This is a genomic window from Sphingobium sp. WTD-1, from assembly GCF_030128825.1.
Lineage (GTDB): Bacteria > Pseudomonadota > Alphaproteobacteria > Sphingomonadales > Sphingomonadaceae > Sphingobium.
Genome location: NZ_CP119127.1, coordinates 2,785,659 through 2,842,705 on the forward strand (window position 1 = coordinate 2,785,659; position 57,047 = coordinate 2,842,705).

Here is a 57,047-nt window from a genome sequence, read left to right on the forward strand (position 1 = left end):
GCCGACTGTAGGTGGACAGATCCTCCATGCAGCCATCCAGGATCGTTCGGAGTCCAGAGAGCGGGGCCTGCGTCCCAGAAATGTCAGGAAGATCCATTTCAATTGGCCGGAAGAACGTGTTGCTAGCCGCTTGATACTGGGACCGGATTTTCGCCTTAGGCCGTCGAACGCGAAGACCTTCCGGATTGCGGACCGCGAAGCGCACCCGCCATAGGTCGAGCAGCTCCTCGAAGCACCGCTGGCCTGGCGTGCGGAGGTAGACGTCAGGCAGCGAAAGCACCCATAGTAGACAGTCGTCTGCATCGAACGGCTCGTTTCGCTCGATGCGGTTGCCAAGCCGCACACGCAGAGTGAGCGGCAGCTCCATGTCGTAATTGTGGGGCGGCGCTTTCGTTATCGGTTCATCGCTGCCTTCACCGTAGAGGCAGGACAGGGCGAGCAGCTTCGACGCGTAGGACGTGAACGAGTAGTTCTCTCCATGTATCGCGAGGAGACGCCGGACTTCCCCGAAGATCGCAGGGGCCTCCTCCTTGGCGTCATCTACCAGGAGGCGCTGCTCGAGGCCGTAGAAGAATACAAAGACGTAGCCGATAGGGATAGTGCGATCCGTTCGACCACCTTCCAGCCAGTCGAGGTAGGTCCAGCGCGCACGCGGGTCGAGTCGGTCGTAGCTCTGCCAGTATGTGAGGGTGTCGCCCGAGCGATCACCTCGGGGATCGATCGGAAGCGTGGGATCGATCCGGCTTTTGTCACGGGCTGGGTCATGCCGGCCAGGAGTGCCATAGTAGACCATGTCGATGGTGACGTTCCGTGTTCCCACCACGACTGAAGTCGCCTTCTCGACCCAGCAGGCGGGGGCGCGTTGCCCCTTCGATGTGGAAGGAGCTGGCTGTGAAGGTCGAGGGGGAGCAACGGCAACCGTCGGAGCTACCGGCTTGGTCATTCGTCTGGCGTAGTCGGCTGCCTGCTCGAGCGTCGAGAACGAGTATCCACCGAACAGGTATCGGCCGTTGGCGCTCAGGCTGATGCCTGGTGGCGCACAGTCGAAATTCGTCGGCGGTGTGGGCGCTGCCGCTGGGGTGGGAGTGGTCACTCTGGCATGCGGAGTTGAGGTCGGTTCATCGGCCTCGGAAGCCGGGACGCCAGACATCATCTCGCCAAATCGGCGCGCGACTCTAGAGAGCCAACCTTCTGACTGGGCCATCACTCTTCCCCCCGTTGAAGCGATACTGTCCCAAAGTTATGCGGATTGCCAGAGCCTTACTACTTCCAAAAGCGGGCAAACTGATCTGAATCAGTCGATGTTAGGCATAGAATAATAGATTTGAATATAGCAGCATGAAGCGTCGAGCCGCCCGTGCGTGGGATTCGCGGTAGGAACTCGACCACAGGGGGAATGGACGAGATGGTTGTGTTCGGAATTCCGGTGATACCGGTGTTTGTGTTTTTGGTTCTCGTTGCTCTGGCGATCGCATTCTTCCGGTATTTCTTCATTCCCGCGAATCGGCTCGACGCCAACCTCAAGCTGATCATCGCAAACGTGGAGGTTGCGCGGGCAAAGGGCCTGAACGACCTCTCTAGGTGCTTCGAGCCAGACCGTGCGATCGCGGCCATCTTCAACGAGTATCGGGAGACGCTCCATGTCCAGAAGGACCTGGACGTCCAGACTGGCGAGATGGTTGAGCGCGCTATCCGCTCGACGGTGCCAGCAGAGATGTTCCTCTCGCCACATGCCGTAGTGGACAACCGCGTCCATGCTGAATTCTTCAAGCATCTCCCCGGCATTTTCACCGGCATCGGCATCATCGGGACCTTCACCGGTCTTCTAACCGGATTGAGCTCCTTCCTGTTGATTTCCACTGAGAAGTGACCCGGGTTTTCCATCGAGAAGTGACCCGTCTGCGGATTATGTTTCGGGTGTCATGGGTGGGTCAACCCGTGGTTTTCTCCTTTGGGTTCTGGCCTGCTTGGCAGAGCTGTTCTTGAAGCGGAAGCTGTCGTTGCCGGTCTCCAGGATGTGGCAGTGATGGGTAAGCCGATCGAGAAGCGCCGTGGTCATTTTGGCGTCGCCGAACACGGTGGCCCATTCGCTGAAGCTCAGGTTTGTGGTGATGATGACGCTGGTGCGCTCGTAGAGTTTGCTCAGCATATGGAAGAGCAGCGCGCCACCTGAAGCACTGAACGGCAGATATCCAAGCTCATCCAGGATAACGAGATCGGAGTGCAGGAGGCGATTGGCGATCTGACCGGCCTTGCCCTGTGCTTTTTCCTGCTCGAGCGCATTGACCAGTTCGACCGTCGAGAAGAAGCGGACGCGCTTTCGATGACGTTCGATGGCCTGGATGCCCAGCGCCGTTGCCACATGGCTCTTGCCGGTGCCAGGACCGCCGACCAGCACGATATTGTCGGCGATGTCGATGAAGTCGCAGCGATGCAACTGACGCACCAGAGCTTCATTGACCTCGCTACTGGTAAAGTCGAAGCCGGCCAGATCGCGATAGACAGGGAAGCGCGCGATCTTGAGCTGATAGGCCACAGATCGAACCTCCCGTTCTGCTGTCTCGGCTTTGAGCAACTGGGAGAGGATCGGGATGGCGGCTTCGAACGCTGGAGATCCCTGTTCCATAAGATCGGTGACGGCCTGTGCCATGCCATGCATCTTGAGGCTGCGGAGCATGACGACGATGGCGCCGCTGGCAGGGTCATGACGCATGACGCTTCTCCTTGCGCAGATCATCATAGCGTTCGACATTGGCCACCGGCTCGCTGACCAGTTTGAGCGCCTGGGGCGCCGTCACCGGCGGCGTGGAGATCGGTTTTCCGTCGACCAGCCTATAGAGCAGATTGAGGATATGGGTCTTGGTCGGAACGCCAGCTTCCAGCGCCATGGTGACCGCCGTCAGCACCAGTTGCTCATCATGATGAAGAACCAGCGCCAGTATTTCGACCATTTCCCTGTCGCCGCCGGGACTGCGCAACAGATGTCGCTGTAGACGCTGGAACGCATCGGGTAGCTCAAGGAAGGGCGCTCCGTTGCGCAGGGCGCCGGGTTTGCGCTGCACGACCGCCAGATAATGGCGCCAGTCATAAACCGTATGACCTGGACCGTCGTGAGAGCGGTTGATGATGCGCTGATGTGCGCAGATTGGCTGCCCCTCGGCGACGACCTGGAAGCGATCAGGATAGACGCGCAGGCTGACAGTGCGATTGGCGAAAGAGGCCGGTACGCTGTAGCGATTGCGCTCAAAGTGGATGAGGCAGGTCGGCGATACCCGTTTGCGATATTCCACAAAACCATCGAAGGGCCTGCCCGCAACCATCAGACACTCAGATTCATCGGCCCAGGCATTGGCAACCGATCCGGGTTCGAGCCCGTGAGGGATATCCTCCCATAACGCCTTGCAGCGCTCCTCCAGCCACAGGTTCAACTCATCAAGGCTCTCGGCCTGCGGCGTGGGTTGCCACAGACGGTGCCGCGCATCCTGGACATTCTTCTCGACCTGCCCCTTTTCCCATCCCGCAGCCGGGTTACAGAACTCAGCTTCGAACAGATAATGGCTGACCATCGTCAGGAAGCGTGCGTTGACGGTGCGTTCCTTGCCACGCCCGACCTTGTCGACGGCAGTGCGCATATTGTCATAGATACCCCGGCGCGGCACGCCGCCCAGCACGCGGAAGGCGTGATTATGGGCGTCGAACAGCATCTCATGGGTTTGCAGAAGGTAGGCACGCACGATGAATGCCCGGCTGTAACTGAGCTTGAAATGCGCGACCTGCAGCTTGGTCCGAACCCCGGCGATGATTGCCCAGTCCTCGCTCCAATCAAACTGAAAAGCTTCCCCCGGCGCGAACGATAGGGGCACGAATGTCCCACGCCCGCCAATCTGTTGCTGGCGCCGATAATCTTCGCGCCAGTCCCGCGCAAAAGCGGCAACCCGGTTGTAGGATCCTTCATAGCCCAGGCTCACCAGATCAGCGTGAAACTGCTTGATAGTGCGCTTCTGCTTGCGCGATCGGCCCATCTCGCGCCGCAGCCAGGCCGCCAGATGCTCAGCAAATGGGTCCAGTTTGCTTGGTCGATCGGGCACCTTGAACCGCGGATCGATCGTCTCGGACCGCAAATATTTGCGGATCGTGTTGCGTGATAGTCCGGTGCGCCGCGCTATCTCCCGGATCGGTAGATGATCGCGAAAATGCCAGCGCCGGATAACGCTCAATAACGCCATGTCCAACACTCCATATACCCTCGCTTGTCAAAGCCAGGGACGAGTTCAACATGGGTCAATTCTCAGTGGAAATTTACGCCCTACCCGGGTCACTTCTCAGTGGAAATCAACAATCAGGCCGCCTGAGCGCTCCCCTGTGGGAGTGTTTTAGCGCTTACAGTGGAACGGAGTGGAAGATCTCTTGTCCTCTCCTGTCCACGATACAGGAGAGATCATGAACTTGCGGCGCGCGGATGGCTAATTGAGCACTCCCGCGCGGAGCCGGCGCTTTACTGCCGGCTCTCTGTTTACGAGAACTGCCGACGGAGCGGCACGAGGATGTCTTCGATCAGGGGAGTGCGATCCAGTCGGAGCGCAGCCCGCCGGATGACCATGGAGATTGGTGCCCGATCTACCTGACCCATCCCCATCTGAAGGGAGCCGCCCATGGAAGTTTGCTGTGCGCGTGTCTTCCAGGTGCGGTATTCGCTCCCGGAAACGAACGCCGCGATCCCGAGGTGCGTTAGACGCTGAGTCGAATCGATGCGCTCGAGAGTCGCGGCTCCGTAGCGAAGTGCGGACTGGAGGCGTTCTCGCACGATCTCTTCAATGATCAGCATGCCTCCGAACCCGCTCATCTGGTCGTTCGTCTCGGTGTCCTCAAGCGAAAGGCGGAACGCGACCGCCCCCTGCTCGGTCAGTCGGATTGATTCGCCCTGTTCCTGCTGGATCAGGAGATCAGGGCCATCGAGAGCCACGACGCTTCCCTTGGTCCGATCGAGGAGGCGGCTATCGCCGAACAGCGCCTTCTGCTGCAGCTCCTCGCCGAGGTCGGGGTTCTCCATCTCGATTGGGCGCAGTATCTGTTGGAAGGGGCCGCCGACGATTACGAGTTCGAGCATTGTTGCCGAATGCTGGTTATGCCTTTCGACCGGTATCAGCGCCTTCGCTTTGGCGATCAGAGCCTCCTGATCGACCGGCCCGGTCGCGTTGGATAGAATGTAGTCGTGAAGTGACTGCGTGATGGCCTCATGCAGATCGGTCGCATCCCTGAAGCCACTACGGAAAAGACCGCCTTCCCACGCCTGCACCTCCTCAATGAAGGCGCTCTGTTCGGGCTGTGCCTCCACGCCCTGCTGGATGAATGCCAGAATGGGTTTCGTCCCGCGCGCTTCCCGATATTCCTGATGGGTGGCGGAGATCGCCGAGCCAGGGGGAACGAAACCGTAGTCCGGTCCGAGTATGAGGACGACGAGGTCGGCCGCCCGCACGCCCTGAAGGCAGGCAATCTGCGACGAGTTGGGCTGAGCTGGAAAGTCCTCAGCCATTATGACCTCGTTGCGCAAGGTCGTGATCGCTTTCCGTGCCGCATCACGGAGTGGTTCATAGCGAGTGATCAGTGAACTGACGAAGACCTTCACCTAACGCTCCAATCTGCCTTTGCGGCGTGTTCGTGAATTGCCTCTCGGTCGAACTGAGAGGCGCCCAGATCGATCCGGTCGACTAGGCCGCCATCAGTTCGAAAGGCGACCAGCTACGAGCGGACGAGGTTTCGAAGAAGACCACGTCCTGTTCCGAGAGACGGATGAACTGCTTCGGCTCGATCGCCACGCGCTCGCCGGCGCGCACCATCCATATGAGACTGTCTGCAGGGCAGTTCGCCCGTGCCAGAAGGGAGGCGGTGTCGATTACTTCGGCGTCGATGCCGAGAAGCTGACCATCGATGTCGACAATGTGGCGCAGTCCGATATCCGAGAAACCCATTTCTGATCTCCTTCTTCCGATAAATAGGAGATTCGCACGCGCGGGTGTCAGAAGCTGTCACCCCCATGTTCTCGAAGGAGACAAAGTGCATTTACGAGCGTCATCTCTTCGACCGTCCTGCACGGCGTCTCTAGGAGAAGTGGGCTGGCGAATACGACTGCCGAGGCCTGCGCGCGGGATACGGCGACATTGATGCGGTTCAGAGAGAAGAGGAAGTCGATGTCGCGCGGCAGTTCCTCACCACTCGAGGTTGTCATCGACACCAGGCACACCGGAGCCTCTTGGCCTTGGAAACGGTCGACAGTGCCCACACGTATTCCTGAGGGCAGTGCTGCGCGCAACGCGTTCACCTGGGCATTGTATGGGGCGACAACCAGAATGTCGCTATGTCCGACCACACGATCCGCGCCGTCGCGTCCGCGATAGGTCGAGCCCAGAACCATGGCGATGTGAGCGCTGATAGCGTCGATCTCCTCAGGGCAGACCTGCGATCGGCCACTGTGGACTACCATCCTGACGCCAGCTCCGACGAGCGAGGTGCCGTCGGCGCTGAAGAGCGCCTGGGTGTCAGCCGCGTCGTCGGGATGGAGCCGGTCCTCGTAAACCGCGGCGGATATGAAGCTGCAGATCGATGGATGCATGCGGCGGCTTACGGGCATGAATATGCCCCTGTCTTCGGGCACGACGCGATGCCCATCTATGAGATACTCGAGACAAGATTCCCCGCTGCGTCCGGGATGCGTCCCTTGTAGCGGCTGCGGCAGCTGCATCGGATCGCCCACAAGGACGAGATTGCGCGCCGCTCTGGACATCGCCATGATGTTCGCCAGTGAGACCTGCCCGGCCTCGTCCACGAACAGATAGTCGAATGACGGCGCATCGTAACGGGCGAAATGCCATGCCGTCGCTCCCATCACATCAGCAGTTCCGATCTCCGGCGAATCGTTCGACTGGACCAGTGTGATGCCGGGATGGGAGTCGTCGTCTCCATCGTCGTTTGCCTTCTGAACAACCCGGCACTCAATTCCCTCGTTTGCCGCCCGGTCAGCTATCGCCTCGAGTAGGTTGCCGATGGCCTTGTGACTGTTAGAAGAGACGGCAACGCGTTTGCCCACGCGGATGAGATCAACGATCGAAAGCGCGCTTACATAGGTCTTGCCGGTTCCAGGCGGCCCCTGGATCGCGAGAGTCGTCCCGTTCATGTCCGCGATCGCCGCGCTCGTTTGGGAGGAAAGGTCGCAATTGGGGTCGATGATCCCCGCTGTGCGGGAGCCGCTGCGAAAGACGGGTGGACTACGTGTCAGGAGCTGCTCGACTGCACTCGCGCGACCCGTGTCCTGGATTATGTGCTCGGTGACTGCAGCTACCGCATTGCGGAGCGTGGCATTCGCAATGGGCTTGCCTGGAATGAGGTCAAGGCGGTCGGGAAGCGGACCCTTTGCGGTCGAGCGGCGCAGAACCAGCGTTCCAGCGGTAGCGTCGAGTTCCCGGAGATCGATGTCCTCGGGCATCGCAGCGGGCTTGACGCACGGCTTCTTGCCGGCACGGAGCTTCGTCTCCTGCGCCGGGAAGCGGTATGTCCGCTCGAACGACTTGGCCGTCACTTTGACCGGGTCGCCAATGGCTTCGAGCCCCTGGATGCATTCGAGGTCGTCGAGGAGATCTTCGCTCTCCTGAGCGAGTCGATCGAAGATCGCCCACCAGGCAGGCTTGTCTTCGCGCTTGTGGAAGAAGTTTAGGTCGAGAACGAGATCGGCCACTTCGTCACCTAGCCGGGCTCGGACGGGGACCAATCGCGTCCGAAGCGCGTCGATCTCGGCGTCCTCCTCCGCGACGTTCGACAGCGCACCGGCTTCGGGCACCTCGCCCAACCTCGGCCACGGCATGTCGGCCGGTCGCACGTCCGCGACCAGCCAATCGCGTAGCAACTGCGTCGAAATGCAGTCGGTCCTGTTGTAGTCGTAGATTTTTTCTAGAAGCGCGTCGTCACCAGTCTCGCGCCAGTTCTCGTAGAACACCACGCTTGCACCGGCCGTGGCAACGTCCGCATCGCGCTTCGGCATGTAGAATGCCTCCAAGTCCTTGATTGAATAGCCCTTCTCCGAGGCGATCAGCGATCCCGATACGACCTTGAATAAGTCGACGAAGCGGCGTTCGCGTTGGAGCTGGTCCATCGCGGCCTCACCCACTCGATGGGCAGCCGTCAGGCGGCGAAGCGCCGCGATCTCGTAGTTCGCGTAATGGTAGATCCGTGCTTGGGGATGTGCACGAAGATGATCGACGAAGAATTCCAGCAGCTCCGCGACAGCTTGGCCTTCGGCCTCGCGATCGTGAGCCCAGAAGGCGCGAAACGTCCATTCGCCTTTATCGCGGAACCACACGCCGTGCAGATACTCTAGACCGCCCTCGTAGTAGGGGTCACCCTCTATGTCGTAGAACAGGTCCCTGTCGTCGGGCTGGGGCAGGAGACCGAAGCCTTTGCCCGGCTGAAAGTCGCGAAGTTCAAAACCGGGGGGACCACCAGCGCGGCGTTTCCGCTGTAGCTTCGCTTGCGTTGTCAGCCGCGACTGCACCTCAGGCGACAGCTTCGGAACCCTGCCTTCGACATCAGCGAGACCGTTGAGCGTCCCGATGCCGAACGCCTCGAGCTTGCCGCGCTGGGATTTGGTGATGCCGGCGACGAGCGACAGGCTGTCCGTATCTTCCCATTCGGAGCGGCAGTGATCCTTCCACCTGCAAAGGCCGCATCCGGAAACGGGGTCGGACCTGGTTTCGGGACGCTCGTGAAGGAACGTCTCGAAGACGTTTCGAGCATTCCGGGCATAAGAGGCTACGTCAGCCAGCCGGACGGAGAACCGCGAGCCATCACCAAGTTGGAGGTGTGCGGCTTCCGGGCGTAGTTCCTGGACATCCGTCAGCAGGTCGGAATAGAGGGACAGCTGAAGAACATGCTTCGGATCCGGTTTCCGCTTCAGCTTCGTGTCGACCACCTCGTAGGACCAGGGACCAATTGCCGACGGCCGGTCGATCCGCTCCAGAAAGTCGGTATAGCCTCCCCAAGCGCCGCCCAGTAGCGCTCCCTGGAATATCACGTCCGGTCCGTCACGCATCGCATCAATCGTGAGTTCGACCGAGCGCTCGAGTGGAATTCCGTCCTTGGGTATCTCGACGATCGAGCGGCCAGTCTCGCGCAGGCCCTCAAGGAACGCGAATTCGTGGGCGTCGCCCTGACGCTGGAGCAGAACCGCCTCATCACCATCTGCTGCGGGCGTGACGTCGCCTATTTCCATCAGTCTCAGATCGAGCGTCGTGGCGTGCCTGCACCCCTTGAACCGCATCAGGTCGGAGGCGGAAAGGCGGAGTTTTCCGTCGAGCATGCGCATTATAATTCCCCTTTGGACTCGGAATAGCATATATGGGTGACAAAATCTGTCGGGGTTATCGTCATGGCCTTTTCGAAAGCGCAGGAATTGCTGAGGCTGGCGATGCTGGCAACGGGACGCCGTGGCGTGACGCTGGAGGACATCCAGGAGGAGTTCTCATGTTCGGAAAGGACAGCGCAGCGTATGACCTTCGCGCTGCAGGCCGCCTTCCCCCAGACTGATTATGCGATCGGCGATGACCGAAGGGCGAGATGGAACATCCCTGCTCGTGCCATTGCGCCGCTCCTGACACCCTCGTCAGAGGAACTCGTCGCTTTAGCGGAGGCGATCGTCCAGCTGGACCACGCGGGCATGCCGAAAGAGGCCGCACATGCGCGTAGCCTGGAACGGAAAGTGAGGGCGCTAATACCGCCCGACAAGGGAACGAAGCTCGACGTGGACAAGGAGGCGATCCTGGAGGCGCTCGGCCACGCTGCCCGCCCTGGACCCCAGCCCGCCGCCGACAAGGACGTAGTCGAGGCGATCTACGAAGCGCTGAAGGGCCCGAACCTCCTTCGCATCAGCTATCGGAAGCGAGACGAAGACGAGCCAAGCGAGCGCATCGTCGCGCCCCACGGCCTCCTGCTTGGCGTGCGCCGGTATCTTGTTGCGCGGGATACCGGCAAGGGACGGGAAGCTAATCTGCGACACTATCGGGTCGAAGAGATCTACGAAGCGGAGATGCTCGCCGGATCTTTCGAGATCGATGCTGGCTTTAATCTGAAGCGGCATGCCGAGAAGGGCTTTGGTTCGTATGAGAGCGAACGGGAGTTCGGTGAGGTGGTCTGGCGCTTCACGCCGGATGCAGCCGCCCACGCCCGGCGCTTCGTCTTCCACCCCACGCAGTCCACGGAGGAGGGGGAGGATGGATCGCTTACCGTGAGCTTCATGGCATCAGGGTTTCTGGAGATGACGTGGCACCTCTACCAGTGGGGGGATGCCGTGGAAGTGTTGGCGCCGCCAAGGCTCCGCGAGATGGTCCATGAATACCGGCGCGTCTTTCCGGCTCTGCCCTAACGATGACGCCGACTATCGAATATCAAAGTAGGAAGAGCCTGCATGAGTTACCTTGACGACCTCATCGAAAATGGAACCGGCTTCCGGGTCCGTCGGAGTGAGGGTGGCGCGTCCTTCCGGCCCACGGGCGGGTCGGACGCAGAGATGGATGCGTTTCAAGCCGTCGCGAGGATCCTGCTTCGCAATGAGGGCGATGGATACCGCGTTGCTAACACCCACAAGACCAGCGACCGCGCGCAGAACCTTTACGACACCGTCATAGTGACCATCGACGAATAGCGAACTGCTCTTCCTGTCGCGCACAACGTGGATGGGTGACAGTTTCTGTCATCCACTTGTGAGACTCATTGCTTGACGGAAACGAAGGAGTGATTCGTGGGAACGCTCAAGATCATCCATAGCGCCGATTGGCAACTCGGGAAGCCGTTTGGCCGCTTCTCTCATGAGGTGCGCAACGCGCTGTCCGAAGCACGGCTCGATGCAATCGACGAACTTGGGAAGGCCGCGATGGCGGCCGGCGCAGCACATGTTGTGGTGGCGGGAGACGTGTTCGACAATGTAGAGCCTGGCGATCGTATCGTCATGCAGGCGCTGTCCCGAATGGAGCGTGCGCCGCTGACGTGGTGGCTCATGCCGGGTAATCATGACCACGCCCGTGCGGGCGGTCTTTGGAGTAGGATTCGCGCTCGCGCACCGTCATCGGTGCGGATCGTTGACACCGCTGAACCGGTCGAGATGGAGGAGGGTGCCTGGCTGCTTCCAGCGCCCCTCGAGCATCGCAAGACGACGAACGATCCGACCGCAGCGATGGTTGAAATGGCGACACCCCCTGGAGCGCTTCGGATCGGGCTGGCACACGGTTCTATCACGGAGTTCGGAGCGTCTGGCGAGAGTTCGAACCTAATCCCTCCCGATCGGGCGAAGTCTGCGGGGTTGGACTATCTCGCGCTCGGGGACTGGCACGGTTTCCTGACCGTTGGCGATAGGACTGCCTATAGTGGCACGCCGGAGATCGATAGGTTCGGGCGGGATGAACCCGGCGCGTGCATCTCCGTGGATCTGCGGTCCGAAGAACCTCCGCAGCTCCAAAGGATCGAGACTGGCCGTTACCGTTGGATCTCACGCCGATGGAATGTCGCGAACGAAGAGGAGCTTGAGAGGGAGATCGCTACGCTGAGGACGGAGGCGCGCCTTTCCGATGTGCTGTTGTCACTCGATCTGACGGGGGTGGCGAGCCTTTCCGACCGTGTCTCTATGTTGACCCTCTTGGAGAACCGACTGGCGCACGAGTTGCGCAACCTCGATCTGGATACTGATGAGCTAATTGCCCAGCCCACGTCGGACGACATCGCGAGGATCGAAGTTCAGGGGGCCCTTGCCGGTGCCACTGCTGCACTGCAATCCCAAGCGGATACCAACGGCCCGAATGCGCAGATTGCGGCGGCGGCTTTGGAGCGTCTCTATGTCGAAGCCCTTCGATTTGACGCGGAGGTGTCGAAATGATCATCAAAAGTCTAGAGGTTGCGAACTTCCGCAAGTTCCGCGATCCCCTTCGCGTCGAGGGCTTCACCGACGGTCTCAACGTCGTTGTCGAGCCCAACGAGACGGGTAAATCGACCTTGCTGGAAGCCCTCCGTGCTGCGTTTTTCGTTCGATACTCTGCCAAAACCGAACTGGTGCGGTCCTATGTTCCGATCGGTGACGACGTCGCGCCAAGAGTGTCGGTTGGCTTCCACATCGGAGAGGATGCCTGGACGCTCGAAAAGCAGTTTATGAAGTCGGCGTCCGTCCGCCTCTCCGGGGCCAGCGGCCGCAAGGAGAGCGATGCCGCTGAGGAGGCGCTGCAAGAGCTGCTGGGGTTCGAGCGGGGTAACAATAGGGGGACTGACCCGGAAACCCGCGGTCCGCTCGGCCTACTTTGGGTGGAGCAGGCCACTGCGCTGGCGGTCGAGAATCCGAACCGCATCGTGCGTGACACGGTCAGGGGCGTCCTTGAGGCCGAAGTGGGGGCGGTTACGGGAGGCCGTCGGTTCGATGCGATCCGGTCCAACGTTGAGACCGCATATTCCGCACTTAGAACTCCCTCAACCGGGAAGTCGAAGGGCGATCTGGCGGCTGCCGAAACACGGCTCGCCGACGCGATCGCAGCGCGCCAAGCTGCCGAAGCCGTGTTTCGCGACTATGAGGGCACGCTTGCCGACCTCGAAACTGCGAAGTCACGCTTGAAGATCTTGGAGCGCGATCTCGTCGATCCCGAGGCGGTCGAGCAGCGTCGCAAACTCGAGGACGATCTGAAGACCGCTGAAACGGCAGCGCTTCGACATTCGGCTGCCGAGGCGCAGCTCGGTCAGGCTGATGCTATCGTGACAACCGCTTCGGCGGCGATGCGGCGCCTTGACGCTGCTGATGGCCGGCTGAACTCTGCCAGAAAAGCCCTCGAGACGGCGAAAGGATCGCTGGAAGAGGCTCGCTCCAACGCCGAGAAGTTGAGCGAGGAGGAGAGGGCTCTGCGTCAGGCGCTCGATGATGCCAGACAGGAGACGGAAGAGCATGAGTTGGCACTGGCGGGTGCTCGTGATCGTGCCCGTATATTTGCCACGGCTGCTGGAGCACGCAGGGCGATCGATGCTCGGCGTGCGCTTGACGATCTCGAGGCTCGGGAGAGGGAGCTGAAGCAGGCATCGGCGGATCGGATCGATGCCGATGAGCTCGGGAAGGTTGCTGAATACGAGTTGGCCGCGATCCAGGCGCGGGCGCGGTTCGAAGCCGGCGCCGTCAAGGTCGAGGTGGAATTGAACGAAGGCTCTGCCCTTCGGATCGACGGTGAAACCGTGGAGGTAGCCAGCATCGAGGTCTTGAAGGCCACCCGGTTTGAACTGGGGACTGCTGGTAGCGTGACCGTTCGTCCCCCAGAGGGGGCAAGCCTTAGCATCGAAGCGGACTTGGCTGCAGCGGACGGAGAGCGTGACGCTGCCCTGAGGCGGCTTGGGATCAGATCGCATTCCGAGGGCATCACGCGAAACGAGCGTGCGGCAGCGGCCGAACGGGAACTCGTGGCTCTGCAAAAGCAGATCGCGTCTGCGTGCCCTGGTGACGCGTCGATCGCGCTGGCGCCTGGTGCTGATGCACTGAAGGCGTTCGTTGCGTCTCTGGGCGAGGATCTCATCGATGCGGTCGCGCCGGTGGACGACATCGCTGCCCTCGAAGGGGCGGTGACGGAGGCCAAGCTGTCTGAGGCGACCGCATCTGGCCGACGTGAGGATGCAAGGGAGGCGCTGTCGAAGGCGGAACGCGTCAAGGCGACGGCTGATGCCGATCACGGAAGTGCGCATCGCGAGATGGAAGCGGCGAGCGAGTACCTCCGGACTGTGACCGATGCTGGCGACCGGGAGAAACTGGCAGCGGACCTTCAGTCCGCGCAGCGCGATCGGACTGCCAAGTTCGAATCTGCGGAGAAGGCGAAAGCGGGGACCGAGGCATTCGATCCTGAGGCCATCCGTCGGCGCATCGATAACATCGATCGCGCTGCGCGGCGGGCCGGAGAGGAGCGTCTCGAACTCACCGCATCGATCGCAGCGCTCGAAGCCGCAGTTGCAAGGGAGGGAACAAGCGGGCCTGCAGGAAGGATGGCGGAGGCGCGTGAGAATGAGGAGGCCGGAGCGACTTCCCTCGAGCGCCTCAGGCGCGAGGCGGATACGCTCGACATGCTGCGGAAAGCCCTGACGCAGGCGGCGGACGAGGCTTCTAGGACGTTCCTTGCACCCGTGACGGCACGTGCGGGGCGCTACATTCAGCAACTTCTGCCGGGTAGCGATTTGTCGTTCAACGAAGAGCTCGGGCTCGCTGGGGTGACACGGGCTGGGATCGACGAGGCGTGTGGCGACCTTAGTCGGGGAACACAGGAGCAATTGGCGATCCTGACTCGTCTGGCGTTCGCAGACCTGCTGTTGGAGGATGGAGCACCGATTTCCCTCATACTGGATGATCCATTGGTCTATTCGGACGACATCCGGCTGGAGACGATGACGGACATCCTGCAGGAGGCGTCCAAACGGATGCAGGTCATCTTGCTAACTTGCAGGTCCAAGGCATTTCGTCATGTCGAAGCTAACCGGATCGTGCTCAGATGAGCTTGGGAATGCCGACCCGCAGTCGGTTTGCGATCTCGTTCACCGAAGCTGAAGAGGCCTTAGTCGCGCGGATTGATTTCCGTCGGCACAACCCGACCACTCGGGAAGCTCGCACCGCGTATGAAGGAAACCTGGAGCCGATACCCCGCCTACTGTCGTCGCTCAGCGAACGGAATGCCATTCCCGCGCAGCGCGTGAGCTACTGGACCGATCCAGAGTTTCGGACGGGCCGCCTGAAAGGCTCGCGTGAGCAGCTATTCGCTAGGAACGGAACGGTAGGCGAGGAAGCGTTCGTGCATTTTGGTTTCCTACCGACGCTCCATTACTTCCTCTTCGGGGTGAATCTTCCGGTCGCCGTGATTGCCGCCTTCGAAGCCGAGGTGGGGGATCCCCGATGGGCCTCGCTCGACGACGCGCTCGAGCATGGGAGGTGCGCCCGGGATCTTGTTAGTCAGTACTGCCTCAATCCGTCCGACGCGGGCGACGAATTTTTCAAGCTGGCGTTAGATCTCGGATTGTGGGTACAGACGGCCCTCAGGATTGAGCAGATTGTAAGACATAATCGATAGGCGATCTTGTGCTTTCATTAGGCCGTTTGGCGTCCCGCGTCGACGAGCTGGCTCTATATAGCTCGTTGTGGTTGATAGCTTGCCGGAAAGCTGCCTGTCCGCACCAAGGAATCCGGAAATCGGCGCTGAATGGCAAAGAAGGGTCGGCTGGCGACTGGCAAGTCGTGGGACAGAGCCGCCATTCGAGGTGCCGCAATGGAACGGCAGGTTGTTCCATAACCTGTCGATGGTCTGTTGACGTTCGATCGGTGGGACGATCGTCCGGTTCCAGGCGAGTGATTTTCGGTTAAGAAAAGGCTGCCATGGGAGGAAACGGGACGCTCTATGGAAGGGCGTAACCAACCGTCGACTGAGCAATAAGGCGCTCCTCATTGTCCTGCCATAGCCGCACGTCAACCGTTGCAAGCCGCCTTCCCAACTTGAGCAGACGAGCGTCGGCAAAGACTGTCTTAAACTCGCAACCTCGAAGGAAAGCTATGGACAGCGAGTTCGTCACTGCCATTGCTTCTGCTCCGTGATGGGCAGCAATAACGGCGTACGCGGCTACATCCACGAGCCCCATCAAGGTCGGACCCGAAACAAGGTCACCGGGCCTCATCATGGAGTGATCCGGTTCAAGCCGCATCCGCAGATGGTTCAAATCCAAGCTGACCACCTCGCCGAGATTTGCGCGAGCAGATGTTGGGAAAGCCTCGTCGAGAAACGTCGAAACCTGAGCCTGCGACAGATGTAGCCGCAGCGAAGCTGAGTGTGATTCTGTTACCATGAACCCCTTTAGCGCTTTGTAGTCAGGTCTGCTAATGGGCGTTTCTTGACCTGCTGAAATCCGCGATGATCTGGGGAGAAGTTGCCGGTCGGCTAGCGCCAACTCCAACCGTTCGCTGGAATATTTTGTGAGAGTTGAAAATCTCTGCGCAAATGGTAGGGAGGTCTCATGGTAACGCCCACGACCTCTATCAACGCTGCCACGTGGTATTTCGCGGGCGCGTTCGGCGTGGCGCCTCCAGTAGCACCTCCTGACTTTGTTGGATCGATATTCGGGCGTAAGGCGGCGGCGCCGCCCCCGAGCATCTGAGCCTGTCGTACTGACGGGCTGAAATTCAGCCTGCATGTCCCCGGCTTGCAGGCAATCGGACCTCATTTTCAGGTGTTTTTTCATGTTCAATCGACATGTGTCGGCGCTTCTGCCGACCACGGCGTTCGTCTTGCTTTGGAGCAGCGGTGCCATCGTTTCCGAAATCGGGCTACAGCATGGCTCGGCCTTCGCATTGCTGATCCTGCGATATGGCCTGGCTCTCGCCGTTCTTGTCGCTGCGGCGATTTACAACCGCAAACTTGTGCCGGAGCAAGGAAGCAGGTGGCGCGTGGCATTTATCGGCTTCTCAATCGCGGGCGTCTATTCCGTTTGCTACCTTCTGGCCATGGAGCACGGCGTTACGCCAGGAGCGCTTGCGACCATCCTTGGCGTCCAACCGATCATCACCGTTCTGTTAACTGAGCGTAAGGCGGGAGTGTTGCGCATACTCGGTCTACTTCTGGCGCTCGGTGGCTTGGCCACGGTCGTCGGTGATGGTCTGGTCGCCTCAAGGTTCGAGCCGCTTGGGCTCGTATTTGCGTTGCTGGCCCTTCTTGGGATTACCTTCGGTTCAATCGCTCAAAAGCGCGAGACGCAAGCGCCTTGGGTGGTCCTTCCCATGCAATATGCCGTCGGCCTGTCGCTTGCATGCAGCGTAGCACCGTTTGCCGGCGTCGAAGCCACATGGAATGCGCCGTTCGTGCTGTCAGGCATATGGCTCGGGCTGGTAATATCCGTAGGCACCACCTTCCTGCTTTATCGACTGATTGCCCGCGGAAATCTAGTGAACGTGACTAGCCTCTTCTACCTCGTGCCCGGCGTCACGGCCCTGATGGATTGGGTCTTGCTCGGCAACCCTATGTCCCATTGGGCGATCGGTGGACTGCTACTGATCATGCTCGGACTCGCGGTGACATTCCGGTCTAAAGCAGTCTGAGAAAATTTGCGGCTCGCTGCCTTTGGGAAGCGAGCCGTTTCAGGCACAATTCAAGATTGCTGAACGGCGAGTTTTGGCATGCTTGGCCGTTCAGCGGCTGCTCGCTGAACGGCGTCATTGGTCGCAAGCCACCATCTGCATTGCGCCCATCCAAGTCACTCGAGTGGAAAAATGCTGTGCCAACGACCGGTCGGTCCGCTTATGACTAGGGCTGGGACAAACCCGCCCTTCGTGGGCTTGACCTTGAACGACGGGTTTCGGATGAACCTGCCGCTCGAGAGGCTGCCCCCGGATGTTTTCAAGAATATCTACCATTCTCTCGCGCAATTTTTCTTTTATACTAACCAATATGTAACAGGGTAATTAGTCAATTTGCGTTTTGCGAAAGTCTCAGATATTCTGAAGTTCTTAGCTGCTTCTCCTTCTTGCAGAGTGATGGGTTCCGTTCGGCATTCCAATGCATTGGGCATACTGGATCGTATAGATTCGGATCCTCATTGACGACCTCGACCGCAAACGCCGATTGGACATAAGGATCATCTATTCTCCGGCTACTGTCCCTCGTGTTTGCACGAGGAGCACCTAATGCATCCGCTTGAGCAGTATTCAAATGCACAAAATTGTCATCCGTGTATCCAGGCATACGTGGACTGGCGTAAAGTGTAAGACGGCGGCCTTTATAGATAATGTTCACCGCCCGGTTCGCATAGCCAAAGGATGGACTTACATTTACGGTGAACCTTTTTGGCTCTTCCTCACCAGAAGGTACTCCAATTTTGACAGGAATCCCCACGTCGTTAAACGGAGGCTCCCGTTTCTCAGCACGCTGCCTAATCTCCATGATGGCTTGATTGCAGGTCTTACTGTTCTTGTTGACGCATATTTTGTCCATGAGTAGGCGATATGCTCCCTCGCCTGGCGGGCCAAAAGCCGTTTCCTTTGCCAAGGCCTCAACCAAGCGAGGATCACTCTTCTGGAAAAAATTGAAGCGCCCCAAGATTTGACTGGCACTATCTCCATCCTCCAACAGGGCATCCGAGATCTTTGACTGTGTATCATAAAATATCTTATAATACAGAAATGTTCCTGCGAACGTAATTATGATGACAGAAAAGCTCAAATAAGCCACAAACTTTAAGTTCGCGACTCGCTTTTTGTCCTTTAATGTTTCGAGTATAAGATTGTAAGTCTGATCAGCTGTCAGCTTGCGCGTGTTTATCCTTTCAATCTTTAAGAGTCCGTTTGGAAAATCAGGGATGAGCGTTTCGGCGTAGTAGGTTTCCACCCATGGCGACGAGGATCATCGCCTGTGAGACGTCGATGCGCTTTTCGTAGTCGCGGACCAGACGGCGCCATCGGGTCATCCATCCGAAGGTGCGTTCGACGACCCAGCGGCGCGGAAGCACCTTGAAGCCCTGCTGGCGATCGCTTCGACGGATGACCTGCACGACAAAGTCGAGGTAGCTGGCCTTGTCCATGAGCTTGAGGCGATCATAGGCGCCATCGGCAAAGAGATGCTTCACCCACGGCCAGCGCTTGCGGATGCCATCGAGGATCGCCTGAGCGCCTGCACTATCGGAGATATCGGCGGTAGTGAGGTTGACCATCAGCAAGCGTCCATCGGTGTCGACTGCGATATGCCGCTTGCGACCGACGATCTTCTTGCCTGCGTCAAAACCGCGCTTTTCTGCGGAAGGCGCCTTGACCGACTGGCTGTCGATGACCGCCGCACTGGGGCTGGCTTCTCGCCCCTCACGTTCTCGGTCCAACATCAATTCGATGTCGTGGATCGTCTGGAACAGGAACCTGCGTGCCAGCTCCCGAAACCAGCCATAGACCGTCTGCCAGGCGCCAAAATGGATCGGCAGCATCCGCCAACCACACCCCGATCGCACCAGATAGCGGACCGCGTTGATCACTTCGCGGAAATCCACCTCGCGGGGACGGCCTCGACGACCCGGCTTGGGCATCAACGGCGCAAGGCGATCCCATTCCTCATCGGTCAGGTCACTGGGATAACGCTTCGTCTTCTTCGCAATCTGGGCCATCCGCCCCCGGCTCTGCTGCGTCCACATCCAGAGCCTGAATCACGCAGATACGCCTATGACAACCCCTGCCGCCGATTTCCCAAACAGCCTCTAAGGTGTTTTCGATAATTTCGAGGCCCTCAAGCTTTGCCCTAGCAGGTAGCGCCGACAGGGCCTTGGTTTCGTCTAGCCCTCGGCCGAAGAAACCGAGGAGGGTGCGCTGCTTGATGGCTGCCAGAGCCAGCAGAAATGCGCCAACAACGCCGACTAGCGGAACCACCAGATTCAAGATGTCCATGACTTCCTCCGTCTGGCTGCTATGTCGTAGCTCATAGGAATGGCAGTCCCGCGATCCCCGTCACAACGCCTGTTATCTTGCTGGCGACGCTCGCGATGTCATTGATGCTGTGCGCCGCCCTATTGAGCGCATCCGCCTCCTTCTTTGCTTCCTGTGCTCGCGCTGTGAGCTCCGACGCCAGGTTGCTCTCGGCGATCGCCTCATCAATCTCCTTGAGCATACTCACCGCGAGCGACCGTAGCTGAAGCAGGATGGCGTTGATTACTTCGAGCGCCTTGCGATAGTCGGACGACGGATCATAGGAGAAATCGGCGTCCGTGAACGTGCTTTCCGCCAATGATAAGGTGTTCACCAGCGCATCGCGCGTCGCCTTATAGACTGGCAGAGTTTTAACTTGAACGGCCATCACTGTTTCTCCGTTTCAAAGGCGCTCTTGGTCTCACCGATAGTGCTCGCAAGATCGACGATGGCGACTATGGCTTCGTGCAACTCCTTGATCGTCGCTCCGGCTTTGGCCGCCTCGACGAGCTTGGCGTGAGCCGCGCCGATCGCGGCAAAGCGTGAGCGGTCGATTTGATACGCGTTGAATCGCTCGACTGCGGTAAACAGCTTGTCCTGCGCGGAACGGATCGCAGTGACATCGCCTCCCGCGCGCACTTCATCCGCATTCTGCTGCGCCTTAACGACCGCTTCGTAGAGCGGAAGCCGATCATAAAGGTCGAGCTGAGAGTCGGCGTCGCCGAGGATTGCCGCGGAGCGCTGGACCAGTGGGTCGGCTTCAATGATCATATGCTTGAGGACGCTTTGACGACGCGCGGCAAAGTAGAGATTGCCCAGTTTCGCGACGAGCGTCCCGACCGCGTTGAGCTTAGCCGCAGAATCTTCCTCGCTGGAGCCGGTGACTTTGCGGATCGCGCCGTCCAGTCCTCCGATCGAAGACGCCAGATTGCTCACCGAAGCGGTGAAGGTTTGTTGATCTTCCGAAGCGTCCGCGGCGAGCAGCACCAGGCCGCTGGCGTAGTCTACCAAAGCGGAATTGAGAGTCGTGATGTTCTCGAATCGGACGTCGGGAGCGAGTTCCCGAAATTCTCCCTGTGATACCCGTTCCGTGAGCCTGCAGCGCGGAAATGGTTTGACGAGCGCGGATTCCGGATCGGGCGGAACATCGGCGAGTGTCCTCGCGCAATCCCGGAACCTGAGCTCCGTTTTCGTCTCTGCCAAGCTCTGCCGGTATCGCTCAATCTCGTCCGCCGCCACTGCGCCCAGACGCTCATTCTGCTGTTCGGCAGCGCTTCGGGTCAGCGCGCCGAACTGTCCGGCGGTCTGCGTGAAGCGGGTCGTGCTGCAGCCGGAGGTCGCCAAAAGAAGCATGGCGCCCGTCATGCAGCGAGTTACTGCGCCAATCGCCCGTTCCCGTAGAAGTGTTGAAAATTGTTTATAGTGAGTTTCGTGCGGCGGTTTAACCGCTGCCGCAAGATTGCTCCTGAACATATGTAATCCCCCGTTTTGCGGCAACCGCAAACAACTTTAATCGGCTGCGAGCCCGAGGAATGTCCGCTCATTTTCAATGATCGGCGGAATGTTGAGTTGATAGTAGCATTTTCGGTAATGACGGAAAACGATTCTTTGAGACGATATACTTCGCCAGCAAGATCGTAATTTTCTGAAAGTCCATTGATCAAGTTGTGTGGGAGCGCGATGCAGAGACACGCCCAATACCTTGAAACATTAGGATTAAGCACTGTTTTCATGTCAAATTTCGATCAATTTTATCTGGGGTCTCGTGACTTGAAGTTTAAGCGCTCATTTTGGAGTGAGTGCTCAACGAATCCGTCGAGCTTGACTGTGCTCGGAATTCCCTACTGGCATGCCGAATGAACATAATGGCGCACTGCGGAAGGCAGCTTTGTAACCAGTGAATGGCCAGTTCCGCCGTAAGCCGACCTGCTAACGTCGCATCCGAGCGACTTGAGTTGGTCGCGAGTTGCAAGTCCTTGGCGGACTGCACCTGAGCATTGGGAATCGTCGGCGGAAAGACCGGTATGGGCCGCTGGCAGTCAGAAGCACTGCCAGCGAGTGTCGCTTTTTCACCAACCACCGGCAACGGACTGGATGATGACGCCGGTGTGTCGGGAGATCAGCACGAAATTCGTTCCCGCATAGCACCAGATATGGCCGGTCGGTGCTGGGGACAGTCCATAGCCGACCGGATTGACGACGACATAATGGCGCATCGACAGGGGGAGGGTGCCACCGACGATCCAAACGCTATGCGCATGTCTGGGCGGGATGGGGTAATAGCCGTAGCCGGGCGCGAAATAATGGCCATGGCGCGGCCCGTGATAATGGACAAATCCGGGGTGGCCGCGCCACCAGCCGGGACGGCCGCGATCGACGATGACGGTGCGGCTGTGCACGACCCCGGCGCGGGGCGCGACGGTCGTATGCCGGACGACCTGCGCCTCTGCGGCGGGACTGGCCATTATGGCCATGACGGACAGGAACAGGGTCACGCTGCCTGCAAAAGCGGCGCTGACGCTGACACCGTGCTTCGTGAGGGATTGGGGATTGAAAAACCGGGGCATGATCGGACTCCTTGGGTGGGAAGCCTGATATGGATGGCCTTTGCATCATCCGGTCGGGTGCCATGTATCAGTCCGTGTCGGTCATGCCGGTCCGGTTCCTCCTGCACTGCGGAGCAACAGGATGGCGCGAAACCCGCCTTCCGCGCGATTTTCCAGCACCAGGTCGCCCCGGTAGCGCTGGGTCAGTGCCTGGACGATCGACAGGCCAAGGCCCACGCCCCCCGTCCTGCGCGCGCGCGACGGCTCGAGCCGCTCGAACGGTTCGGTCAGGCGCGGCAGGCTGGGTTCGGGTACGCCGGGGCCGTCATCCTCCACCATGATGCGGATGAACGGGCCGTCGGGTTCGACAAGGATACGCGCCTGTCCGCCGCCGTAGCGAACCGCATTGTCCAGCAGGTTGGCCATCATGCGCTGGAAGGAAATATGGGAGACATGGGCATGGACGGCATGGGGCAGGGGCGCGACGTCCACATGCTGGTTGCGCTGTAGGCGCTCTTCGGCGACCAGCGCCAGTTCGGCGCGAATGTCGCATGTCGCCATGTCTAGGTCGGTCGCGGCCGATTCCCGTGCGAAGGTAAGCGTGTCGCTCAGCAGGTCGCGCATTTCCTCGATATCCTTGCCAGCGAGGGCACGCTGTTCGTCATCCTCAATAAATTCGCTGCGCAGGTCCATGCGGGTCAGATAGGTGCGATAATCATGTGCGATGGCCGCGAGCATGCGCGTTCGTTCATCAAGCAGCGTCCGCAGATGCTGGCGCAATTGCCGGAACGCTTCGCCCAGTTCCACGATCTCGCGCGGGCCGTCGGGCTTCAGCGCATCCAGCCTGTCCTCGCGGACAGCGCGGGCCAGCCGTTCGACAGGCCGCGTCGTCTGCGCGGCCAGCCACAGGATGACAGCGATATCGACAATCGCAACGGCGGCTAGGAACAGCATCAGATTGTTGACGATCTTGGTCAGCGGCGCTGCGACCATCTGTTCGATCATAATGGCATCGCCGCCGGACAGGGCGACCGATATCCGCACGGGGTTCATCGTGACGGCGGGGCGCATGTCGAGGTCTGCGGGGCCGATGTCGCCTGATGTTTCGATGCGGAACGGCCTGCCGCCCAAAGCCTCCTGATAGCGGGACAGGGTCGTGGGCGTGGCGGAGGATGCCTGGCCCGCAGGCAGTGCCGCCAGCATGGTGACGCGCATGGTCGCATCGGAAAAGGCGCGGACAAGATCGGGATGCGATCTGGGCGGCGTGCGTTCGAATGCGGTGACGACCAAAGCGACCTTTTCGGGAACGGGCACCCGATATAGCGGGGCCATCTTGCGCATGTCCGTCTGTTCCAGGAACAGCAGAATGACGGCAATCATGGCCAGCAGATGGAGCAGGACGATGAGGCCTATCCGCTCTCGCAACCGGGGCGGGCGCAGCTTCAGCATCGGGTGACGGCCGGTGCGAACAGATAGCCGTCGCCCCGCACGGTGCGGATCATCACGGGTTCGCGCGGATCGTCGCCCAGCTTGCGCCGAAGCCGGCTCATCTGCACGTCGATGACGCGATCGACCGGACTGGCATGACCGCCCCGTGTCCAGTCGATCAGCAGTTCGCGCGACAGGATGCGGCGTGGGTGTAGCACCAGCGCATGGAGCAGGTCGAATTCGCTGGTGGTCAGGCCCACCGGCTCGCCCGCCGGGTTGGTCAGATCGCGCGCGCCCAGGCGCAGCAGCCAGCCGTCAAACCGGAAACTGTCGCCATTCTCCTCGCTGGCGGCCGTGTCTATGTCACGGGTCCGGCGAATGATGGAGCGCAGCCGCGCCAGCAATTCCCGCTGGTTGAACGGCTTGGCGAGATAATCGTCGGCGCCGATTTCCAACCCGATGATCCGGTCGATCGGATCGTCTTTCGCCGTGACGATCAGGATCGGCAGGCGCGGCCAGCGGGCGCGCAGGCGCTGGCATATTTCCAGCCCATCCTCGCCGGGCAACATCAGGTCGAGGATCAGGCAATCGAGCCGTTCCAGCACGCCATCGACGTCGAGACCGGCCGAATTTTCCATGGCCAGAACTTCAAACCCCTCACGGGTCAGCAACATGCGCACCAGATCTCGAATGCCGGGATCATCCTCGACAATCGCGACCTTGCCATTTGATGCCTGCGTTTCGGCCACCATGCCATACCTCTTTGTCGTCAGCGCCTGTGCCGATGGTGCAGCGCCCCCGGAACCATCTAGCATGGTTCCAGGGGGAATTGATCATTTGCCACGTTTTGCGGCGGCGGCGCGCAGTTCGTCCGGTGTGACCTTGCCGTCCTTGTCGGCGTCGATCATCGCGAAACCACGATCGCGGCGACCGGCCGCCTTCCATTCTTCCAGCGACAGCGCGCCATCCTGATTGGTGTCGGCCTTGATGAACATTTCCCTGGCCTTTGCCGACGCATCCTGCGCCATGGCGGTCGGGCTCTGGGCGATGACCGCGGCGGCCAGCGACAGGGCGCTCGTCAGATATTTCATGTCATTCTCCTTGTATCAGGCCCAAAATGAGCGTGGCCGATATAGCGCGCGCCACCGCAGCATGTTCGACCCCCGGGTGAAGACAGATTACGGTTTGTAACAGCGCGATCCGGCGCCCGATCCCGCTGCAAATATCCGACACATTATGCGGCAAGGCCGTTCACGGCGCGGTGCGACATGTCCCGTCCCGCGCCTTTTGCTGACGCGGAGAAGGAGTATGCATCATGACATTGCGCCAATTCACCACGATCATCGTTTCGACCCTGGCCATCGCAGCCAGCATATCGACGGCCGAAGCCCGCAACCGTTCCTTTCAATATAGCCACAGCCGCAACGTGCAGGGGCCGAATGGGCGAGGGCTGCACAGCAGCTACAACGCCTCGCGCGGCGGCGGGCAGGCAGCCATGAGTCGCAATGTCCAGACCAATGACGGACGTGGCTTCAGCAGCCAGCGCGGGTATCAGGCGCAGGACGGGCAGTTCCACGGCTCCACCAGTCATGTGACCAACAGCGGAAAAAGCTGGGGGCGATCGACCAGCGCGACAGCCAATGGCGACGGGACCGCAACCTATCATCGCAACATGACCGGTCCCAATGGCGGGTCGGCCTCATGGTCCGGCACTATCGGCGACTGACCAGGCTGAACGCGCGCCTAGCGCCGCCAGCCTGTTACATAGCGTTACAAAGTGCGTATCAGATGGTTGCAGACCTGCTCCATTCCCTTGGCCTTGCATGAACCGGCCTGCCTCGGCGGCCTTTTTCCATGGGGATGGAATGGCACGTTTTGCCCATATCGTACCGATCGCGTTGCTGCTGCTTCCGGCCTGTCGGGATGAGCCGCAGGTCAGGGATGAACGGCGTGCCGTGGCCGTCCAGCGCATCGGCGCCGATGCCGGCATCGGCACAACCTATGCCGGCGAAATCCGGTCCGCCTTCGAAAGCCAGATCGGTTTCGAAGTGGCGGGCCGGATCGTCGAGCGCAGGATCGACCTTGGCAGCAGCGTCCATGCGGGCCAGACGTTGCTGCGTCTCGACAACAGCGATTATGCGCGGGCGCTGGACAGCGCGGCGGCGCAGAGCGGTTCGGCCCGGACCGCCGCCGCCGTGCAGCAGGCTGATCTGGCGCGGTCGCGCGAATTGCTGAAGCAGGGCTTCATTTCCCCCGCAGAGTTCGATCAGCAGAAGGCGGCGGCCGTTCAGGCGCAGGCGCAGTTGCGTGCCGCCGGCGCCCAGAGCGGAACGGCATCGGCGCAGCTGGGCCGCACCGTCCTCACGGCGCCGCGCGCCGGCGTCGTCACGCAGATTCAGGGTGAGGTTGGTCAGGTCGTGGGCGCGGGACAGGCGATCGTGACGCTGGCCGACCCGTCCCGGCCGGAAATCGCGGTGGCGCTCCCGGAAGGCAGTCTGGACCGGGTCCGGTCCGCCTCACGATTGAGCGTGAGCGTGTGGAGCAGCCCGGGCCGGCATTATGCCGCCAGACTGCGCAGCATATCGGGCGCTGCCGATCCCGCGACGCGGACCTTTGCGGCACGCCTGTCCGTCGATGCGCCGGCACAGGCGCTGCTGATGGGCGAAACCGCCGAATTGCGGGTCGAAGGCGATGCCGGCGATGCCGCCGTCCGGGTGCCGCTGACCGCCGTGCTGCAATCCAACGGGCGCGCACAGGCATGGGTGCTCGACCAGCGAACGATGGTGGTGCAGCCGCGCGCCGTGCAGATCGGCGCGGCGCAGGGCGACATGCTGACCATCCGGTCCGGCCTGAAACCGGGCGAGACCATCGTCACGGCCGGGGTGCATCTGCTGCGTGCGGGCGAGAAGGTTCGTATCGTGCAGGTGCCGCAGTCATGAGCATCGACATGAAGGGCATGAACCTGTCCCGCTGGGCGCTCACCCATCAGCAGATGGTCGGCTTCCTGCTGGTGCTGGCGGCCGTTGCGGGCCTGTTTTCCTACATGGCGCTGGGGCGCAAGGAAGACCCCGAATTCACCGTCAAGACGATGATGATTACCGTCGGCTGGCCCGGCGCGACGGCGCAGCAGATGTCGCAACAGGTGATCAAGCCGATCGAGACGGTGTTGACCGAGAATATCGCCGAGATCGATTATGTGAAGAGCAAGGCCCGACCGGGTCAGGCGACGCTCAACGTCACGCTCATATCGACGGTCAAGAGCAGCGCCGTCCCCGATATCTGGTATCGCATCCGCAAGACCGTGACCGACAATCGCGCGGACCTGCCCGACGGGGTCGTCGGACCGGCCTTCAATGACGAATTCGGCACGACCTACGGCAATATCTATGCCGTCACGGGCGACGGCTTTTCCTATCCGGTGCTCAAACGCTATGCCGAGACGCTGCGCGACCGTATCCAGGCGCTGCCCGATGTCGCCAAGACGCAGATCATCGGCGCGCAGGATGAAGCCATCTATGTCACCTATGACAGTGCGCGTCTCGCCATGTCGGGCATCTCTGCGCAGGCGATAGCCGACGCGCTCGACACCACCAACGCGGTCGCTGCATCAGGGATCGTAGAGGCCGGCGCGGAACGGGTGCGGATGCAGGTGACGGGCGATTTCGCATCGGTGGAGGCCATTGCCGCAACGCCGATCGTCGCAAACGGCAAAAGCGTTCGGCTCGACGCCATAGCCAGGGTCGAACGCAAGCCGGTCGATCCTGCGACGTTCAGGATGCGTTTCGGAGCGAAGGACGCGGTCGGTGTGGGCATCAGCCTGCGGTCGGACGGTGACGTCGCGCGCCTCGGCGAGGATCTGAAGCGCACGATCGCTGCCCTCCAGTCCGAAATGCCGGTCGGCGTGGGCATTCATACCGTGTCCGACCAGACCCATGTGGTCGACGAATCCGTCGGCGAATTCACGACATCGCTGATCGAGGCGATCGTCATCGTGCTGGCGGTGAATTTCCTGTCGCTGGGCTGGCGGCCGGGCATCGTGGTGGCGCTGTGCATCCCGCTGGTGCTGGCGATGACGTTCCTGTGCATGTTGTATATAGGCATCGACCTTCAGCGCATTTCGCTGGGCGCACTCATCATTGCGCTGGGTCTGCTGGTTGATGACGCGATCATCGTGGTCGAGGCGGTGGCGACGCATCTGGAGGCGGGATGGACCCGGACGCGGGCGGCCGTCAGCGCCTATAGCGTGACGGCGGTGCCGATGCTGGTCGGCACGCTCATCACCGTCGCCGGTTTCCTGCCGATCGCCATGTCGAAGGCGACAGCCAGCGAATATGTGATCTCGCTGTTTCAGGTAATCGCCATTTCGCTGGTCCTGTCGTGGATCGTCGCGGTCATTTTCACGCCGTTCATCGCCTATCATCTGCTGCCCCAGCGCGCGGATGCGCGTGACGACGCGGGAGAGCCCGAAGAACAATATGAAGGCCGCTTCTACGGCTGGTTCCGGCGCGTGCTCGACCGCTGCCTCGACCGGCGCAAGACGGTGGTGGCGGTCGCGCTCGCCATGTTTCTGGGGTCGATGCTGCTGTTCCAGATCGGCGTGCCCCGTCAATTCTTTCCCGCGTCCGACCGACCCGAACTGGTGGTCGACCTTCAGCTGTCGCAAAATGCAAGCTTCGCCCAGACGCAGGCCGTCGCCGCCCGCATGGAAAAGCTGCTGGCGCGCGATGACCGGGTGGTGTCCACCACTGCCTATGTCGGGGGTGGATCGCCGCGCTTCTACCTGCCGCTCAATGTCCAGACGCCCGATATCACGCTGGCCGAACTCGTGCTCCAGACCAGGGATGAGGAAGCGCGCGAAGGCGTGATCGCCAGCATCCAGAGCCTGTTCGCCATGCATTTCCCCGAAGCGCGCGGCCGTGTCAGCCGTCTGGAAAATGGCCCGTCGGTCGGCCAGCCCGTGCAGTATCGTGTGGCGGGACCGGACCTTGCGCAGATCGTGCCGGTCGCGAAGAAGCTGGAGGAACTGATCCGTGCGGACAGTCACGCGCGCGACGTGAACAGCGATCTGGGCGAACCGCTCAAGGCCATTCGGATCGACCTGGATCAGGATAAGGTTCGCGCGATCGGCCTGTCGACGCAGGCGGTGCAGCAATCGTTGCAGGCGGCGATTGGCGGGGCGGGTACCACCAGCTTTCGGGATCGCGATCTGGCCCTCGACGTGGTGCTTCGCCTGAGTGCGGCGGAGCGGACCGACCTTGGTCGCATCGCCAACCTGCCGATCTCCACCCCCAATGGCGCAGTGCCGCTGGCCCAGCTTGGCCATGTATCGGCGGGCAGCGAACCGGCCGTCATCTACCAGCGCAACCGTCAGCCGACCATCACCATCTCCGCCGATGTCGAAGGCGAGCAGGCAAGCGACCTGACGAAGCGGATCGAACCGCAGATCGAGGCGCTGCGCCGCGATCTTCCGTCCGGCGCCTCCATCGTCAAGGGCGGGTCGGAAGAACAGAGCAGCATCAACCAGAAGGCGACCATGGCCGCCGTGCCCTTCGCCATCTTCGTGATCGTCATCCTGCTGATGCTCCAGCTCCAGAATGTGAAGCGGATGCTGGTGGTGCTGGCGACCGGGCCGCTGGCGCTGATCGGCGTGGCGCTCATCATGGCCCTGTTCCGCATCCCCTTCGGCTTCGTCGCCATGCTGGGATCGCTGGCGCTGTTCGGCATGGTGCTGCGCAATTCGGTCATCCTGATCGCGCAGATCGACACCTTGTCGGGCCATGGCCTGGCGATGCGGGAGGCCGTGCGCGAAGCCGCCGTCCATCGTCTGCGCCCGATCCTGCTGACCGCGCTCGCCGCCATCCTCGCCATGATCCCGCTCACCCGGTCGACCTTCTGGGGGCCGATGGCCTGGGCGATCATGGGCGGCCTGATGGTCGCCACCATCCTTACCCTCATCGTCCTGCCCGCGCTCTACGAGCTGGTCTTCGACCGCCCGCAGCATCGCGCCGACAGCCAGGAGATTTCCGCATGAAGCGCCTTTTCCTCTGTACCGCAGCGGCCATGCTCGCGCCGCCCGCCCATGCGACCGACCTCATGGAGGCATGGCAAGCAGCGGCGGCGCATGATCCCGATCATCTGGGCGCGCAGGCTGAGCGCGACGCGGGGCAGGAGGCCGCCGTTCAGGCGCGGGCGCTCAAGCGGCCCAGCGTACAGCTTCAGGGCGGATACCAATATAATGTCACAGAAACCAACGCCCGTTTCCCGGAAGAACTGGACCCGGTCTTTACCGGAAGCCGATCGAGCGGCCGGGCGACCGTTGGCGTGCAGGCGGTTCAGCCTTTGTATGATGCATCTAAACATGCACAGTCGATCCAGCTGCGCGAAAAGGCGGCCGGCGCCGATGTGCAGTTTGCCGGCGAGCAGCAACAACTCATCCTTCGTGTATCGCAGGCCTATTTCAAGGTGCTGGCGGCCGAGGACAGGCTAAGCTCCTATCAGGCACAGGTCGATGCGGCAGAACAGCAACGGCGCGCTGCGCAGGCGCGTTTCGATGCCGGGCGCGCGCGCATCACCGACGTGCGCGAGGCGGAGGCCCGCCGCGACGCGAGTGAAGCACAGCGCATCGGCGCCGAGGCCGAGTTGGCCTATGCCCGTGCCGATTTTTCCGAACTGACGGGCTTGCCGGCGGAAGGGTTGGACCGACCCGCCGGGAATTTCGCCGCGCCGTTGCCGCTCGTGACGCTGGAAGCATCCATCGAGCAGGCGGAGCGTCAGTCGCCGCTGGTGAAGGCGGCCGAGCATCAGGCAAAGGCCGCAGGAGCCGATATCGACCGCTACGGCCTTGCGGGACGCCCCGTCGTCGAAGGCGTCGCCGGTTATCAGGGCCAGTATCGGCTGGGCGGGGAAGGGGGCAATGGCATCATTCCCGACCGCATCCAGTCGGCGTCGGCCGGGCTGCGTATCACCATTCCGCTCTATGCCGGTGGGGCGATTCAGTCGAAGGAACGGGAAGCCCGCGCCAACGCCGTCAAGGCCGAGCGCGCCCTGGATGCCGCGCGGCGGGATGCTCGTCTTCAGGCGCAGCAGGCCTGGCATGCCGTATCGACCGGCGCGCGCCGCATAGCGGCCCTGAACACCGCGAACCGATCGGCCGGCTTGCAGCAGGATGCCGCCAATACCGGGCGGGAGGTAGGCATCCGCACGCAGGATGATGTCCTGAATGCGCAGAGCCAGAGCTTTTCGACCGACCGCGACCGGCGTCAGGCCATATATGATTATATGACGGCCCGGCTCCAGCTCGCCGCCGCGACCGGCGATCTGGGCGATGAGACGCTGACCGGAGTGAATGCGCTGATGAAATGATCGTGTCTGGCGATCAGGCGGCGATCAGGCCGGTCGAAGCGACGGTACGCTTCACCGGCTCGCCGCTGTCGATGTTAAAGGCCATGTCTATCATGATGTGCAGCGACCTGATGGCATGGCGGAAAGCGCTCGCCAGCGCGACGCTGCATTCGTGGACCAATTGGCGCTCGCGCCCTTCGATCATGTCGAGCAGTCGCCATTCATCCTCCGACAGGGCCAGGCCGGCACCGCAGCGAAACGGATGCCCCAGCACGAGTTCGGATAGCCTCATCAGGCTGTCGCAGGCGGGAGCCAGCTGTCCGCAACCGTGGCGGGCGAGCTTGCGGTAGAGATGCGGCTGGGCAGGGATGTGCAGGTGCCGCGCCCGACACCACTGACGGGCGGCGGTCAGCACCAGCTGCTGTTGAATGCTGAAGGAAAATGTCGCAGCCATGGGCTGTCCTTTCGGGGCAAGATCATCTTATCGGGGCAACACGTTCCAGGCCGGGATCGGGGCGGCCATGGTCGGCCCTTGGATTTTCCAGCGTGACCGTCACGATGCCGTTGAGCAGTGACAGGCCGGTCAGGCCGCCAGCTAATATTTCTGGTGCGAACATATTGTCGACCAGCGGAATTTCAGGAAGCGGCGGCTGGATGGGGGGATGCATCTTCATTGCGGGAACCTTGCTGGCAAGAGGGGGAGGGGCAGCCCTTGTCGGATGGCCAGGGCCAGCCGGACGCGCGGTACAATTGCCGCGTTTGCTTGACGATGAGAGCGGCGGATCGCTTGGCGCCTCCGTCCAGCCCGCTGCGGCGTCCCACCAGCAGGCTGACGCCACCACCGATGGCAAGGCGCGACAATTCGCCGGTGGCGGCCGCCACAGCGCCCGGCACGATCAGGCCGGGCTTGCGCCCATCCTTGGCGGTGGCGGAAAAGGACATGGCCGGGCCGGCTTGTCCGGCGATGTCGAACGAGGCTTTGGTGAGCAGGGCTGATCGACCCGCGCCGAAGCCGATCAGCAACCGTTCGGTGCTGTTGCCGGGGTCCGCCCGGACGATCTGGACTCTTACCGTGGCTTCGCCGGGAGAGGGCTGCCCGTCCGGCGTGACGGAGGCGGGGAGGCCAGCCTTGCGATAGGCCTTGACCAGTTCGGCCTGCAGACGATGCGCGGCCTTGCCCGCATCGGGATCGGACCGGATGTCCGGCGCCAGCGTCACCCGCACCCCAATGGCGCCGGGTATCTGCTGCGACCGCGCGGGCGCCATGCTGAGGTCATGGACGGCTGTGCCGGCGCACGCTGGCAACAACAGCAGGGCGCCGACCAGCGGTATCGCCGCTGCGCACATCCGGCCCCTTTCCGCCATGGTCATTCGCCGCCACCTTCGCCGGCAAGGTCGACAGGCAATGCCTGGACGCCGGGCGCGTCCGCCCTTGCCGCCGCGGGCACGGGCGCAGGCACGCCGATGCCCGAGCGCGTCAGGCGAAATCCGAAGGCATAGACCCTGCCGTCAAAGGCGACATTGACCCTGATATCGGCCGGATGGCCGGCGTCCCGATCGATCGGCAGGATGACCATGCCGCCAAAGCTGCTGCCGGGGTCGATCGTGGTCGTCTGTAAGATCTGGGTTCCCAACTGGTCCAGCGTGTAGTCGAGCTTGCGGTCGATGCCGCCGATCACCATCGCGCCGCCTGCGACCGCGGCCGTCGCGCCGATCACGCCAGGCGTATCGTCCTGCCAGTGAATGGCCTGGGTAAAGCCGCCGCGCGGGCCACGGACATGGCGATAATAGCTGCCCTGGTTCGATGCGGTGGATGCGACGCCTGCCAGCACGCCGGCGAACAGCGCAGTACCGATCTTCGCCTGGCGTGCCTTCCGCTCGGCTGCTTCCGCCAGTTGCGCATAGGTGGGAACGGGTGTCGGAATGCCGTTCACGACAGCGGTGATATTTTCCATCCCCAGATTGGCGGGGCGGCCGTCATGGTTGAAGATGGCAATGGAAAAGGCGGCGCGTCCGTCTTCCACCGGCAGGGGCCGAATTTCGACGGTGGCCGTCGGTGATTTCAGGGAAATGGTCGCGCTGCCATGCTGATAGCGCGCCGTTTCCGCGCCAATCTGCTGTGGATAGAGCGTCATGGCCGGGGCAGCATTGGCGATAGTCGACACGCTGGCGAGCAATGCGGTCGCGACCGCGATCGGATAATGGTTCATGGTGAAGCCTTTCGAACAAGAAGACGCGGTGCGGATCCGGGGGGCGAGGATCCGCACCGCGTCGGCGCTGGCCGTCCAGGGGGAGGAGCAAGGGACAACAGCCAGCGCAAAGGGGAAATTGCGGTATGCAATCAAGGGGACGGATCGGGCCGCAGGATGATCCGTGTCCAGTGTCGATCGTCCTGCCGCATAACCGCCTCCTTGATGTCTGAGGCTGTTATCGGCCCTTCAGGCAACAGGAGTTGGCGACGATTGTAAATCTTTGTGACGCCCGGTCGGCTTTGGGGATGCGCAGCGTGCTGGCCGAGTTGGGTATCGCCATCTCGGTCGGGATCTTGATGGCACTTCAGATGGCAGGCGAGATCGTTGATGGGGAGTCCATGCTCGACTTACCGGACGTAGTGAACATCGTTGTCGTGCTGGGAGGGCATGGGTGCGCGTGCCGTCCGCATCGACGACCGTGACATAGAACTGAGTGATCCAGGTGAACCGGTCGTTCCAGTTGTTCTTTAAAAGCAGAACCTCATTGCCGCTGCTCGCCGCATCGAAGGTGCTGGCGACCTGGAACATTCAATGGGCGGCCGTGACGGTCAATCCGTGGCAGAGAAGCCCTTGCTTCAGGCGTAGGGACATATCTTCGATTTCACGATCCATCGACGGCGGAGGCCCTTTCTTGCCGATCATCTAGTAACAGTCTGAGTTGAGGCAATCATCTTGGTGAAGGTCTATCCTGGAGATCTGCACCGGATCCTCCATCGCGACTCATCGACCAAAAGCCATACCGGTGTCGCAGCGATTGTAATCCCTTGTTGGGCGGCCACGAAGGTTCGCAACGAGCAAACGGCAGGTTCCGAAACAAGCTGCCGTTAGAAGCCCGAGCGGTGAACGACGCATTTTGGTCGGTTGCCGACTCCGAACGACCGTCAGCTATCCACGCATCCCGGCTCCGAACCGGACAGTCGCCTACCGGCCAATCGCGGTCATTTACATGCGAGATACCCATTCAAGCTGCTGGTCGCAGGCGGGCCGTTGATTGAGGGAATTCTTCGTCGAGTGATGGGCCCAACCAAAATCCATCAAGCGTTGTGCAGGGGAGGATCAGTGCTGCGCAAGCGGGGAGGGTTTTACACTGAACCTGCCTTCAATGCGTAGCCCGCCCGTGGCGGTCTCGCGTCGCCATGTAGCGTAGAGCGAATTGAGCGTGCAACGTGGCGTCGATTGTAATGTCCTCAGGACTTGCTCGCATCATGAGTCGGCCGGCCGTGGTTTTGGCAGCATTGAGCGCAATTGCCGGAGTTCCGCGTCTTTGGCTTCCAACGCAGCCTCCAGCATGATGATACGATTGAGCAACTGGTTGATCACGTTTCGCAGCTCGGCCTTGCCGCTCGTGCTTTGTGGTTTAGCCTTCGGCGGCTTCGGAGCTTCATCGAACAAAGCGAGAAGTTTGGAGCATCGATAGGCCGTCGCTCGACTGACCCCCGCCTCGCGCGCAACATTGGTTATGCTCAGCTTGCCATTCGTCGCGGTGCCTTTGCCGTCGCGCAAGCGGTTATAGGCGTCAAGCAGCGCGACGGTGGCTTGCGATTTCCGGGGAGGGTTCGCTTTCGTCGTCATCGTTCGACCTGTTCCAGCAACTGCCTGTAAATATCGATCTGTGCCTCAATGGCGTGTTTCTGGATCGGGCTGATGTTCTTGCCATTTTTCATGGTCTCGGCATCTGCGATGCATGATTGCAGAGCCAGCACATGCCGCCTCGCCACCACGCTGTTCGGACAACGAGCAGGCTGGCACCTCGTAAATGCCGGCTGCGCCTCAGCTCCTTTCACCTTCAAGCAGAGGGCGTGGTCGGCATAGAAGAAGCAGTCGTTGATATAACCCGGATGAAGCGTGACGGCGGTGTTCGAGAGCATTTTTGCGCGGCGCCGATCATCAACGACCGTGCCGGGCAGATCTCCGATCTTGTTTCTGATGCTTGTAAATTCGGCGACGAGTTTCGATCGCATGGGGCCGCCTGGATTGATCCCTGCCTTCCAGTCCTCGTACATCTCGACGATATCGCTGAGCTGAGCGAGGCGACGTTCCTCTTCGATCTCCGAACGGAAGCCGGATTGGGAAGTGCCCGCATAGCCTTCGAACATCATGGCGCTCGCGTGCCCATATTGTATCATGCCCGCGATCACGCCGAAGGGCTGACTGGCGATGTACCATGCAAGGGTGCGGCGGAGCTGACGCGTGCGCCACCGCCAGGGTTCATCACCCTCGTCCGGGATATGATAAAGTGCCAGTATGCGGTCGGCTTCGGCGGGCGCCGCCGCTGCCATTTCTTCGGCGAGCCGGCGACACTCTTTGGCAAAGTAATTCAGGTATACGGTCGATTGATGCGCCGTAAGCTGGACATTGCCCACCCCCCGAATCAAGGCCGGTTTGAACAGGGGCTCATCATCTCGCGGCGCTTCCGTTCGATCGGCGCTGTTGTGTAGATAGTCCTGCAACCGTATTGCTGCCAATACGGCCCTGGCAACAGGCTCTATCACGGTCCAGCGATGTTCAGCGCCGTCGACGTTTTTACGGGTTTTGAAGATTCTTCCGACGAGTTCGTAGCCCTTAACCTTCCCATGTTCGTCGCGCATGAGTCTGAGGCAACCACGCTTGAGCGCGGCCGCTTCCTCGCCGCGCATTCCTGATAATAGGCCGATTACGAGATAGCACGCGGCTATCGCCGGTATGAAGGTATAACGGCTGCTGAAGCTGGGAAGATGCGACCGCCACGCAATGTTTGTTCCTGGCATGCTGGCCCAACCACTGCTTGCGCCTGGGCGCTCGGTTCCGAGTTGCGAGATTGCCTTCTCGAGCATAGCTGAGCGTGCCTTCAGCACTGCCACGCCGAGGCCGCTGGCCTTGCAGATTTCTGGCCACGCGGGTCGACCATCTTGGGTCGCCGGTACTCCAGAGCCCGATGCTTCAAGCGCATCCAAATAAGCGCGCAGGCGCTGGTCGCTTAGTTTCGGTGACACTCTCTGCCGACGCGCGGCGATGTTGATGCCAGCTATACGATGTCGGGCGATAAGATCGTCGATCCCATGATGGACGTAGAACATGGCCCACCGCAACGCCGGCGCGCTAATGGCTTCCGGTATTCGCGGTGTGACATTTTCTCGGCCACCCCGGTATCCCGCGATCCTAGTCGCTGAACGGTTACCCCAAGGAGCTATCTCGATTCCCCGGAACGACAGGGAGGGCGTATAGAGCGCAAGTCGCCGTACGCAGAGGATCTTGTAGACAAGAGTTGCCGGTGCGAGGTGCCGCTTCGCGGACAGCCACTGATCCAGCCAAGGCTGATCGATCTCGTGGAGTCGAAGTCCGGCTTCCCGCACTTCTTGTAGAAAATGCCGGATTATATTGCCGACCTGCATCAGCGAACCAGGTTTCAGGACGCCGAGGCGGCCGCGCACATTGTCTCGGGAGTCGTAGTTTAAAGACAGGAACAGGTATTCTCGTATGAGCTCCCGCTCATCAGCATCGGCGATCCGACCGAAGCAGATACAGGCTTCATGGGCCTTTGTCGGCCGCGCGATGGCACATTCGAGCAGCCACTTATCGTCCCCGACCAGAGAGATATTCTGCTGCTCACGGCCACTCACGACCATCTGGGGCGGAATCACCAATGCCGAACGGTCAATCCGCCAAGATGCTTCGGCACGTTCCAGAACCCGACGCATGTTCAGCCCCGCTGAAGATGTGGCGGCAGCGCTGGCGCCACAGCGGCATTTTCCGCCGTGGACCGAGCCTGTTCGATATCGCCAGCGTCGAACACGGGGAGTATCTGTACCATAATTCGATTATGGTCGGCGCTGTAGCGCTCGTGCCACTCCGCTTCCGTCATGACGGCGCGCCGTTCAGCTAGCCATGTCAGATAGGTCAGCAATGCAGGCAGTTTTCGTGCGGTGAACACTGCATTCGAGCAATGGAGGCAGCCGGTGAACGCGGTGGCGCAGGAGCCGTTGTCGTTCCGCCCAAGAGGGCTCGACCAAAAGCCGGAACACATGCCAAGGAACGTATCGGCATCGCCTGAGACCAACGACGCGACCGCGCCTGCGTCGAGCTTTTGGTTTCCGATCGAGAGGCCGGATGCGAGCGCGCTGACTTCCTCCTTCGGTGGCAGGACCAACGGCATCATCGCCATGTCGAACAGTTGACCTTCAGCGACCGCTACCGAGCGTGCATGCTCTTCTCGAAGCCCGTCCACCGCGGCATAATGCCGAGCGGCAACTGGCTTCGAGTGATCGCTCGCGAAGCGCCGAAGGTGGCCTGTGTGGCGCAAGTAATTGTCCCGCTTCACCGTCTTCCTTAGCCGGGCGGGAACGATCTTGGTTATCGGCTTGCCCGCTTCGTCGACGAGCCCAAGGCTCCTGATCGCGGCATAGAAGTTGTGGGTAGAAAGGCTGAACCGCCGCCAGCTCGGCAGTCCGGCTGCAACGAAGCCCACCCACAGGTAATCCGCATTCGGGTCCCCTCGATCGGCCATTCGCTCGGCGGCGGGTCGGGATAGTTCGAGGGCAAGGCGAACGAGTCCGCCGGGCGTATTAATTCCACCATCACGCACGCGTTCGCGCTTGATCTTCGCGCGGGGGCCGCCTCGTCCCTTTGTGTATTCAATGGAGACGTACCCTCTCGCGGGGTTCTTCAGGCAGTCGCGCCGCAGGGTCCGCAGGCATTCTATCGGCATTTCGACCCGGAGCGCGATGGCGATGATGAAGCAGATCGCATCAGGCAGGGTCAGAACGAGAAGATCGCTGGCCGCGGCGATGGCAACCTTGCGATATTTGAACATGTCGAACTCGCTTCGAGCGGGGCGCGTGCCGTCGGCGACCCTCAGGAACACATTCTCAAAGCGGCTCCTCTCCGGCTTGTTTCGCAAAGCTTCGATCTGCTCGCGGCCCGACAAGATCCTTTCGCGTGTAGCTACCACGCTGCGATCAGCGGCGTCTTTCAGGACGCGAGCGACGAACGGTGTCAACGGTTCGCGGGGCCGTAATGCCGTTCCGTTGTGCCGGCTCGTGAAGTTGATCCGCGCCTTCAGATCCGGACGAAGCAGATCAGGGTTTCGTTCGTCTATCGCGCGAAGGCCGTGAACAAGGCAACGGAACCGGGAGTATTGACCCCGAACGTCGCAGGCATCGATGTCAGCGGCCGTGATCACGCGAAGCCCCCCGTTGAGGCGCCCGCTGGAGGACAGATGTTTCCCGAGCGGGATCCAGCTCTGTCGATACTGTTCGACACTCGGGACGGCCAGGCCGGCGAACAGCTCGTTCATCATCGGCCCAAGGTACAAGGCAAGATCGCGACCCAGGCCTTCGTTCCCCACCTCGTGCAGCAACCAGGTCATTTCGCGCCCGACACCGTCACGATGATGATAGGCTACGATCGCGTCGGCTCGCGGCTCCTCATCCTGCTGCGGAGGTAAATCGCGGAACGAGAGGCGAGGGCGACCCACTGCTAGAAGAAGCCCATCAGACGAGAGTCCAGCGCCTCGGCCGCCTGATCTACGATTTCGAAGGCTTCATCGAGGTAGGTGAGATATTTTTCAGTGGTCAGGACGCTGGCGTGACCCAGCCATCGCTGGACCCGGCGCAAGGGGTCGCTGACAACCTTCATGTAGATTTCCTCGGTTCGATCCGGGACAGATCGATCGTCGAGCCTCATCACTTCCGCTTTGACGAGGTGTGTAAGCCAGTAGACGGCAAAGGTATGCCGGAGGGTATGGGGCGATACGTGTAGGTCCCAGCCCATGTCCTCCGACAACTTCTTGCTGGTACGCCGGAATATCGACTGCCATGCCGCGGGGGTGAGGGCTTGGCCGTCCTGCGCCAGCCACAATGCTGCCGGCTGCGCACTTTCCAATGGTGCGCCCGATCCGGGCAGCAATAGGAGGTTGCGTCGTTCGTCGATGCGCAGAGTCGCCAGTGATCGAGGGCGCCGCTCGCCCTTGATCAAAACGCGTTGCCCGCCTGCAAGCGTGCCGATGAGCGGCTGCCGCATGGTCCGGACCCCACCCGCGCGTCGCCAGCGATCGACCAACTGGCTCCGCTCCTCGCGAATATAAGCGTCGATGAAGTTACTGGCTACCCGCCTCGGGAACGGCACTGATCGAGGTTTGCGCCCTTTGGTGATTCTGGCGGGCAGGTCGATCATGGTGCTGCGACAGCCGTGAAAGACGCGGGCGTTCGTCGTCGGAAGCTCACCGATCAGAAGGCTTGCGCCTTCTTCGAGCCTAACCCCTGTCGTCACAAGCAGCTCGGCGAACGCGGCATCGCGCATCGGATTCCGCCGGTGAGTGATGCCGTTCGCGTAACCCCCACCGAGCAGGCCTTGGTCTCGGAACAGAACGTAATCCTCGAGCGGGATCATGCGGATCGTATCTTCGGCAACCGCGCCATCACGGCGGAATCTGGTTTTCGGCGCAACTGATATCAGTCCTGCGTCCTCGCTGGCGGCCCATTGATAGAACCGCGTTAGCGCCGCAGAGGTGCGCTTCCAAGACGATCCCGATAGTCGGAGCTCGCCCGGCCCTTCGAGCCGAAGGCTGCGATATTTCCCTACGTCGGCACTCGATGCGTCGAGTAACGACTTTGAACGCGCATCCCGCAGGTAACGGGCAAAGACCTGAAGATCTCGAGCATAGTGGCCTGCGCTGGCAAGGGACACGCCATCGGATCGCAGGAACGTGATGAACGAATTGACTTCTACAACGGGGCTTCCGTCGGAATGAAGGAGAGAAGGGAGATTTGTTTCGGGTAAGTATTTGATTGCGTCCTGCTTTATGGAGTCATCAAGCGCAGGCCGGATCATCGTCCCATCAAGAAGTATAGGCTCGACGCCGAGCCAAGGATCGAACGGGAAAAGATGCACTGAACCCTCGACATGACACTGGGCGTTTCCATTTTATTGCCCCGACCCGATCGATAATGGGACAATATCCTTATCCCGTCAAAGGGAATGGATCGTCTCAATGGCGACATAATTCTTCTGCGCGGCCATGAAGCCGGACGAGGTCCGCAGCCTGCCGGAGGATTATCTCCGGCTTATCATTCTCATCGAGGCACGGGCGGCACCGCGTCTTCGAGAGGTTGATGGATTGTGGCGCAAGCCTGTATTGGGGCGGCGCGGCGCCGAGGCGCGGCCTGGTTCGATGACCGCCTTCATTCGGCAGGAGGGATTGCTTTCTGACGACGCGATCGCCGAGATTATAGCGAATGCCCCACCAGACCTGATTTCGTTTCAGGAGGGGGCTGCGCGAGTGTCACTCGATGCCCGGCCTCCCATCAGGCAATGGATCGATCGATTCCTCGATGGCATCGATCAGAAGGCCGCATGAGGGAAATGACCTGAATATGGGCGACTCATGGAGCATATCTGCTCGAGACGATGGTTTTAGGTGGAGGCGTCCCGCGTCCGTGACGCCTCCAGGAATATCAGCCGTTAAGCTGATCCTTCACCGCCTTGGCGGGCGTGAAGGTGAGCTTCTTTGACGCGGCGATCTGAATGGTCGCGCCAGTCGAAGGATTGCGACCTTCGCGCGCCGGGCTGTCCTTGACCTTGAACTTGCCGAAGCCGTTCAGCGAGACTTCGTCGCCCTTGGCAGCGGCACCGGTGATCTGCGCGAAGACGGCATCGACGTACTTGCGGGCATCCGCCTTGGTCAGGCCATGTTCGCCGGCAAGGGCTTCGGCCAGATCGCTATTGTTCATGTCGCATCCTTATAGATTGAGAGGCGCTCGGTTTAGTGGCTGCGATCCCAGGTTTGAAGCCTGATTGTTGGGAGGATGGTGCATTAGGTTGCTCATCGTGCGGCGTGTCTTCCTCCTGGAGAAGGCGCTTCCCGGCAGGTCAGTGCTGATTACCGTCTTCAAGATCCTCGCCGTCGCGCCCACGACCGGTCATCATGTACCATTGCTCCATCGTCGTGGGTGCGCCGATCAGGCACTCATATCCTATGCCGACATGCATCGCCGCTAAATGCTCGCCATACCGATCGAGAACATCCAGACATTTGACCAGCGTATCCCGGACCCCTGCAAGCTCGTTGGGCAGTTCGCGCTCGGGTGAATGATCCATATTGGTACCTCCACATTGGTGGATATCGGACGCGCGGAGGGTATGCACGGACAACCTTCGCCAGATCGGCGGCAATTTTCTGGCCGGCCAATCAGAATGGCGAGGGTCATGCGGGATCTGTCTGGCTCTTTGGATCGACGGCCGGGCGGGAGTTCGGGGCGAGGAGGGCTCCTCCGGGAACGGCGGTCGCGCCGGACGGATGCGCCGCGTGTGAGAGGGGAGAAGGATCTTGGAGAGTGTCGCTTTCGGATGGTCGAGAGCGGCTTTTCCAAGGAGTTGAGGTTATGAATATCGGTGAAATCAAGCCCGTGAACGGTCGTCTTATCGGTCATATCGCGACCCGTTCGATTGACCTGCCGCGCCTGGGGCTCCGGCCGGTCGAAAGCACCAATGAGCGCGCGCCGGTCTTCGAGATCGTCGCACTCAATGTTGGGCAGCGCTGGGTGCAGATCGGTGCGCTGTGGGAGGCGACTGCCAACAAGACCGGGGAATGCTTCCTCCAGGGATCGCTCGATGATCCGAGCCTGGCCGAACCGCTGCCGATCGCTCTCTTCGGCAGCGACGCTGAAGGCTACCGGGTCGCATGGCGGCGTCGGGATGCGCTGAGCGGCTTTGGCGGCGGCCAGCGTTCGGAACGTCCGGCGATGGGCGGCGAGGCCATGGGCGGGTTCGGTGCGAGCACCGCCGGCATGGATGGCAGCTACATGGGCGGAAGCGATTTCGACGACGAAGTGCCTCACTGAGGTTTTTGTGCGTCATGGGCCGGGGGAGCACAGCCTCCTCCGGCCTTTCTTTTTGTCCGTTGATTTTGGAAAGGATGCGCACCATGGCTACCGCCCTGCGCCAGAGCATCGATCGATTTGCTGACTTGCCCACCCTCTACGCAAAAATGGTTGCGACGCCGGAATATCAGGCGGCCTTTGGCGACCCAATGCCGCTTACAATCGCCGAGCCCGGAGACGCGCCCGCGGAACATGAGATGCCGGAGCCGATCGCGGCCCAGGCAGAGTGCGGTGGGATCATCGCTGCGATCTTCGACCTCTTTACCGGTACCCGTCTGGAGCCTTTGGCACCCGATATCGCGTGGGGGTTCGTCAACAGCTTCCACTTTCTCGCCGGGAAACTCGAAAAGCGTGAAGACGGCTATGCGAGGGAACTGGGGGAACTGGCGCGAGACCCCGAAGGGAGCGAGATCTATGCGCGCTCGCTCGAAGAAAAGCAGCTTCAGTGTCAATCGGTCGCCGAGCAGCGGCAGGCCATTGAATGCATGCGCGACTATGCCGCAGAAATGTACCGGGCGCAGTCAGGCTGGCCTTGGTCACCGGCCAAAGGCACGCGAGCCTCTTCTGCATCGAGCGCCAGCCAGATCGCTGCGGTCGACTTCCTACGTGCCCGCCAGCTGGAACAGCGAGAACGTCACCTGCCGCAGGGGCCGATCGTGGTTGTCACCGGTCCTTCCGACTGGCACGACTGGCAGGCGATATGGTCGCGGCTTGACGCGATCCATGCGCGGGTTTCCCATATGACTTTGGTTACGACCGGGCAGCGTCGCGGCGTGGACCAGATTGCGGCCGCCTGGGCTGCTCGCGCCGGCGTTGAAGTGCCCGTCGTGCGCTATGGCCTATATGGAACCGGGCGAAAGACCGCCTTCACTCGTAATCGCAAGATCCTTGATTTGAAGCCGGTCGAGGCAGTGCTCTGCGAGGGCTCGGGCGTACAGGCCAATCTCTACCAGCTGCTCCGCCAGGCCAATGTTCCGATCCACGCGTTGCGCAAGGCGGACCAGGCGGCTGATGCCGTGAAGATCCCAACGCGCGCTTTCCGCCGCAGCCATTGAGGGAGGACAGCATGGCGATACCGGACTATCTCAGCGCCAACTTCCAGACGCTCCTTCGGGCTGCGGAAGATGGAAATCTTGCCCTTATGGAATGCCAGGACGCAGCATCCGGGGAACCGCGTTACGTGATATGCGCAGTCGGGCGGGAGGAGGGGGCCTATCTCATGACCCCGTTCGGCCATCTCGCGGAAGGCAACCCTTACGACGCCTACCGGTCGCCGATCGGACGGCGAACGACGGAGTTCAAATCGACCCCTGGGACGGCAGCTATTCGGGCGCGCGGTCCCATTTTTTTGGCGGCGCGCGTGCCCCGGGGCGATGTCAGACGGGCGCTTGGACACATGTCGCGCGAGGATCATAGCGCCCCAGGGGGCGTCGAGCCCCCTGGGGCGCAGCCACACTTCTTCTCTCAAGTCGTTTAATCGTGGCACGGGGACAGCGCCGGCCTCAAGGACGACGGGGCCCCACCATTTTTTTTGGCAGGCAGGCGGCAGTCCGCTCATTCCGGGAGGGGCGCGTGCCAAAAAAAATCGTGACCCCCATCGCCGCTTCGCGGTCGGGGCTGCGCCCCGATCCTTGACCCCGTCACTCGGAGCCCGTGCAGGGGGAAGAACCTCTTTCAATTAAAGGAGGTTCTCATGACCAAGACATTCCGTTCCGTCCGCAGTTTCACCGAGATTGCAGCCCTCATTGCCGAGGAAAGCGCGGTCACGTCCGACAGCTTTCGTGAAGCATTCGAGACGGAACTCGATGGCGTCCGGGTCAGCAGCGACGACGAAGAACGCACCGGTCAAATGCCTGACGCGACCCAAGTACAGTTCGCGGTCGAGTTGATCGTCACGACGCTCTTCGATGTTCTGCGGGACAGCAGGCTGGAGAAAGTAGCGGGACGCATCGCATGGGGCATCGTCCACAGTTTCCACCGAGTGAGCGATCAGGCAGCGGGTCAAGCCGACGGGGCAGCAAGACAGATGCGCGACCTTCTCCGGCAGGCTGATGGCAGCGAAATCCACGCCGTAGAGCTGGAGCGCGCGCACGAGGAGCTGGCATTTCTCGACGAGGCCGCGGACGCACTGGCCTGTATGCGGGACCATGCGGCGGCGGTGTATCACAACGAGACCGGCAAGCCTTGGTCAGCGCCCAGGGCGACGCTGGTGTCCTCCAAGCGGACAGCGAGCGTCATCAGCGGGACGGATTATCTGGCCGCGCGGCGCCAGCGCCGGATCGGGCAGCATCATCCTGAAGGGCCGCTGGTCGTCTTTTCGGGCGGCAGCCAGTGGGCGGACCCTGAGCCGATCTGGAAGGCGCTCACGAGGGCAAAGGCGACCCGGCCGCAGATGGTGCTGCTCACCACCGCGCAGAATAGCGGCGGCGACGCGATTGCAGAGGCATGGGCGGCAAAGACGAAGACGCCGGTGGTGAAACTCGGCATCGACAAGGGACGGTGGGGGAACCGTGCCGGGTTCGTGCGCAACGACCAGATTGCGCGGCTGCGGCCCGTCGAGGCAATCGTCGCTGAAGGGAGCGGGGTTCAGGCTCAACTGGTAAGGGTGATGCGTTCCATCGGTGTCGCGCCGGTACTACTCTCGCTCTATGGCGGCCCTGCGCACTGGGCGTCCTGAAGTCACGAATGATATGCGGGAGCGGTCGGGTTCAGGCCCGATAGCTCCCGCATTTTTTTGTCTGTCGCTCTATGTCGTTGCCCTCAAGGACAGGCGCTGCGCGCCCGTCCCGTCGGGCAACGATGCCGCGCTCTTGAGGAACGCGGGCCTCCTGCGCGCGGCTTCGCCGTGCTCGTCGCAGGGACGCCCTATGGGCGCTTTTCCGGTGGAGATTTTGCGGTCGGTGCAATGTCCTTCAGTGCCGTGATAGAGGCTGGCCCACCCACTCGGATCGCGTGCTGGACAAGGGCGCGAAAGTCCTTTTCGGTCAGCTTCTCCACCTCCATGTCGCTCAGGATGGAGGCATATTTGCCGCGCAAAGCGCGGCGGGCTTCGACAATCTCTTGCGCTATTTTCGTATGGCGCGCTTCGAGGTCGGCAAGCCGGTCACGATCATTCAACTTGGGCATTGATCATCCTTTCAAGTCGGATGGTCTGCCCGCCAATTCCATTATCGAGGATCATTCCCATGAACGCAACTCGTTGTGACAATCGGGAAATCGGCCGGCGTGCCGCCGGGGAGAGTGACCCCTTCGGGGAAGCCCCGCGCCTTCCGGCACGAGGCTGGCGCAGCGGCGGGGCGCTGCGGAAGGGGTACTCACGCCCAAGGCGTTTTGTAATGCACCGTACGCACGGGTGCTGCGGGTGCGAATCGCGAGGTTTTCTGCGGGTTTCAGCTAGGTGCCAGCCGGTGCCAATGTCGCTTTCTTCATTGGGACTTGGCACCAGATGGTCACCATATGAAGGCAATTCAGGGCTAAGTGCCTGATAAGCTTTGGCACCATGCCGGTGCCATGTATGCCCATCGTAAGGCGTTGAGATCTCCTGAAAATCGGCGTATAACGGCCGGGCTTCACCCCATCTGGACAGGCAACGAACAGGAGTTCGGCGCTTGCCCAGGATCAATATCAGACTGAAGGATGCTCTTCACGAGCGCCTTGTCGTCGGCGCCCGTTCGGCGCGGCTCAGCCTCCCCGAATATGTCCGCGATATCCTTGATCGCTTCGAAGGCGTCGATGCCGGCGGTTATCATGGTCGCTTCGACGAGGTGCAGGCGACCCTCATTCAGGTGTTCGCCATTTTGGCCGCCTCGGTCGGAACGCGGCGCCCCGACATCCTCCAGAAGGGCATGGACGATGCCCGCGCCCTACTCCTCGAACGGGGGCTGCTCGCGCCCGAGGATGGTGCGCTATGAGCATCTTCCGCAACGACACTTTGGGCTCCTGGACCCGGGGTGGTCAGGCCATCGTCCACAATGTGAGGATGACTACCCAGGTCTTCTTCCAGACTTCGATTGCGGGTCTCGCGATCTGGGTCGGTGGCATCATCTGGTATGTGCTCGAAAAATCCAGCGACTATCAGCGCTTCGTCGCGATGAAGATCGCCGAAGCTACGCTGAAAAGCGACGTGCCGGGTGGGGCGCCGATCCTGTTCAGGACTCCAGCTGGCCGCCAATATTGGACGAACTCGGATGCGCTGCTGGCGTCTCCTATCGCGAAGAAGACCATGCAAGCTATGGAGCAGCATCTGATTTATGGTGCTGCCCTGTCAGGAGCGTTCGCTGCGCTTATGCTTCTGTGGGCCTGGTTCTATTTCACGCGAACGGGGAAGGGGCTCGGCTCCAATCAGTTCATCCGCGGCGCCCGGTTCGGGACAGCCCGGCAGCTCCGCCGCCTGCTGTGGAGATCGAAGCGCGGAAGCTTCGCCATTGGCGGCGTGCCGGTCCCTGAAGAGTTTGAGCCTGAGCACATCTTGATCTGCGGCGCGCCGGGGACGGGCAAGACCAACATCATCGTCAAGATGCTAGCTGGGATGCGTAGGAAGGGCCGTCGGGCCATTGTGTTCGATACGGCCGGTACCTTCGTCGAGAAATTCTACCGGCCTGGGCACGACATATTGCTCAACCCGCTCGATGCGCGGGCGGATAGCTGGTCCCCCTGGGTCGATGTCCCGCGCGACTATCATTATGATCAGATCGCGGAATCCACGATCCCCGACAAGGGCGGTGATCCTTTCTGGGCGAAAGCGGCGAGGGGAACGCTGGTCGCCGTCTTCCGCAAGCTTGCGAAGAACAAGCAGATGCTTATCTCGGTCTTGCTCGATACCCTTCTGCGGAGCCCCTTGAAGACGCTGGCCGCGTTCGCGGAAGGGACGGACGCAGCGGCGTTCATCTCGATGGAAGGGGACCGAACGTCCGCGGGCATTCGCGCCGAGCTGGCATCTGTCATGCGCAGCTTCTCCTATCTGGACGACACGCTGGATGGCTTCTCCGTACGCGACTGGGTGGCCAATGAAGAGGATGACAGCTGGCTTTTCATCACGGTGAAAGCCGATCAGCTTCCCTCTCTGCGGCCGCTCGTCACCGTCTGGCTCGACATCGCGATCAGCGCGATCATGAGCCTTCCGCCGGACCAGAAGCGCCGCCTCTATTGCGTCATCGACGAGCTGCCGACGCTCCAACGGCTGCCCTCGCTGAGCGACTTCCTGGCGCGCGCCCGCAAATATGGCGGATGCGGCATATTGGGGTTCCAGTCCTATCCGCAGCTGGAAGCAACCTATGGCATTCAGGATGCGGCAGCGATCACTGGCTACTGTTCGACCTGGGTGGCGCTACGGGCGAACGATACCCCCACCGCCAAGCATGTTTCGGAAAATTTGGGCCAGGTCGAGCAGGTCGAGGCCAATGAGGGCATGTCCTATGGGGTCAACGACATGCGGGACGGCGTCAATCTGTCCCGCATGCAGGTCACCCGACCGTTGGTTATGCATACCGAGGTTACCAACCTTCCCAACCTGTCTGGATTTCTCCGGTTCGGAAGAAATCTGCCCGTTGTCCATTTCCGGGATCGATACAATGGACTGCCAACGATCGAGGCGGCGTTCGTCGAGCGAACGGAACCTGCCAAGCGTTTCGAGGAGAGCAATGATCCAGCTACCCCAGAAAAGGCGCCGCAGAAAAAGCGCGGTCGCACTCGGAAGGAAGCGCCGCCCGAGCCGCAGCTGCCCTTGGACGGCAGCTCACCCGAAGGAGCAACTGCGGGTGAACCGCCTGCGCACAAGGGCGCCGAAGTTCCGAAGCAGAAAGGGGACTCGCCGAACGCCGAACCGCCCAAGCTCCTTGGGCCGAGGAGTGGCTTCAACCTCCACAAGCATAGCCGCTCCAACGGTGAGCGTGACGATGCGAGGCCGGCATGATGCATCCGCGCCGCCTCAAGGGCTCCCCGGGCAACATCGCCCGCTATTACACTGTCGGGGACTATTATACGAAGGGAGACGCTGAGACATCCTCTTGGGGCGGCACACTCGCCGGCGAGCTTGGGCTGAACGGTGAGGTAGACCCGGCACAGTTCAGAGCGCTGCTTAGCGGGGCTGTCGGGGACCAGCAACTGGGGCGACGTCGGGCCGACGGTGTCGATCATCATCCCGGTTGGGATTTTGCGATCAGCGCACCGAAGTCGGTATCGATCATGGCGCTTGCCCTTCGCGATGAGAGAATAGTTGCGGCGCATGAGAAGGCCGTCGACGCAGCGCTTTCCTATCTTGAAGAACATGCCCAGCTGCGCCGACGGGAAGAAGGGAAACTCGTCCATGAGACGACGGGGCGACTCCTGTGGGCACGCTTTACCGAGCATGCCAGCCGCGAACTCGACCCCCATCTCCATACCCATATCGTGATCCTCAACACGACGAACCGCGATCCGGGCAACCCGATGGCCAGTCTCGAAACGCGGGCCATGTATGCCGAGCAGATGGCCAGCGGCCAGATCTACCGCAACGCCCTTGCCCACCATTTGCGGGAATATGGATTTGAGATCGACTTCGATCCGCGCCGCGGATTGTTCGAGATCAGGGGCGTGCCCAAGGCGCTGATCAACGAGATGTCGCAGCGCGCAGAGCAGATCAACGCCCACGCCGCTGAACATGGCCTATCGGGGCAGGCTGCGCGTAGGCAGAGCTTTTACGAATCGCGCGGTCCAAAGGTGAAAGTCGGCCTGAACGAGCTGCACGATCGCTGGCATGCGCGGCTCATCCCCTATGAGCCCAAACTTGCAGCTGTCCTCGCCCAGGCCATGGAGACGGGCGAACGCCCCGTTCCGGTGGAGGCCGCCGACGCAGCGCGGGCGGCTCTGTTCGGGATCAGGCAATCGGAAGGGCGCGAAGCGGTCAATCCTCTTGGTCGTGTCATTGCCGTAGGCCTTGCCTCCCATGTGGGAGAGGTTCGGTTCGAAGACCTGAGACCGCTCCTGATCGATCATGAAAGCCGCCGCAAACTGCTCGCTACTCGGGGGCAGACCGGCGACGCAATCCTCACGCGAGGGCGAACCAGCCGCAGGACGATGAGGCTGGAACAGGCGCTGACCCAGCATCTCGCGCTTTCCCTCGGAGACGGCAGACAGGTCGCCAGCGCAGACCGGCTGCTGCCCGTACTGGAAAACGCTGGTCTATCCCCTGCGCAGGAGCAGGCTCTCGTGCACATGGCATTGTCAGGAGACCGGATAACGGCCGTGCATGGTGTGGCCGGGGCGGGGAAATCGATGCTGGTTCGCTCCCTAAAGGAAGCGGCGCATCCGGGGATGGCGCTGACGGCGCTTGCGCCGACGTCATCTGCCGCAGCTGAACTGGGTGATCGAGCGGAGATTGCGTCCCGAACCGTTGCCAGCCTGTTGGCGAGCGGCGGGCATGGCCTGAGCAGCAAGGATGTCCTGATCCTTGATGAGGCCGGGCAACTTGGAAACCGACAGGCTCTGAGAGTGCTGGAGATCAGCCGGGCGACCGGCGCGAGGCTTATCCTGCTCGGCGACAATCGGCAGACCGGCGCGATCGAACAGGGAAAGGCATTCTGGCTGATGCAGAAACTGGGCATGGCGACCGCCGAGCTGGTCGAATCGCGGCGGCAAGAAACCAGGGCGATGAAGCTTGCCGTCACCCAGGCCCGCGCCGGCGACTATGCCGGATCGCTGGACCATCTCGATAAGGTGGTCAGTGGCGGCGATGCGGAAGAACTGGCCAACGGGTTGGTGAGCGAATGGACGCGCCTCAAACCTGAAAGCCGGGCAACTACGAATATCCTCGTTCTGGAGAATGCGACGCGCCTCATCGTCAACAGTCAGATCCGCGAGACATTGCAGCGCGAGGGTGTCGTCGCAGCCGAGGATACCCGGCTTGCGGTGCTGACGCCGGCCGGCCTCAGCGACCAAGAGAAGCAGATGGCCCGCTTCTATTCCGGCTGCCAGGTTCTGAAATTCAACCGCGATCAGGTCGGTGCTGGCCTGGCGCGTGACGGCGAATATAGGGTCGTCTCCGTGGTGCGTGATGCGAAGGGCCGACAGCTTGTTCGATTGGCTGACGAGCAGGGGCGCATCCACAATTGGGATCCCCGCACGAGCAAGGCGGCGCAGGTCAATGTATTCCACTCCGAGCATCGCAACCTTGCCGCTGGTGATCGTATCCAATGGCGGCTCGCGACCAAGGAGCTCGATCTCAAAAACGCCGAACGCGGGACGGTGGAGCGGCTCGACGGCATGGTGGCGACGGTTCGCTGGGATCGAGGCGATCGGGTCCAGCAGATTGATCTTGGACGCCATTCGACCTGGGACCATGGCTATGCCGAGACCGTCTATTCCGCCCAGTCGAAGACCTATGACCGCGTTTATGTGCTGGCCCCCGTGGCGTCCCCGCTGGTCAATGGGCAGAATTTTTACACCGCCATCACGCGCGCCCGGTACGGTGTCAAACTCTGGACGGAAGACCCTAGAAAGCTCGTCGCGAAACTCGAAGAGCGGTCGGGCGAGAAGACATCAGCGCTCGAAGGTTTGGGGCGGCTGCAGCGCGATCACAGCAGGCACTTTGCCGCACGGAACGATGCCCGGCTGAAGGGTCTAAGGCTGGAACAGGTTGAGGAGCGGCGGAAGGCAGAGGGTCGGGCGCTCGCGCGCAAACTGGATCAGCTAGAGCCGGACCGCGGAATTGCCGGACGTCTTGCTGGCAATGCCCGATCGCTGTTCGAGACGCTCGATCGTCATTTGCAGGCACTTGCGGAGAATCGGCAAGCCGATGCGCCCAAGGCGGAGGACCGTACCACAGACAGGAACATCGAGGAGCGATCACATGGTCACGATCGGTAAGCGGATAGCCGCCCTGATGGTGCTGATCCTCTGGCAATCGGAGGGCCTTGCGGCAACGTCCGGTCATGATGCGGCTGATGAACGGAGGGTCGCCAATTGCATCAGGCAGGCGGCTGGAGGGCAGAAATGGCTCGAAGTGACCCTGTGGGGACTACGCGACCAGGAAGGAGGATGGATCGGCGCGGCGGTGCCGAACCGCAACGGTAGCCATGACCTTGGACCTCTCCAGATCAACAGCTGGTGGGTGCCCAAAATCGCAGTAACGCTTGACCGTTCACCCGAGGACGTTCGTAATTGGTTGCGTTACGATCCGTGCTTCAATGCCAACGCAGCCCGGTGGATTTTCGTCGCTGCCCTAATGTCGACAGGTAGCTATTGGAAGGCGGTGGGTGTCTATCACAGTCCGACTTCCGATCGACAGAAGCGATATGCCCACAGCGTCGCACAACATCTGAAGCGCCGGTTTGGCGAGGCGATTTTCTCGCCTTCCGGCGCGGGGGGCATTGGAGGAAAAGTTCGCTGAGCGAACAAAATGATCGGCGCCCTCTGGCATCTGAGCCTGCCGCAACGTTATTCAGGAAAAGCGAATGTGACGTGCGCAATGCACATGTTCGATTCGAAGTTCATTCGACCAGCCCATTTTCGGGTACCTTGCCGGCGTGCCGCGCTGGCGACACCGTGAGGCGTCAGGGTCTGGACCTGCGGCTCTTTCAGCAGGTTTAAGATTCTCGCAAACGATGAGCCCTCGCCGCGCGCGCATTTCGCCGCCCCATACCTGTCAGCTTTGGACTTCCAATTCCGCATAGTTCCGATAGATTGAGAAAGCTTCATCCCATCTGGCAGACTCCAACTAGGAGACGTTCTGCCGTGCGTAAGAGCCTGCCAAGATTTAACGCGCCACTCCCCGTCGAGAAGTCAAAGCCACCTACACTCATTGATCCCATCAGCGTAAGGATAGCGGTAGCGGTGACAATGACGGGGTTAAGCCGGTCCCGCCTCTATGAGCTGATCAAATCCGGCGAGCTGGAGATCGTAAAAGATCGAAGTTCGACTTTGATCATGGTTGCAAGTTTGCGTGAGGCGATCGAGCGACGGCGATCACGCTGAAGCCCAGACAAGAATGCGGAGCGGGGCTCAGGCAGGTGGAGCCTCGCGCTGCGCAACGCTGGCCAGCTGTGCCGGCGTGGAGGCACTAGGCCGCAGCTCATCAAAAAATTTTTCCGAGCGCGTCCTACGCAATCCCACAAGGTCAAAAGGACAAGAAATAGGCAAAATGGTATTTTTGGGCCAACCTCAAGAGCTAAGTCATTGAAAAGATTGGTGACCCCTACGGGAATCGAACCCGTGTTTCAGCCGTGAGAGGGCCGCGTCCTAACCGCTAGACGAAGGGGCCATATGTCGCATGGGCGACAGGCAGGGGCGTGCCTTTAGGCAGGGTAGGCGATGGCGTCAAGCGAAAGCGGTGAAAAGTTCTTGCAGCCACCTGTGTCGACTGCGGCCCATAAAAAACCACCCCATGCGATGCACGGGGTGGCCAGGTTCAGGGAGGAGACGCCTCCAAGGGGGAGGCGCCCTACACGATACACCCGAAAGGGGGGCAGGTGCATCGCATACAACAGAAATAGGACAGGGCGAGGCTGCTTTCAAGAGCAAGCCCCACCCTGATCCGATATATTTGCGATTAACGGAGTTAATCGGGCTTTCAGGCTTCCACGGCCACCGGCGCGGCCGGCGCGGCGATCGGGCCCTTGCCCTGACCGATCTGCGCTTCGAAAATCTCGCGCATCAGTTGCAGCGAGAACAGATGGGCGTGGATCAGCGGCAGCAGGCCGTTCTGGTTGATCTTGCGCAGCTGGTCACCACGCAGGTCGCGCAGCTTTTCCTCGTTCACCATGCGGAAGCCGCGATAGACGAAGGGCTGTTCGTTGTTCGGGGTCTGGATCGCGACTTCGCCGTCCATCAGCAGGTCCATTTCGGCGAGATCCTTCATGAACTGGCCGGTGCGGGCGGCTGCCTGCTCGAAATCTTCGCAGAACTTCAGGATGCCCTTGGTCACGTCGGTCGGCTGGCCATTTTCGAACAGGACCGGGCCGTCGCCTTCGGTGCCGATTGCCTTGCTGGTCGGATCGAAGCAGAGCGAGAGTTCGTCGCTGTCGGAGCGCAGCTTGGCCAGCATCCAGGGATAGCGGCGGACATAGGCCGGGACATAGGCCGGGCCGCGCAGCTTGCCTTCGTCGTCGACGAAGACGTTCACGCCCTCATTGAGGCCCATCAGCGCGAGCGGCACCGAATCCTGGCCGGCCGAGAAGATGATCGGCACGAAGCGCTGGGCCGAGACGAATTCGTCGATCGTCAGCGGCACGGCATGCTGGGTCACCAGGAACGGAGCGGCATCGACCGGCTGAGTGCGATAATCAGCGTGATCCACGGTGCTGAGCGGGATCAGGTCGTTGTAGAAGATGGGAAGGCTGTTCGCGGGCGCGCTGGCCATGATGTTGTTCCGTCCTGTTAGAAAGCGCGCAAGGCTTGCGTCGCTGATCCGAATATGGGTGTGACGGGATAATCGGAGCCATCCCGCTAGGCAATCGCTTTGTGGACGTGCTGCGCTCAACCCTCGTCGGGGCGAGGGATGAGCTTGTCGGGATTCATGATTCCGCCCGGATCGAAGGCTGCCTTGATCGCGCGCAGGGCATGGATGCGGGCCGGGCTGGCGAGGCGTCCGAGTTCGGCCCGCTTCATCTGGCCGATGCCATGTTCGGCCGAGATGGAGCCGCCCGCGGCGACCACCGCGTCATGGACGAAGGCGTTGATCGCCTGGCCCTGTGCGGCGATCCAGGCCGGGCCGTCGCTGGTGCCCCTGGGCGCGCGGACATGGAAATGGACATTGCCGTCGCCCAGATGGCCGAAGGAAGAGGCGGTCGTGCCGGGGAAGGCGGCTTCGGTGGCGGCGGAAGTCTCCAGCATGAAGGCCGGCATGCGCGGCACCGGCACGCTAATATCATATTGCAGCGCCGGCCCCTGTGCCTTTTCGGATTCCGACAGGGATTCGCGGATGCGCCAGAAGGCCTCTGCCTGGGCTTCACTGGCGGCAATGGCGGCGTCGATCGCGATACCGCGTTCCAGCGCCAGGCCGAGCGCGCCTTCCAGCCGTTCGGTCGGGCCGGGCTCGCGCATGTCGCCATGGTCGACTTCGATCAGCACATGCCAGGGCGTGCGGGTCTCGATCGGGCAGCGCGTGCCGGGAATATGGGAGAGGACATGGCCAAGGCCATCGTCGGCAATCACCTCGAACCCTTCGACGCTGTCGCCCAGTTCGCCTTCGACCAGGCGCAGCAGGGCGAGGGCATCGGTGGGCGTCTGCACGCCGACCCAGCCAACGGCACGGGCGGCGATGGCCGGGACGAGCCGGAGGGTGGCTGCGGTGATGACGCCCAGCGTGCCCTCCGCGCCGATCAGCAACTGCTTGATGTCATAGCCGCGATTATCCTTCTTGAGCGCGTCCAGCCCGTCGAAGATGCTGCCGTCGGGCAGTACCGCCTCGATCCCCTCGACCAGCGCGCGCATCGTGCCGTGGCGCAGCACCTGGGTGCCGCCGGCATTGGTCGAGACGAGGCCGCCGATCGTGGCCGATCCCTTGGCGCCCAGGCTGAGCGGAAAACGACGGCCGGCCGCTTCCGCGGCGTCGTGCAGGTTGGAAAGGATGACGCCGGCCTCGCACACCGCCAGATTGTCGTCGGCTGACAGGCTGCGAATATGGTTCATGCGGCGGAGTGAAAGGATCAAGGCCGATCCATCGGCGGGCGGCGTGGCGCCACCGACCATTGAGGTGTTTCCGCCTTGGGGCACCAGCGCAACGCCCAGTTCCGCGGCCAACGCCACGCAGTCGGCCACTTCGCGCGTCGAGGCAGGGGACAGGATCGCGCGGGCCGTTCCATGATAGCGGCCGCGCCAGTCGCTGACCCAGGGGGCGATATCATCGGCATCGGTGATGACGCCCTTGGGACCGAGCAGGGCGACGAAGCGATCGATGGCATCCTGTGCGATTATGGCTTGTTCTGTCATGGGACATGCTATGCCCCGGAATTCATCGACGGTTCAACCGTTGGCCGATAGCTTGCCACTCCCAAAAGGGGTTCCGCTTGGTTCATACCATCCTGATGCTGCTTGCAGTGCCTGCTGCCGACCCGGTGCAATGGGCGCAACTGACGATCGAGCAGCGCGTGATCATTCGTGTTCCGATGGCCAAGGGGCGGGCGCCAATGCGAGTCGTGCCCAAGAGCGATGAGCGGTGGGAAGAGAAAAAGGGGCCGCGCTGCGTGGCGCTGCGATCGATTCGCGGGGCTAGCATCGTGGTGTCCAACGGGGTGGACCTGATCCTGGCGGACAAGCATCGCTATCGCGCGCGGCTGGAGCGAGGATGTGATTCCGCCAGCTTCTATTCGGGTTTCTATGTCGAGCCGGACGAGGATGGGTCGCTCTGTTCGGGGCGGGATGAATTGCAGGCGCGCAGTGGCGCGAGTTGCGGGATCGACAGCTTCAGGCGGCTGGTGGAGGCCGAACCTGAAGATTGAGCGGATAAAAAGCATCTTCCGAACGAGCGAAAATGCGCGATTTCCTTGACAAGGTGCTGATATTTCCGCAAGGCGCGCGCGATTTCTGTCTCGTCTTCGTGGCGAGCGGAGTACCTCCTGTCCCGGACATTTGAATGACTTTTGCCGATCTCGGCCTTTCCGACGAATTGCTCAAGGCCGTAACCGAGGCCGGTTACGACACGCCTACGCCGATCCAGGCGCAGGCGATCCCGCCGGTGTTGATGATGAAGGATATCATCGGCATCGCGCAGACGGGCACCGGCAAGACGGCGAGCTTCGTGCTGCCGATGATCGACATCCTCGCGCATGGCCGCGCCCGCGCGCTGATGCCGCGCAGTCTGATCCTGGAGCCGACCCGCGAGCTCGCTGCCCAGGTGGCCGAGAATTTCGAGAAATACGGCAAATATCACAAGCTCTCCATGGCGCTGCTGATCGGCGGCGTGCAGATGGGCGACCAGATCAAGGCGCTGGAAAAGGGCGTCGACGTGTTGATTGCAACGCCTGGCCGCCTGATGGACCTGTTCCAGCGCGGCAAGATTTTGCTCAATGGCTGCAACATGCTGGTGATCGACGAAGCCGACCGCATGCTCGATATGGGTTTCATCCCGGATATCGAGGAAATCTGCACCAAGTTGCCAGCGCAGCGCCAGACACTTCTCTTCTCTGCCACCATGCCGCCGGTCATCAAGAAGCTGGCCGATCGTTTCCTGGACAATCCCAAGTCGATCGAGGTCGCCCGCCCGGCAACGGCGTCGACCAACATCACCCAGCGACTGGTGAAGGTCGATTCGCGCAAGAAGCGTGAAGCGCTGCGCGCGATGCTGGAAGCAGAAGATGTGCAGAGCGCGGTGATCTTCTGCAACCGCAAGACCACGGTGCGAGAACTGAACAAGAGCCTGCAGCGTCACGGCTTCAAGTCGGGCGAGATCCATGGCGATATCGACCAGGCATCGCGCATCGCCGAACTGGAGCGGTTCCGCGATGGCAGCGTCAACATCCTGGTGGCGTCGGACGTCGCGGCGCGCGGCCTCGATATCAAGGGCGTCAGCCACGTCTTCAATTTCGACGCGCCCTGGCATCCCGATGACTATGTCCACCGCATCGGCCGTACCGGTCGCGCGGGGGCCAAGGGCGTTGCCTATACCTTCGTCGCGGCGGAGGATGCCGAGGCGATCGACAATATCCAGAAGCTGATCGGCACCAAGATCGACTATGTCGAAACGCCGGTAGCGGCGGCGCCTGCGCCGCGCACCAAGGAAGAGCCGCGCAACGCCGATCGCGAGGAGCGCGACAATGAGCGGTCCGGTGGCCGCGACGCGCGCCGCAAGCCCGAGCGCAAAGATGACCGGCGCAGCGACAAGCGGGATGATCGTCGTGACGATCGCCGCGACGCGCCGGCTGCACGGCCAGCGCCGCATAGCCGCCGTCAGGAACCCGATGATGGTCCGGATGATGGCTGGAACGGTCCGGTGCCCGAATTCCTCAACTTCGGTTTTGGCGGCTGAACGGCGCCACGCTGATTGAAAAGGCCCCCGTCACGCGCAGGCATGGCGGGGGCCTTTTTGTTATGTGGCCATGACGACGCAACGGGAGGGTAAGGCCATGTCCGCAATTCCAGGTGTTGGCGCTTTCGCGATCGTGCCCAGCAATGACGTCGCGGTCGCGCTGGCCTTCTGGGAAAGACTGGGCTTCGCGCGGATCGGCGGCGATCACCATTATCATATCATGGA

Annotated in this window: 52 protein-coding genes and 1 tRNA gene (2 of these 53 cut by a window edge); 23 read left to right on the forward strand and 30 right to left on the reverse strand. The window is 61.3% G+C overall.

Going from position 1 to position 57,047, the window contains the following annotated elements:
- A protein-coding gene (locus N6H05_RS13845) for a tellurite resistance TerB family protein (protein ID WP_284110034.1) crosses the window boundary here: on the reverse strand, positions 1-823 show its start. It extends 1,187 nt beyond the left edge of the window; 823 of the gene's 2,010 nt are visible here — the first part of the coding sequence; it begins with the start codon at positions 821-823; the stop codon falls past the left edge of the window.
- A gap of 573 nt (positions 824-1,396) precedes the next feature.
- On the opposite strand from N6H05_RS13845, the gene N6H05_RS13850 reads away from it, so the two are divergent.
- Positions 1,397-1,870, forward strand: coding sequence for an anti-phage protein ZorA-like protein (locus tag N6H05_RS13850; protein ID WP_284110035.1), 474 nt, complete (start codon positions 1,397-1,399; stop codon positions 1,868-1,870).
- Between the two features lie 36 nt (positions 1,871-1,906).
- Here N6H05_RS13850 and istB read toward each other — a convergent pair whose 3' ends face one another.
- From istB to N6H05_RS13875, 5 genes are all read right to left on the reverse strand, one after another.
- Entirely contained in the window at positions 1,907-2,713 is an 807-nt protein-coding gene (gene istB, locus N6H05_RS13855) for an IS21-like element helper ATPase IstB (RefSeq protein WP_284114235.1), read from the reverse strand.
- Positions 2,703-4,226 (reverse strand): IS21 family transposase, encoded by a 1,524-nt coding sequence (gene istA, locus N6H05_RS13860; protein ID WP_284110036.1) that lies wholly within the window; start codon positions 4,224-4,226, stop codon positions 2,703-2,705. Before istA ends, istB begins: the two co-directional genes overlap by 11 nt.
- A 287-nt stretch (positions 4,227-4,513) precedes the next feature.
- Complete coding sequence (locus tag N6H05_RS13865; protein WP_284110037.1) at positions 4,514-5,626, reverse strand: DUF4062 domain-containing protein; 1,113 nt, start codon at positions 5,624-5,626, stop codon at positions 4,514-4,516.
- Between the two features lie 82 nt (positions 5,627-5,708).
- Complete coding sequence (locus tag N6H05_RS13870) at positions 5,709-5,969, reverse strand: hypothetical protein (protein ID WP_284110038.1); 261 nt, start codon at positions 5,967-5,969, stop codon at positions 5,709-5,711.
- Between the two features lie 47 nt (positions 5,970-6,016).
- On the reverse strand, positions 6,017-9,352 hold the full coding sequence (locus N6H05_RS13875; protein ID WP_284110039.1) for a TM0106 family RecB-like putative nuclease: 3,336 nt from the start codon (positions 9,350-9,352) through the stop codon (positions 6,017-6,019).
- A 63-nt stretch (positions 9,353-9,415) separates the two neighbouring features.
- On the opposite strand from N6H05_RS13875, the gene N6H05_RS13880 reads away from it, so the two are divergent.
- From N6H05_RS13880 to N6H05_RS13900, 5 genes are all read left to right on the forward strand, one after another.
- Entirely contained in the window at positions 9,416-10,408 is a 993-nt protein-coding gene (locus tag N6H05_RS13880; protein ID WP_284110040.1) for a helix-turn-helix transcriptional regulator, read from the forward strand.
- Between the two features lie 42 nt (positions 10,409-10,450).
- Positions 10,451-10,687: a hypothetical protein gene (locus tag N6H05_RS13885; protein WP_284110041.1), complete on the forward strand. Its 237-nt coding sequence runs from the start codon at positions 10,451-10,453 to the stop codon at positions 10,685-10,687.
- A gap of 96 nt (positions 10,688-10,783) precedes the next feature.
- A complete protein-coding gene (locus tag N6H05_RS13890; RefSeq protein WP_284110042.1) occupies positions 10,784-11,911 on the forward strand; it encodes a metallophosphoesterase family protein in 1,128 nt (375 codons plus the stop codon).
- On the forward strand, positions 11,908-14,538 hold the full coding sequence (locus N6H05_RS13895; RefSeq protein ID WP_284110043.1) for an AAA family ATPase: 2,631 nt from the start codon (positions 11,908-11,910) through the stop codon (positions 14,536-14,538). The genes N6H05_RS13890 and N6H05_RS13895 overlap by 4 nt, the downstream gene beginning before the upstream one ends.
- 8 nt (positions 14,539-14,546) lie before the next feature.
- Positions 14,547-15,107 (forward strand): hypothetical protein, encoded by a 561-nt coding sequence (locus tag N6H05_RS13900; RefSeq protein ID WP_278984160.1) that lies wholly within the window; start codon positions 14,547-14,549, stop codon positions 15,105-15,107.
- 322 nt (positions 15,108-15,429) lie between these two features.
- Here the strand turns inward: N6H05_RS13900 and N6H05_RS13905 are convergent, their stop codons facing one another.
- Entirely contained in the window at positions 15,430-15,873 is a 444-nt protein-coding gene (locus N6H05_RS13905) for a PaaI family thioesterase (RefSeq protein WP_284110044.1), read from the reverse strand.
- A gap of 391 nt (positions 15,874-16,264) precedes the next feature.
- On the opposite strand from N6H05_RS13905, the gene N6H05_RS13910 reads away from it, so the two are divergent.
- A complete protein-coding gene (locus N6H05_RS13910; protein WP_284110045.1) occupies positions 16,265-17,119 on the forward strand; it encodes a DMT family transporter in 855 nt (284 codons plus the stop codon).
- Between the two features lie 367 nt (positions 17,120-17,486).
- On the opposite strand, the gene N6H05_RS13915 is transcribed toward N6H05_RS13910, so the two are convergent.
- The 9 genes from N6H05_RS13915 to N6H05_RS13955 all read right to left on the reverse strand — a co-directional run bounded on the left by N6H05_RS13915 (position 17,487) and on the right by N6H05_RS13955 (position 24,527).
- Positions 17,487-18,404, reverse strand: a complete 918-nt coding sequence (locus N6H05_RS13915; protein ID WP_284110046.1) for a hypothetical protein — start codon at positions 18,402-18,404, stop codon at positions 17,487-17,489.
- Positions 18,370-19,194 carry an IS5 family transposase gene (locus N6H05_RS13920; protein ID WP_284110047.1) on the reverse strand — a complete coding sequence of 275 codons (825 nt, stop codon included), beginning with the start codon at positions 19,192-19,194 and terminating at the stop codon, positions 18,370-18,372. The genes N6H05_RS13915 and N6H05_RS13920 overlap by 35 nt, the downstream gene beginning before the upstream one ends.
- Positions 19,127-19,444 carry a hypothetical protein gene (locus N6H05_RS13925; protein WP_284110048.1) on the reverse strand — a complete coding sequence of 106 codons (318 nt, stop codon included), beginning with the start codon at positions 19,442-19,444 and terminating at the stop codon, positions 19,127-19,129. Before N6H05_RS13925 ends, N6H05_RS13920 begins: the two co-directional genes overlap by 68 nt.
- A 31-nt stretch (positions 19,445-19,475) precedes the next feature.
- Positions 19,476-19,850, reverse strand: coding sequence for a hypothetical protein (locus N6H05_RS13930; protein ID WP_048938947.1), 375 nt, complete (start codon positions 19,848-19,850; stop codon positions 19,476-19,478).
- Positions 19,850-20,935 carry a hypothetical protein gene (locus tag N6H05_RS13935; protein ID WP_139149962.1) on the reverse strand — a complete coding sequence of 362 codons (1,086 nt, stop codon included), beginning with the start codon at positions 20,933-20,935 and terminating at the stop codon, positions 19,850-19,852. The genes N6H05_RS13930 and N6H05_RS13935 overlap by 1 nt, the downstream gene beginning before the upstream one ends.
- A gap of 596 nt (positions 20,936-21,531) precedes the next feature.
- On the reverse strand, positions 21,532-22,029 hold the full coding sequence (locus tag N6H05_RS13940; protein ID WP_048938949.1) for an RcnB family protein: 498 nt from the start codon (positions 22,027-22,029) through the stop codon (positions 21,532-21,534).
- 81 nt (positions 22,030-22,110) lie between these two features.
- The gene (locus N6H05_RS13945) at positions 22,111-23,457 is read right to left on the reverse strand and encodes an ATP-binding protein (protein WP_048938950.1); all 1,347 of its coding nucleotides are present in this window, start codon (positions 23,455-23,457) and stop codon (positions 22,111-22,113) included.
- A complete protein-coding gene (locus N6H05_RS13950) occupies positions 23,451-24,188 on the reverse strand; it encodes a response regulator (protein WP_048938951.1) in 738 nt (245 codons plus the stop codon). The genes N6H05_RS13945 and N6H05_RS13950 overlap by 7 nt, the downstream gene beginning before the upstream one ends.
- Before the next feature lie 81 nt (positions 24,189-24,269).
- A complete protein-coding gene (locus N6H05_RS13955) occupies positions 24,270-24,527 on the reverse strand; it encodes an EF-hand domain-containing protein (protein ID WP_053094351.1) in 258 nt (85 codons plus the stop codon).
- A 224-nt stretch (positions 24,528-24,751) separates the two neighbouring features.
- Between N6H05_RS13955 and N6H05_RS13960 the strand changes: the two genes are divergently transcribed.
- The 4 genes from N6H05_RS13960 to N6H05_RS13975 all read left to right on the forward strand — a co-directional run bounded on the left by N6H05_RS13960 (position 24,752) and on the right by N6H05_RS13975 (position 30,798).
- Positions 24,752-25,162 (forward strand): hypothetical protein, encoded by a 411-nt coding sequence (locus tag N6H05_RS13960; protein ID WP_048938952.1) that lies wholly within the window; start codon positions 24,752-24,754, stop codon positions 25,160-25,162.
- A gap of 139 nt (positions 25,163-25,301) precedes the next feature.
- Positions 25,302-26,375, forward strand: a complete 1,074-nt coding sequence (locus N6H05_RS13965; protein WP_063976908.1) for an efflux RND transporter periplasmic adaptor subunit — start codon at positions 25,302-25,304, stop codon at positions 26,373-26,375.
- Positions 26,372-29,467: an efflux RND transporter permease subunit gene (locus tag N6H05_RS13970; RefSeq protein WP_199909693.1), complete on the forward strand. Its 3,096-nt coding sequence runs from the start codon at positions 26,372-26,374 to the stop codon at positions 29,465-29,467. Before N6H05_RS13965 ends, N6H05_RS13970 begins: the two co-directional genes overlap by 4 nt.
- Positions 29,464-30,798 carry a TolC family outer membrane protein gene (locus N6H05_RS13975; RefSeq protein WP_048938954.1) on the forward strand — a complete coding sequence of 445 codons (1,335 nt, stop codon included), beginning with the start codon at positions 29,464-29,466 and terminating at the stop codon, positions 30,796-30,798. Before N6H05_RS13970 ends, N6H05_RS13975 begins: the two co-directional genes overlap by 4 nt.
- Positions 30,799-30,811: 13 nt before the next feature.
- On the opposite strand, the gene N6H05_RS13980 is transcribed toward N6H05_RS13975, so the two are convergent.
- The 8 genes from N6H05_RS13980 to N6H05_RS14015 all read right to left on the reverse strand — a co-directional run bounded on the left by N6H05_RS13980 (position 30,812) and on the right by N6H05_RS14015 (position 39,836).
- Positions 30,812-31,231 carry a hypothetical protein gene (locus N6H05_RS13980; RefSeq protein ID WP_048938955.1) on the reverse strand — a complete coding sequence of 140 codons (420 nt, stop codon included), beginning with the start codon at positions 31,229-31,231 and terminating at the stop codon, positions 30,812-30,814.
- A 22-nt stretch (positions 31,232-31,253) separates the two neighbouring features.
- Complete coding sequence (locus N6H05_RS13985) at positions 31,254-31,451, reverse strand: hypothetical protein (RefSeq protein WP_125988448.1); 198 nt, start codon at positions 31,449-31,451, stop codon at positions 31,254-31,256.
- Entirely contained in the window at positions 31,414-32,148 is a 735-nt protein-coding gene (locus N6H05_RS13990; RefSeq protein WP_048938957.1) for a DUF4410 domain-containing protein, read from the reverse strand. The genes N6H05_RS13985 and N6H05_RS13990 overlap by 38 nt, the downstream gene beginning before the upstream one ends.
- Positions 32,145-32,987 carry a hypothetical protein gene (locus N6H05_RS13995; protein WP_048938958.1) on the reverse strand — a complete coding sequence of 281 codons (843 nt, stop codon included), beginning with the start codon at positions 32,985-32,987 and terminating at the stop codon, positions 32,145-32,147. Before N6H05_RS13995 ends, N6H05_RS13990 begins: the two co-directional genes overlap by 4 nt.
- Positions 32,988-34,232: 1,245 nt before the next feature.
- Entirely contained in the window at positions 34,233-34,601 is a 369-nt protein-coding gene (locus N6H05_RS14000) for a hypothetical protein (protein ID WP_010409068.1), read from the reverse strand.
- On the reverse strand, positions 34,598-36,706 hold the full coding sequence (locus tag N6H05_RS14005) for a site-specific integrase (RefSeq protein ID WP_048939652.1): 2,109 nt from the start codon (positions 36,704-36,706) through the stop codon (positions 34,598-34,600). Before N6H05_RS14005 ends, N6H05_RS14000 begins: the two co-directional genes overlap by 4 nt.
- A 2-nt stretch (positions 36,707-36,708) precedes the next feature.
- Positions 36,709-38,373 carry a hypothetical protein gene (locus N6H05_RS14010; RefSeq protein WP_048939653.1) on the reverse strand — a complete coding sequence of 555 codons (1,665 nt, stop codon included), beginning with the start codon at positions 38,371-38,373 and terminating at the stop codon, positions 36,709-36,711.
- A gap of 110 nt (positions 38,374-38,483) precedes the next feature.
- Positions 38,484-39,836 (reverse strand): tyrosine-type recombinase/integrase, encoded by a 1,353-nt coding sequence (locus tag N6H05_RS14015; RefSeq protein ID WP_037522502.1) that lies wholly within the window; start codon positions 39,834-39,836, stop codon positions 38,484-38,486.
- A 187-nt stretch (positions 39,837-40,023) separates the two neighbouring features.
- Here N6H05_RS14015 and N6H05_RS14020 point away from each other — a divergent pair, with 187 nt between their 5' ends.
- A complete protein-coding gene (locus tag N6H05_RS14020) occupies positions 40,024-40,362 on the forward strand; it encodes a hypothetical protein (protein ID WP_284110050.1) in 339 nt (112 codons plus the stop codon).
- A 97-nt stretch (positions 40,363-40,459) separates the two neighbouring features.
- On the opposite strand, the gene N6H05_RS14025 is transcribed toward N6H05_RS14020, so the two are convergent.
- On the reverse strand, positions 40,460-40,735 hold the full coding sequence (locus N6H05_RS14025) for an HU family DNA-binding protein (RefSeq protein ID WP_284110051.1): 276 nt from the start codon (positions 40,733-40,735) through the stop codon (positions 40,460-40,462).
- A 139-nt stretch (positions 40,736-40,874) separates the two neighbouring features.
- Positions 40,875-41,102 (reverse strand): hypothetical protein, encoded by a 228-nt coding sequence (locus tag N6H05_RS14030; protein ID WP_284110052.1) that lies wholly within the window; start codon positions 41,100-41,102, stop codon positions 40,875-40,877.
- Positions 41,103-41,386: 284 nt separating this feature from the next.
- Between N6H05_RS14030 and N6H05_RS14035 the strand changes: the two genes are divergently transcribed.
- The 4 genes from N6H05_RS14035 to N6H05_RS14050 all read left to right on the forward strand — a co-directional run bounded on the left by N6H05_RS14035 (position 41,387) and on the right by N6H05_RS14050 (position 44,561).
- The gene (locus tag N6H05_RS14035) at positions 41,387-41,845 is read left to right on the forward strand and encodes a DUF736 domain-containing protein (RefSeq protein WP_099232352.1); all 459 of its coding nucleotides are present in this window, start codon (positions 41,387-41,389) and stop codon (positions 41,843-41,845) included.
- An 83-nt stretch (positions 41,846-41,928) separates the two neighbouring features.
- Positions 41,929-42,939 (forward strand): DUF2493 domain-containing protein, encoded by a 1,011-nt coding sequence (locus N6H05_RS14040; RefSeq protein ID WP_284110053.1) that lies wholly within the window; start codon positions 41,929-41,931, stop codon positions 42,937-42,939.
- 11 nt (positions 42,940-42,950) lie between these two features.
- Complete coding sequence (locus tag N6H05_RS14045; RefSeq protein WP_284110054.1) at positions 42,951-43,361, forward strand: DUF6117 family protein; 411 nt, start codon at positions 42,951-42,953, stop codon at positions 43,359-43,361.
- 216 nt (positions 43,362-43,577) lie between these two features.
- Positions 43,578-44,561 (forward strand): DUF2493 domain-containing protein, encoded by a 984-nt coding sequence (locus tag N6H05_RS14050; protein WP_284110055.1) that lies wholly within the window; start codon positions 43,578-43,580, stop codon positions 44,559-44,561.
- Positions 44,562-44,749: 188 nt separating this feature from the next.
- On the opposite strand, the gene N6H05_RS14055 is transcribed toward N6H05_RS14050, so the two are convergent.
- Complete coding sequence (locus N6H05_RS14055; protein ID WP_284110056.1) at positions 44,750-45,010, reverse strand: hypothetical protein; 261 nt, start codon at positions 45,008-45,010, stop codon at positions 44,750-44,752.
- A 482-nt stretch (positions 45,011-45,492) separates the two neighbouring features.
- On the opposite strand from N6H05_RS14055, the gene N6H05_RS14060 reads away from it, so the two are divergent.
- Genes N6H05_RS14060 through N6H05_RS14075 form a run of 4 tightly spaced genes read left to right on the forward strand, consistent with a single transcriptional unit; the run spans position 45,493 to position 51,248 of the window.
- Positions 45,493-45,795 (forward strand): toxin-antitoxin system HicB family antitoxin, encoded by a 303-nt coding sequence (locus N6H05_RS14060; RefSeq protein ID WP_278988577.1) that lies wholly within the window; start codon positions 45,493-45,495, stop codon positions 45,793-45,795.
- Positions 45,792-47,795, forward strand: a complete 2,004-nt coding sequence (locus N6H05_RS14065; RefSeq protein WP_278988576.1) for a type IV secretion system DNA-binding domain-containing protein — start codon at positions 45,792-45,794, stop codon at positions 47,793-47,795. The genes N6H05_RS14060 and N6H05_RS14065 overlap by 4 nt, the downstream gene beginning before the upstream one ends.
- Positions 47,792-50,725 (forward strand): MobF family relaxase, encoded by a 2,934-nt coding sequence (mobF, locus tag N6H05_RS14070; protein WP_284110057.1) that lies wholly within the window; start codon positions 47,792-47,794, stop codon positions 50,723-50,725. Before N6H05_RS14065 ends, mobF begins: the two co-directional genes overlap by 4 nt.
- Positions 50,709-51,248, forward strand: a complete 540-nt coding sequence (locus N6H05_RS14075; protein WP_278988293.1) for a lytic transglycosylase domain-containing protein — start codon at positions 50,709-50,711, stop codon at positions 51,246-51,248. The genes mobF and N6H05_RS14075 overlap by 17 nt, the downstream gene beginning before the upstream one ends.
- 795 nt (positions 51,249-52,043) lie before the next feature.
- Here N6H05_RS14075 and N6H05_RS14080 read toward each other — a convergent pair.
- The 3 genes from N6H05_RS14080 to N6H05_RS14090 all read right to left on the reverse strand — a co-directional run bounded on the left by N6H05_RS14080 (position 52,044) and on the right by N6H05_RS14090 (position 54,787).
- Positions 52,044-52,118: transfer RNA gene (locus N6H05_RS14080), tRNA-Glu, on the reverse strand.
- 309 nt (positions 52,119-52,427) lie between these two features.
- On the reverse strand, positions 52,428-53,216 hold the full coding sequence (locus tag N6H05_RS14085) for a SapC family protein (RefSeq protein WP_284110058.1): 789 nt from the start codon (positions 53,214-53,216) through the stop codon (positions 52,428-52,430).
- Between the two features lie 116 nt (positions 53,217-53,332).
- The gene (locus N6H05_RS14090; RefSeq protein ID WP_284110059.1) at positions 53,333-54,787 is read right to left on the reverse strand and encodes an FAD-binding oxidoreductase; all 1,455 of its coding nucleotides are present in this window, start codon (positions 54,785-54,787) and stop codon (positions 53,333-53,335) included.
- Positions 54,788-54,864: 77 nt separating this feature from the next.
- On the opposite strand from N6H05_RS14090, the gene N6H05_RS14095 reads away from it, so the two are divergent.
- The 3 genes from N6H05_RS14095 to N6H05_RS14105 form a co-directional block, all read left to right on the forward strand.
- On the forward strand, positions 54,865-55,296 hold the full coding sequence (locus tag N6H05_RS14095) for a hypothetical protein (protein ID WP_284110060.1): 432 nt from the start codon (positions 54,865-54,867) through the stop codon (positions 55,294-55,296).
- Between the two features lie 134 nt (positions 55,297-55,430).
- Positions 55,431-56,822, forward strand: a complete 1,392-nt coding sequence (locus N6H05_RS14100; protein WP_284110061.1) for a DEAD/DEAH box helicase — start codon at positions 55,431-55,433, stop codon at positions 56,820-56,822.
- 97 nt (positions 56,823-56,919) lie between these two features.
- Positions 56,920-57,047: the 5' portion of a VOC family protein gene (locus tag N6H05_RS14105; protein WP_284110062.1), read on the forward strand. It continues 253 nt past the right edge of the window; only the first 128 of its 381 coding nucleotides appear in the window; its start codon is at positions 56,920-56,922; its stop codon lies beyond the right edge, outside the window.

Bases quoted from the DNA above. Each gene is read 5' to 3' on its own strand.
- N6H05_RS13850 (WP_284110035.1), top strand. From the start codon at position 1,397: ATGGACGAGATGGTTGTGTTCGGAATTCCGGTGATACCGGTGTTTGTG.
- istB (WP_284114235.1), bottom strand. From the start codon at position 2,713: ATGCGTCATGACCCTGCCAGCGGCGCCATCGTCGTCATGCTCCGCAGC.
- istA (WP_284110036.1), bottom strand. From the start codon at position 4,226: ATGGCGTTATTGAGCGTTATCCGGCGCTGGCATTTTCGCGATCATCTA.
- N6H05_RS13870 (WP_284110038.1), bottom strand. From the start codon at position 5,969: ATGGGTTTCTCGGATATCGGACTGCGCCACATTGTCGACATCGATGGT.
- N6H05_RS13875 (WP_284110039.1), bottom strand. From the start codon at position 9,352: ATGCGCATGCTCGACGGAAAACTCCGCCTTTCCGCCTCCGACCTGATG.
- N6H05_RS13880 (WP_284110040.1), top strand. From the start codon at position 9,416: ATGGCCTTTTCGAAAGCGCAGGAATTGCTGAGGCTGGCGATGCTGGCA.
- N6H05_RS13885 (WP_284110041.1), top strand. From the start codon at position 10,451: ATGAGTTACCTTGACGACCTCATCGAAAATGGAACCGGCTTCCGGGTC.
- N6H05_RS13895 (WP_284110043.1), top strand. From the start codon at position 11,908: ATGATCATCAAAAGTCTAGAGGTTGCGAACTTCCGCAAGTTCCGCGAT.
- N6H05_RS13900 (WP_278984160.1), top strand. From the start codon at position 14,547: ATGCCGACCCGCAGTCGGTTTGCGATCTCGTTCACCGAAGCTGAAGAG.
- N6H05_RS13905 (WP_284110044.1), bottom strand. From the start codon at position 15,873: ATGGTAACAGAATCACACTCAGCTTCGCTGCGGCTACATCTGTCGCAG.
- N6H05_RS13910 (WP_284110045.1), top strand. From the start codon at position 16,265: ATGTTCAATCGACATGTGTCGGCGCTTCTGCCGACCACGGCGTTCGTC.
- N6H05_RS13920 (WP_284110047.1), bottom strand. From the start codon at position 19,194: ATGTGGACGCAGCAGAGCCGGGGGCGGATGGCCCAGATTGCGAAGAAG.
- N6H05_RS13925 (WP_284110048.1), bottom strand. From the start codon at position 19,444: ATGGACATCTTGAATCTGGTGGTTCCGCTAGTCGGCGTTGTTGGCGCA.
- N6H05_RS13930 (WP_048938947.1), bottom strand. From the start codon at position 19,850: ATGGCCGTTCAAGTTAAAACTCTGCCAGTCTATAAGGCGACGCGCGAT.
- N6H05_RS13935 (WP_139149962.1), bottom strand. From the start codon at position 20,935: ATGTTCAGGAGCAATCTTGCGGCAGCGGTTAAACCGCCGCACGAAACT.
- N6H05_RS13940 (WP_048938949.1), bottom strand. From the start codon at position 22,029: ATGCCCCGGTTTTTCAATCCCCAATCCCTCACGAAGCACGGTGTCAGC.
- N6H05_RS13945 (WP_048938950.1), bottom strand. From the start codon at position 23,457: ATGCTGAAGCTGCGCCCGCCCCGGTTGCGAGAGCGGATAGGCCTCATC.
- N6H05_RS13950 (WP_048938951.1), bottom strand. From the start codon at position 24,188: ATGGTGGCCGAAACGCAGGCATCAAATGGCAAGGTCGCGATTGTCGAG.
- N6H05_RS13955 (WP_053094351.1), bottom strand. From the start codon at position 24,527: ATGAAATATCTGACGAGCGCCCTGTCGCTGGCCGCCGCGGTCATCGCC.
- N6H05_RS13960 (WP_048938952.1), top strand. From the start codon at position 24,752: ATGACATTGCGCCAATTCACCACGATCATCGTTTCGACCCTGGCCATC.
- N6H05_RS13965 (WP_063976908.1), top strand. From the start codon at position 25,302: ATGGCACGTTTTGCCCATATCGTACCGATCGCGTTGCTGCTGCTTCCG.
- N6H05_RS13970 (WP_199909693.1), top strand. From the start codon at position 26,372: ATGAGCATCGACATGAAGGGCATGAACCTGTCCCGCTGGGCGCTCACC.
- N6H05_RS13975 (WP_048938954.1), top strand. From the start codon at position 29,464: ATGAAGCGCCTTTTCCTCTGTACCGCAGCGGCCATGCTCGCGCCGCCC.
- N6H05_RS13980 (WP_048938955.1), bottom strand. From the start codon at position 31,231: ATGGCTGCGACATTTTCCTTCAGCATTCAACAGCAGCTGGTGCTGACC.
- N6H05_RS13985 (WP_125988448.1), bottom strand. From the start codon at position 31,451: ATGAAGATGCATCCCCCCATCCAGCCGCCGCTTCCTGAAATTCCGCTG.
- N6H05_RS13990 (WP_048938957.1), bottom strand. From the start codon at position 32,148: ATGACCATGGCGGAAAGGGGCCGGATGTGCGCAGCGGCGATACCGCTG.
- N6H05_RS13995 (WP_048938958.1), bottom strand. From the start codon at position 32,987: ATGAACCATTATCCGATCGCGGTCGCGACCGCATTGCTCGCCAGCGTG.
- N6H05_RS14000 (WP_010409068.1), bottom strand. From the start codon at position 34,601: ATGACGACGAAAGCGAACCCTCCCCGGAAATCGCAAGCCACCGTCGCG.
- N6H05_RS14005 (WP_048939652.1), bottom strand. From the start codon at position 36,706: ATGCGTCGGGTTCTGGAACGTGCCGAAGCATCTTGGCGGATTGACCGT.
- N6H05_RS14010 (WP_048939653.1), bottom strand. From the start codon at position 38,373: ATGACCTGGTTGCTGCACGAGGTGGGGAACGAAGGCCTGGGTCGCGAT.
- N6H05_RS14015 (WP_037522502.1), bottom strand. From the start codon at position 39,836: ATGATCCGGCCTGCGCTTGATGACTCCATAAAGCAGGACGCAATCAAA.
- N6H05_RS14020 (WP_284110050.1), top strand. From the start codon at position 40,024: ATGAAGCCGGACGAGGTCCGCAGCCTGCCGGAGGATTATCTCCGGCTT.
- N6H05_RS14025 (WP_284110051.1), bottom strand. From the start codon at position 40,735: ATGAACAATAGCGATCTGGCCGAAGCCCTTGCCGGCGAACATGGCCTG.
- N6H05_RS14030 (WP_284110052.1), bottom strand. From the start codon at position 41,102: ATGGATCATTCACCCGAGCGCGAACTGCCCAACGAGCTTGCAGGGGTC.
- N6H05_RS14035 (WP_099232352.1), top strand. From the start codon at position 41,387: ATGAATATCGGTGAAATCAAGCCCGTGAACGGTCGTCTTATCGGTCAT.
- N6H05_RS14040 (WP_284110053.1), top strand. From the start codon at position 41,929: ATGGCTACCGCCCTGCGCCAGAGCATCGATCGATTTGCTGACTTGCCC.
- N6H05_RS14045 (WP_284110054.1), top strand. From the start codon at position 42,951: ATGGCGATACCGGACTATCTCAGCGCCAACTTCCAGACGCTCCTTCGG.
- N6H05_RS14050 (WP_284110055.1), top strand. From the start codon at position 43,578: ATGACCAAGACATTCCGTTCCGTCCGCAGTTTCACCGAGATTGCAGCC.
- N6H05_RS14055 (WP_284110056.1), bottom strand. From the start codon at position 45,010: ATGCCCAAGTTGAATGATCGTGACCGGCTTGCCGACCTCGAAGCGCGC.
- N6H05_RS14065 (WP_278988576.1), top strand. From the start codon at position 45,792: ATGAGCATCTTCCGCAACGACACTTTGGGCTCCTGGACCCGGGGTGGT.
- mobF (WP_284110057.1), top strand. From the start codon at position 47,792: ATGATGCATCCGCGCCGCCTCAAGGGCTCCCCGGGCAACATCGCCCGC.
- N6H05_RS14075 (WP_278988293.1), top strand. From the start codon at position 50,709: ATGGTCACGATCGGTAAGCGGATAGCCGCCCTGATGGTGCTGATCCTC.
- N6H05_RS14085 (WP_284110058.1), bottom strand. From the start codon at position 53,216: ATGGCCAGCGCGCCCGCGAACAGCCTTCCCATCTTCTACAACGACCTG.
- N6H05_RS14090 (WP_284110059.1), bottom strand. From the start codon at position 54,787: ATGACAGAACAAGCCATAATCGCACAGGATGCCATCGATCGCTTCGTC.
- N6H05_RS14100 (WP_284110061.1), top strand. From the start codon at position 55,431: ATGACTTTTGCCGATCTCGGCCTTTCCGACGAATTGCTCAAGGCCGTA.